At 71.9% G+C, this 52,172-nt stretch carries 52 protein-coding genes; 34 read left to right on the forward strand and 18 right to left on the reverse strand.

Going from position 1 to position 52,172, the window contains the following annotated elements:
- Window positions 1-501: 501 nt before the first annotated feature.
- The 4 genes from VHW64_RS12590 to VHW64_RS12605 all read left to right on the forward strand — a co-directional run bounded on the left by VHW64_RS12590 (window position 502) and on the right by VHW64_RS12605 (window position 4,855).
- Window positions 502-903, forward strand: a complete 402-nt coding sequence (locus tag VHW64_RS12590; protein WP_329650906.1) for a VanZ family protein — start codon at window positions 502-504, stop codon at window positions 901-903.
- A 251-nt stretch (window positions 904-1,154) separates the two neighbouring features.
- Entirely contained in the window at window positions 1,155-1,505 is a 351-nt protein-coding gene (locus VHW64_RS12595; RefSeq protein ID WP_329650907.1) for an MmcQ/YjbR family DNA-binding protein, read from the forward strand.
- Between the two features lie 135 nt (window positions 1,506-1,640).
- Entirely contained in the window at window positions 1,641-4,340 is a 2,700-nt protein-coding gene (gene acnA / locus VHW64_RS12600; protein ID WP_329650908.1) for an aconitate hydratase AcnA, read from the forward strand.
- A 98-nt stretch (window positions 4,341-4,438) separates the two neighbouring features.
- On the forward strand, window positions 4,439-4,855 hold the full coding sequence (locus VHW64_RS12605; protein WP_329650909.1) for a sigma factor-like helix-turn-helix DNA-binding protein: 417 nt from the start codon (window positions 4,439-4,441) through the stop codon (window positions 4,853-4,855).
- Between the two features lie 19 nt (window positions 4,856-4,874).
- Here VHW64_RS12605 and VHW64_RS12610 read toward each other — a convergent pair whose 3' ends face one another.
- Complete coding sequence (locus tag VHW64_RS12610) at window positions 4,875-5,687, reverse strand: ABC transporter permease (protein WP_329650910.1); 813 nt, start codon at window positions 5,685-5,687, stop codon at window positions 4,875-4,877.
- A 53-nt stretch (window positions 5,688-5,740) separates the two neighbouring features.
- A complete protein-coding gene (locus VHW64_RS12615; RefSeq protein ID WP_329650911.1) occupies window positions 5,741-6,637 on the reverse strand; it encodes an ABC transporter ATP-binding protein in 897 nt (298 codons plus the stop codon).
- A 151-nt stretch (window positions 6,638-6,788) separates the two neighbouring features.
- Here VHW64_RS12615 and VHW64_RS12620 point away from each other — a divergent pair, with 151 nt between their 5' ends.
- The 9 genes from VHW64_RS12620 (at window position 6,789) to VHW64_RS12660 (ending at window position 15,711) form a co-directional block, all read left to right on the forward strand.
- On the forward strand, window positions 6,789-7,109 hold the full coding sequence (locus VHW64_RS12620; RefSeq protein WP_329650912.1) for a thiamine-binding protein: 321 nt from the start codon (window positions 6,789-6,791) through the stop codon (window positions 7,107-7,109).
- Between the two features lie 480 nt (window positions 7,110-7,589).
- Window positions 7,590-8,066, forward strand: a complete 477-nt coding sequence (locus VHW64_RS12625) for an XdhC family protein (protein WP_329650913.1) — start codon at window positions 7,590-7,592, stop codon at window positions 8,064-8,066.
- Window positions 8,063-8,788, forward strand: coding sequence for a sulfite exporter TauE/SafE family protein (locus VHW64_RS12630; RefSeq protein ID WP_329650914.1), 726 nt, complete (start codon window positions 8,063-8,065; stop codon window positions 8,786-8,788). The genes VHW64_RS12625 and VHW64_RS12630 overlap by 4 nt, the downstream gene beginning before the upstream one ends.
- A 223-nt stretch (window positions 8,789-9,011) precedes the next feature.
- Window positions 9,012-9,503, forward strand: a complete 492-nt coding sequence (locus VHW64_RS12635) for a hypothetical protein (RefSeq protein ID WP_329650915.1) — start codon at window positions 9,012-9,014, stop codon at window positions 9,501-9,503.
- A gap of 703 nt (window positions 9,504-10,206) precedes the next feature.
- Complete coding sequence (locus VHW64_RS12640) at window positions 10,207-10,710, forward strand: SigE family RNA polymerase sigma factor (protein WP_329650916.1); 504 nt, start codon at window positions 10,207-10,209, stop codon at window positions 10,708-10,710.
- A 30-nt stretch (window positions 10,711-10,740) separates the two neighbouring features.
- Window positions 10,741-11,352: a DUF3105 domain-containing protein gene (locus VHW64_RS12645; protein WP_329650917.1), complete on the forward strand. Its 612-nt coding sequence runs from the start codon at window positions 10,741-10,743 to the stop codon at window positions 11,350-11,352.
- A 79-nt stretch (window positions 11,353-11,431) separates the two neighbouring features.
- Window positions 11,432-12,658, forward strand: a complete 1,227-nt coding sequence (locus tag VHW64_RS12650) for an EfeM/EfeO family lipoprotein (protein WP_329650918.1) — start codon at window positions 11,432-11,434, stop codon at window positions 12,656-12,658.
- The gene (efeB, locus tag VHW64_RS12655) at window positions 12,658-13,860 is read left to right on the forward strand and encodes an iron uptake transporter deferrochelatase/peroxidase subunit (protein ID WP_329650919.1); all 1,203 of its coding nucleotides are present in this window, start codon (window positions 12,658-12,660) and stop codon (window positions 13,858-13,860) included. The genes VHW64_RS12650 and efeB overlap by 1 nt, the downstream gene beginning before the upstream one ends.
- A gap of 144 nt (window positions 13,861-14,004) precedes the next feature.
- Window positions 14,005-15,711 carry an alkaline phosphatase family protein gene (locus VHW64_RS12660; RefSeq protein ID WP_329650920.1) on the forward strand — a complete coding sequence of 569 codons (1,707 nt, stop codon included), beginning with the start codon at window positions 14,005-14,007 and terminating at the stop codon, window positions 15,709-15,711.
- A 38-nt stretch (window positions 15,712-15,749) separates the two neighbouring features.
- Here the strand turns inward: VHW64_RS12660 and VHW64_RS12665 are convergent, their stop codons facing one another.
- Window positions 15,750-16,583 (reverse strand): GNAT family N-acetyltransferase, encoded by an 834-nt coding sequence (locus VHW64_RS12665; RefSeq protein ID WP_329650921.1) that lies wholly within the window; start codon window positions 16,581-16,583, stop codon window positions 15,750-15,752.
- A 37-nt stretch (window positions 16,584-16,620) separates the two neighbouring features.
- Here VHW64_RS12665 and VHW64_RS12670 point away from each other — a divergent pair, with 37 nt between their 5' ends.
- Complete coding sequence (locus VHW64_RS12670; protein WP_329650922.1) at window positions 16,621-17,214, forward strand: N-acetyltransferase; 594 nt, start codon at window positions 16,621-16,623, stop codon at window positions 17,212-17,214.
- Window positions 17,215-17,245: 31 nt separating this feature from the next.
- A complete protein-coding gene (locus tag VHW64_RS12675) occupies window positions 17,246-17,611 on the forward strand; it encodes a hypothetical protein (protein WP_329650923.1) in 366 nt (121 codons plus the stop codon).
- Window positions 17,612-17,658: 47 nt separating this feature from the next.
- Here the strand turns inward: VHW64_RS12675 and VHW64_RS12680 are convergent, their stop codons facing one another.
- Genes VHW64_RS12680 through VHW64_RS12690 form a run of 3 tightly spaced genes read right to left on the reverse strand, consistent with a single transcriptional unit; the run spans window position 17,659 to window position 21,616 of the window.
- Complete coding sequence (locus VHW64_RS12680; protein WP_329650924.1) at window positions 17,659-18,183, reverse strand: DinB family protein; 525 nt, start codon at window positions 18,181-18,183, stop codon at window positions 17,659-17,661.
- Window positions 18,180-19,514 carry a M20/M25/M40 family metallo-hydrolase gene (locus VHW64_RS12685; protein WP_329650925.1) on the reverse strand — a complete coding sequence of 445 codons (1,335 nt, stop codon included), beginning with the start codon at window positions 19,512-19,514 and terminating at the stop codon, window positions 18,180-18,182. The genes VHW64_RS12680 and VHW64_RS12685 overlap by 4 nt, the downstream gene beginning before the upstream one ends.
- Complete coding sequence (locus tag VHW64_RS12690) at window positions 19,511-21,616, reverse strand: prolyl oligopeptidase family serine peptidase (RefSeq protein ID WP_329650926.1); 2,106 nt, start codon at window positions 21,614-21,616, stop codon at window positions 19,511-19,513. Before VHW64_RS12690 ends, VHW64_RS12685 begins: the two co-directional genes overlap by 4 nt.
- A gap of 30 nt (window positions 21,617-21,646) precedes the next feature.
- On the opposite strand from VHW64_RS12690, the gene VHW64_RS12695 reads away from it, so the two are divergent.
- From VHW64_RS12695 to solA, 7 genes are read left to right on the forward strand one after another with little or no spacing between them, the layout of a single operon-like run.
- Window positions 21,647-23,491: an ABC transporter substrate-binding protein gene (locus VHW64_RS12695; protein WP_329650927.1), complete on the forward strand. Its 1,845-nt coding sequence runs from the start codon at window positions 21,647-21,649 to the stop codon at window positions 23,489-23,491.
- Window positions 23,488-24,531, forward strand: a complete 1,044-nt coding sequence (locus tag VHW64_RS12700; protein WP_329650928.1) for an ABC transporter permease — start codon at window positions 23,488-23,490, stop codon at window positions 24,529-24,531. The genes VHW64_RS12695 and VHW64_RS12700 overlap by 4 nt, the downstream gene beginning before the upstream one ends.
- Window positions 24,528-25,442, forward strand: a complete 915-nt coding sequence (locus tag VHW64_RS12705; protein WP_329650929.1) for an ABC transporter permease — start codon at window positions 24,528-24,530, stop codon at window positions 25,440-25,442. The genes VHW64_RS12700 and VHW64_RS12705 overlap by 4 nt, the downstream gene beginning before the upstream one ends.
- Window positions 25,439-26,464: an ABC transporter ATP-binding protein gene (locus tag VHW64_RS12710; protein WP_329650930.1), complete on the forward strand. Its 1,026-nt coding sequence runs from the start codon at window positions 25,439-25,441 to the stop codon at window positions 26,462-26,464. The genes VHW64_RS12705 and VHW64_RS12710 overlap by 4 nt, the downstream gene beginning before the upstream one ends.
- Window positions 26,461-27,504: an ABC transporter ATP-binding protein gene (locus VHW64_RS12715; RefSeq protein WP_329650931.1), complete on the forward strand. Its 1,044-nt coding sequence runs from the start codon at window positions 26,461-26,463 to the stop codon at window positions 27,502-27,504. The genes VHW64_RS12710 and VHW64_RS12715 overlap by 4 nt, the downstream gene beginning before the upstream one ends.
- On the forward strand, window positions 27,501-28,604 hold the full coding sequence (locus VHW64_RS12720) for an aromatic ring-hydroxylating dioxygenase subunit alpha (RefSeq protein ID WP_329650932.1): 1,104 nt from the start codon (window positions 27,501-27,503) through the stop codon (window positions 28,602-28,604). Before VHW64_RS12715 ends, VHW64_RS12720 begins: the two co-directional genes overlap by 4 nt.
- Window positions 28,605-28,656: 52 nt before the next feature.
- Window positions 28,657-29,805 (forward strand): N-methyl-L-tryptophan oxidase, encoded by a 1,149-nt coding sequence (gene solA, locus VHW64_RS12725; protein WP_329650933.1) that lies wholly within the window; start codon window positions 28,657-28,659, stop codon window positions 29,803-29,805.
- A gap of 4 nt (window positions 29,806-29,809) precedes the next feature.
- Here the strand turns inward: solA and VHW64_RS12730 are convergent, their stop codons facing one another.
- The 5 genes from VHW64_RS12730 to VHW64_RS12750 form a co-directional block, all read right to left on the reverse strand.
- Window positions 29,810-30,361 (reverse strand): GNAT family protein, encoded by a 552-nt coding sequence (locus tag VHW64_RS12730; protein ID WP_329650934.1) that lies wholly within the window; start codon window positions 30,359-30,361, stop codon window positions 29,810-29,812.
- Between the two features lies 1 nt (window position 30,362).
- Complete coding sequence (locus tag VHW64_RS12735) at window positions 30,363-30,824, reverse strand: pyridoxamine 5'-phosphate oxidase family protein (protein WP_329650935.1); 462 nt, start codon at window positions 30,822-30,824, stop codon at window positions 30,363-30,365.
- Window positions 30,825-30,941: 117 nt separating this feature from the next.
- Complete coding sequence (locus tag VHW64_RS12740; RefSeq protein WP_329650936.1) at window positions 30,942-31,082, reverse strand: hypothetical protein; 141 nt, start codon at window positions 31,080-31,082, stop codon at window positions 30,942-30,944.
- A 123-nt stretch (window positions 31,083-31,205) separates the two neighbouring features.
- Window positions 31,206-33,113: a CocE/NonD family hydrolase gene (locus tag VHW64_RS12745; protein ID WP_329650937.1), complete on the reverse strand. Its 1,908-nt coding sequence runs from the start codon at window positions 33,111-33,113 to the stop codon at window positions 31,206-31,208.
- Window positions 33,110-34,228 (reverse strand): P1 family peptidase, encoded by a 1,119-nt coding sequence (locus VHW64_RS12750; protein WP_329650938.1) that lies wholly within the window; start codon window positions 34,226-34,228, stop codon window positions 33,110-33,112. Before VHW64_RS12750 ends, VHW64_RS12745 begins: the two co-directional genes overlap by 4 nt.
- A gap of 101 nt (window positions 34,229-34,329) precedes the next feature.
- Between VHW64_RS12750 and VHW64_RS12755 the strand changes: the two genes are divergently transcribed.
- From VHW64_RS12755 to dxs, 5 genes are all read left to right on the forward strand, one after another.
- A complete protein-coding gene (locus VHW64_RS12755) occupies window positions 34,330-35,382 on the forward strand; it encodes a histone deacetylase family protein (protein ID WP_329650939.1) in 1,053 nt (350 codons plus the stop codon).
- Between the two features lie 39 nt (window positions 35,383-35,421).
- On the forward strand, window positions 35,422-37,416 hold the full coding sequence (locus tag VHW64_RS12760; RefSeq protein ID WP_329650940.1) for an alpha/beta hydrolase: 1,995 nt from the start codon (window positions 35,422-35,424) through the stop codon (window positions 37,414-37,416).
- Window positions 37,417-37,426: 10 nt separating this feature from the next.
- Window positions 37,427-38,290 (forward strand): NUDIX hydrolase, encoded by an 864-nt coding sequence (locus VHW64_RS12765; RefSeq protein WP_329650941.1) that lies wholly within the window; start codon window positions 37,427-37,429, stop codon window positions 38,288-38,290.
- 98 nt (window positions 38,291-38,388) lie between these two features.
- Window positions 38,389-38,703 (forward strand): hypothetical protein, encoded by a 315-nt coding sequence (locus tag VHW64_RS12770; RefSeq protein WP_329650942.1) that lies wholly within the window; start codon window positions 38,389-38,391, stop codon window positions 38,701-38,703.
- Window positions 38,704-39,006: 303 nt separating this feature from the next.
- Window positions 39,007-40,914 carry a 1-deoxy-D-xylulose-5-phosphate synthase gene (gene dxs / locus VHW64_RS12775; RefSeq protein WP_329650943.1) on the forward strand — a complete coding sequence of 636 codons (1,908 nt, stop codon included), beginning with the start codon at window positions 39,007-39,009 and terminating at the stop codon, window positions 40,912-40,914.
- Here dxs and VHW64_RS12780 read toward each other — a convergent pair.
- Window positions 40,911-41,300, reverse strand: coding sequence for a hypothetical protein (locus VHW64_RS12780; protein ID WP_329650944.1), 390 nt, complete (start codon window positions 41,298-41,300; stop codon window positions 40,911-40,913). The genes dxs and VHW64_RS12780 overlap by 4 nt on opposite strands.
- Before the next feature lie 39 nt (window positions 41,301-41,339).
- Here VHW64_RS12780 and VHW64_RS12785 point away from each other — a divergent pair, with 39 nt between their 5' ends.
- Both VHW64_RS12785 and VHW64_RS12790 read left to right on the forward strand, forming a co-directional pair.
- On the forward strand, window positions 41,340-42,263 hold the full coding sequence (locus VHW64_RS12785; RefSeq protein WP_329650945.1) for a PAC2 family protein: 924 nt from the start codon (window positions 41,340-41,342) through the stop codon (window positions 42,261-42,263).
- 11 nt (window positions 42,264-42,274) lie between these two features.
- Window positions 42,275-43,156, forward strand: a complete 882-nt coding sequence (locus VHW64_RS12790) for an acyl-CoA thioesterase II (protein WP_329650946.1) — start codon at window positions 42,275-42,277, stop codon at window positions 43,154-43,156.
- Window positions 43,157-43,320: 164 nt separating this feature from the next.
- Here VHW64_RS12790 and VHW64_RS12795 read toward each other — a convergent pair whose 3' ends face one another.
- Genes VHW64_RS12795 through VHW64_RS12805 form a run of 3 tightly spaced genes read right to left on the reverse strand, consistent with a single transcriptional unit; the run spans window position 43,321 to window position 46,081 of the window.
- Window positions 43,321-43,824, reverse strand: a complete 504-nt coding sequence (locus tag VHW64_RS12795) for a GNAT family N-acetyltransferase (protein ID WP_329650947.1) — start codon at window positions 43,822-43,824, stop codon at window positions 43,321-43,323.
- Between the two features lie 47 nt (window positions 43,825-43,871).
- On the reverse strand, window positions 43,872-44,753 hold the full coding sequence (locus tag VHW64_RS12800; RefSeq protein ID WP_329650948.1) for a MaoC family dehydratase: 882 nt from the start codon (window positions 44,751-44,753) through the stop codon (window positions 43,872-43,874).
- Window positions 44,750-46,081 carry a 3-oxoacyl-ACP reductase gene (locus VHW64_RS12805; RefSeq protein WP_329650949.1) on the reverse strand — a complete coding sequence of 444 codons (1,332 nt, stop codon included), beginning with the start codon at window positions 46,079-46,081 and terminating at the stop codon, window positions 44,750-44,752. The genes VHW64_RS12800 and VHW64_RS12805 overlap by 4 nt, the downstream gene beginning before the upstream one ends.
- Before the next feature lie 100 nt (window positions 46,082-46,181).
- Here VHW64_RS12805 and VHW64_RS12810 point away from each other — a divergent pair, with 100 nt between their 5' ends.
- The 3 genes from VHW64_RS12810 (at window position 46,182) to VHW64_RS12820 (ending at window position 48,414) form a co-directional block, all read left to right on the forward strand.
- Window positions 46,182-47,471 (forward strand): acetyl-CoA C-acetyltransferase, encoded by a 1,290-nt coding sequence (locus tag VHW64_RS12810; RefSeq protein WP_329650950.1) that lies wholly within the window; start codon window positions 46,182-46,184, stop codon window positions 47,469-47,471.
- A gap of 29 nt (window positions 47,472-47,500) precedes the next feature.
- The gene (locus VHW64_RS12815; RefSeq protein WP_329650951.1) at window positions 47,501-48,004 is read left to right on the forward strand and encodes an HIT family protein; all 504 of its coding nucleotides are present in this window, start codon (window positions 47,501-47,503) and stop codon (window positions 48,002-48,004) included.
- A 68-nt stretch (window positions 48,005-48,072) separates the two neighbouring features.
- Window positions 48,073-48,414: a hypothetical protein gene (locus VHW64_RS12820; protein ID WP_329650952.1), complete on the forward strand. Its 342-nt coding sequence runs from the start codon at window positions 48,073-48,075 to the stop codon at window positions 48,412-48,414.
- 21 nt (window positions 48,415-48,435) lie between these two features.
- On the opposite strand, the gene VHW64_RS12825 is transcribed toward VHW64_RS12820, so the two are convergent.
- Entirely contained in the window at window positions 48,436-49,005 is a 570-nt protein-coding gene (locus tag VHW64_RS12825; RefSeq protein ID WP_329650953.1) for a TerD family protein, read from the reverse strand.
- A gap of 141 nt (window positions 49,006-49,146) precedes the next feature.
- Here VHW64_RS12825 and VHW64_RS12830 point away from each other — a divergent pair, with 141 nt between their 5' ends.
- Entirely contained in the window at window positions 49,147-49,419 is a 273-nt protein-coding gene (locus VHW64_RS12830) for a DUF4190 domain-containing protein (protein ID WP_329650954.1), read from the forward strand.
- On the opposite strand, the gene VHW64_RS12835 is transcribed toward VHW64_RS12830, so the two are convergent.
- Window positions 49,410-50,957, reverse strand: coding sequence for an ATP-dependent DNA ligase (locus VHW64_RS12835; RefSeq protein ID WP_329650955.1), 1,548 nt, complete (start codon window positions 50,955-50,957; stop codon window positions 49,410-49,412). The genes VHW64_RS12830 and VHW64_RS12835 overlap by 10 nt on opposite strands.
- Window positions 50,958-51,089: 132 nt before the next feature.
- Complete coding sequence (locus VHW64_RS12840; protein ID WP_329650956.1) at window positions 51,090-51,944, reverse strand: tryptophan 2,3-dioxygenase; 855 nt, start codon at window positions 51,942-51,944, stop codon at window positions 51,090-51,092.
- Between the two features lie 43 nt (window positions 51,945-51,987).
- Here VHW64_RS12840 and VHW64_RS12845 point away from each other — a divergent pair.
- Window positions 51,988-52,172: FAD-dependent oxidoreductase (locus VHW64_RS12845; RefSeq protein WP_329650957.1), on the forward strand; the 185-nt coding region annotated here is incomplete at its 3' end.

Below are 52,172 nucleotides of genomic sequence, written 5' to 3' on the forward strand. Positions count from 1 at the left end.
GCGCGCAAACGCACCGGCTCGGCCGAGCCCAAGACGCGGCAGGAGCTCTACGAGGAGGCGAAGCGCCGCGACCTCCGGGGCCGGTCGAAGATGGGACGAGACGAACTCGCCCGCGCCCTCGGGCAGCGCTGAGCACGACCCCACCCCGAGCCGCGCAGCAGACGGTGAACCACCTGAGCGGCCGCGAGGGGTCCCCTGTGAGCCCGAGCGCGTCAGCAGGCGATCGCTCGCGGAGCGAGTCAGTGCTTGCGAAGGGGTGAGATACCGATGCGGTGAGCGGTTCAGGCGGTATCTCCGCAGGGCGGAGGCCATTTCGTCTGACGAGCGCGGCTGTTGGCAAGCGGTCGCGCTCACGCTCAGCACCAATGTGCGTCTTCCCGATGACCCACCACGTCGAGTGCGTCGCCCTGGTGACCCCGCGGGAACGTTCGTCCTGAGGTACCGGGACAAGGCACCTGAGGGGGAGGGGCGCCGCACGGTGGCCTGCCTACGGTGGACGGCATGCGCTGGATTGCTGCCGTTCTCCTCGGTCTCTACTGCTACGTCATCGGCACGCTCACCCTTGGCAGCAACGCCGCGGTGGGCCGGGCGTTCGATGTGACCGACCGCTTCTACCCGATGAGCGAGGGCCAGGCGAACGTCGCGCTCTTCATCCCGGCGGGCTTCCTGCTCGCCCTCGTCCTGCTCAACCCCCTGGTGGCCGTCGCCCTCGGGGTCCTCGGGTCTTCGGCGATCGAGTGGTACCAGCTGCACTACCTCCCCTGGCGCGTCTTCGACCTGCATGACGTGCTGCACAACGGCATCGGCGCGGCCATCGGCGCCCTGCTCGCCGTTCCCTTCGTGCTGCTGCTTCGCTGGCATCGCAGGGCTCGCGCCCAGGCCCCGCTGGCGCGGACACCGTAGACACCCTCCCGGCGCTGACTCGCCCACCACTGGTCGTGTCGAGGGGACGCCATGCCCTGCGGCGTCGCCGACGGCCGCGAGCTCATCGGGGCCCGGCGGTGCCTCCCAGGTCCGGGGAGGCCGGCCCGATGGTGCCCGAGGCACAGCTGTCCGGGAAGGCATGCCCGGCGAGGTGGACGTGCTCGTCGCTTCCATCCAGCACAGCGTGGTCGCGCGACCGCCCGTCGGAGGTCTGTGCCAGCATCGGCGGCATGCCCTGCGACATCGCCGACGCCCGCGAGCTCGCCGGACAGCTCGACGGCGCAGCGATGGTCGAGCTCCTCCACTACACCAAGCTGGAGGTGGCGGGCCGCACGTTCGGGTACCTCTGGGAGCCGACGTGCACGATCGGGCTGCGGCAGACCATCGCCGAGCAGCAGGCGCTGGTCGCCGAGCGCCCCGAGGTGTTCGAGGTCCAGTTCACGGCGTACGGCTACGGCTGGGTGGTCGCCCATCTCGAGGGCGTCGAGCGCGACGAGCTGGCCGAGCTGGTCTTCGAGGCCTGGCGACTGACCGCCTCCGCCGAGCTCCTGGAGAGCCGGGGCGAGCGGCTGCCGGTCTGAACGGCGATCGGCGCGGCCGGTTCGACGTTCGCGCGGTCCCGAGGTATCTTGACATCAAGATAACCCCGCTGTCGACCCGCCTACCCGGGCGGACGAAGATGGGCTCAGACAGCGAACGGCACGAGGAGATGGACGATGGCCAGCAAGGACAGCTTCGGGGCGTTGGGCGAGCTAGAGGCCGGTGATCGCACCTACCAGGTCTATCGGCTGTCGGCCGTCACCGGTGCCGGTCTCGAGGCCTCCGTCGCCAGCCTGCCGTACTCCCTGAAGGTCCTCCTGGAGAACCTCCTGCGCACCGAGGACGGCGAGGACATCACCGCCGACGACATCCGGGCGCTGGCCGGCTGGGACCCTGCGGCCGAGCCGGACAAGGAGATCCAGTTCACGCCGGCGCGGGTGATCATGCAGGACTTCACCGGGGTGCCCTGCGTCGTCGACCTGGCGACGATGCGCGAGGCGATGGCCGACCTCGGCGGCGACGCCACCAGGATCAACCCGCTGGCGCCGGCCGAGCTGGTGATCGACCACTCGGTGATCGCCGACGTCTTCGGCACGCCCGAGGCCTTCGAGCGGAACGTCGAGATCGAGTACGAGCGCAACAAGGAGCGCTACCAGTTCCTGCGCTGGGGCCAGGGCGCCTTCACCGACTTCAAGGTCGTGCCGCCCGGCACCGGCATCGTCCACCAGGTCAACATCGAGCACCTCGCGCGGGTCGTGTTCACCCGCGACGACGACGGCGAGACCCTCGCCTACCCCGACACCTGCGTCGGCACCGACTCCCACACGACGATGGTCAACGGCATCGGCGTCGTCGGCTGGGGGGTCGGTGGGATCGAGGCCGAGGCGGCGATGCTGGGCCAGCCCGTGAGCATGCTGATCCCGCGGGTCGTCGGCTTCGAGCTCGCCGGTGAGCTGCCCGAGGGCTCGACGGCCACCGACCTCGTCCTCACGATCACCGAGATGCTGCGCGAGCACGGCGTGGTCGGGAAGTTCGTGGAGTTCTACGGCGAGGGCGTCGGGGCCCTGCCGGTCGCCAACCGGGCCACGATCGGCAACATGAGCCCGGAGTTCGGCTCGACCATCGCCGTGTTCCCGATCGACCGACAGACCATCGAGTACCTCCGGCTCACCGGCCGCCCCGATGAGCAGCTAGCCCTGGTCGAGGCCTACGCCAAGGAGCAGGGCCTCTGGCACGACCCGTCAGCGGCCGACTACGTCGAGCCCCGCTACAGCGAGCGGCTCCAGCTCGACCTGTCGACCGTCGTACCGTCCCTGGCGGGGCCGAAGCGACCGCAGGACCGGGTCGAGGTGACCAAGGCGGTCGAGCTCTTCGCGAAGGCGCTGGCCGACTACACCGACGACGAGCAGGCGACGGCCGAGGTGACCCTCGACGGGGAGAGCTTCGAGATCGGCCACGGCGCGGTCTCGATCGCCGCGATCACCTCCTGCACCAACACCTCCAACCCGAGTGTGATGATCGCCGCCGCCCTGCTGGCCAAGAACGCCGTCGAGAAGGGGCTGGAGCGCAAGCCGTGGGTCAAGACGACCCTGGCCCCCGGCTCGAAGGTCGTCAGCGACTACTACGAGCGGGCCGGGCTCACGCCGTACCTCGACAAGCTCGGCTTCAACCTCGTCGGCTACGGCTGCACCACCTGCATCGGCAACTCCGGGCCCCTCATCCCGGAGATCAGCGCGGCCGTGGTCGAGAAGGACCTCGCGGTGGTCAGCGTGCTCAGCGGCAACCGCAACTTCGAGGGCCGGATCAACCCGGACGTGAAGATGAACTACCTCGCCTCACCGCCGCTGGTCGTCGCCTACGCGCTCGCCGGCTCGATGAAGGTCGACCTCTTCGAGGACCCGCTCGGGCAGGACTCCGAGGGCAACGACGTGTTCCTCGCCGACATCTGGCCGGCACCGGCCGACGTCGAGCGGGTGATCGGCGAGGCGATCACCGCCGACATGTTCACCGACGACTACGCCGACGTGTTCGCGGGCGACCAGCGCTGGCAGGAGCTGCCGACACCCGAGGGCGACACCTTCGCCTGGGACGAGGACTCGACGTACGTGCGCAAGGCGCCGTACTTCGACGGCATGCCGTCCGAGCCGGAGCCGGTGACCGACATCGAGGGGGCCCGGGTGCTGCTGAAGCTCGGCGACTCGGTGACCACCGACCACATCAGCCCGGCCGGGGCGATCAAGAAGGACAGCCCGGCCGGGCGGTACCTAGCCGAGCACGGCGTGGAGCAGCGCGACTTCAACTCCTACGGGTCCCGGCGCGGCAACCACGAGGTGATGATCCGGGGGACCTTCGCCAACATCCGGCTCCGCAACCAGATCGCTCCCGGGACCGAGGGCGGCCTCACCCGGGACTTCACCGACGACGGCGAGGTGAAGACCGTCTTCGAGGCCTCGGAGGGCTACCAGCGCGAGGGCATCCCGCTGGTCGTGCTCGCCGGCAAGGAGTACGGCTCCGGCTCCTCGCGCGACTGGGCGGCCAAGGGCACCGCTCTGCTGGGGGTCCGAGCGGTGATCGCGGAGTCCTACGAGCGCATCCACCGCTCGAACCTGATCGGGATGGGGGTGCTGCCGCTTCAGTTCCCGGCCGGCAAGACCGCCGACGACATGGGCCTGACCGGCGAGGAGACCATCTCGATCTCCGGTGTCACCGAGCTGAACGACGGTGGCATCCCGCGCACTGTCACGGTCTCGGTGGAGAAGGACGGCCGCACCGACGAGTTCGAGGCGGCCCTGCGCATCGACACGCCGGGCGAGGCGCACTACTACCGCAACGGCGGGATCATGCCGTATGTGCTGCGCAGCCTCCTGACCCGTTGAGTGGCGAGTTCTGACCCGTTGAGTGGCGGGGGACCCCTCCGAATCCGGCGCTCGTGGCGTGAAGCGTGTGTGATGGATGCATACGACCGGAGGTTCTGGTGACCAGGCAGCTTGCCGAGCGGCTTCGCGAGCTGGCCGAGGACGCCCCGGGGACGATCTCGTCGGACGGCCCCTGGCGCGAGGGACGGCGGCGCCAACGGCGTCGGCTGGCGACGCCGGGGGAGCAGCCCTTCAGATCCCGGACCGGCTCTACAGACCGAGCCCGTGGACCTCGACTGGTCGGCTCGTGCTCCGGCAGGCGCTGGGGCGGCTGGGCGCCGCGCCAGCGCGCGGTCATCGTGCTGCGCTACTTCGAGGACCTGACGGAGGTGCAGACCGGCGAGGCCCTCGGCATCTCGGTCGGAACGGTGAAGTCGCAGAGCAGGGACGCCCTGGCCCGTCTTCGAGCCGTGGTCCCCGACCTCGACGAGCACAACGTCATACGTTCCGAGGGCTATAGCCCACGGAACGTATGACGTCGCGGTGCTGCGGCGGTTACTTGACCTCGGCCCGCATGACCCGCCAGAGGCCGAAGGCCAGGGGCAGGAGCAGCCAGACCGTCCCGGTGACCGCGAGCTGGGCCCAGTCCTGCCCGGAGAACCCGCCGTCGTAGAGCTTGCCCTGGTCGAAGTTGAAGTCGACCCACGGCTGGGCCTTCTCGAACCAGTGCTGGTTGGCGGCCAGCACCATCGACAGGGTCGGCACGACGAACCAGTAGGTGAAGTACCCGACGATCGCGCCCGCGGAGTTGCGGGTGAGGACTCCGAGCATGAAGCCGACCAGCATCCCGATCAGGTCCGCGCCGACGATGTAGGCGATGGCGACCGGAGAGAGGTCCCAGGTGGTGTGGAGGCCCATGAGCTGCGACGCGACGATGTTGCCGACCGCGCCGATCGCGAGCGCCGTGGCCATCGAGGCGACCCCGATCGCCATCGTGACCGCGAGCTTGGCGCGGATCACCCGGCCCCGGTGCGGCACCAGGGTGAACGTCGTGAGGCCCGCTCGCTGGCTCCACTCGCCGGTCACCAGCAGGATCGAGACGACAGGCAGCAGGATCGTCATCGGGACGCCGATCGCCCCGGCGAAGTTGTCGTAGGTCATGTCGCTGTCCGACGCGAAGGCCAGGACGGCGCCCGTGGCCAGCACGCCGGCGGCGGCGATCGAGACCAGGAGCCAGAACCCCGACCGGGTGTCGAGCGCCTTGCGCAGCTCGACCCCGGCGACGGTGCGGAACGGGACTCGCTCGTGGGGGGTGCGCGGTCGTTCGCGCTCCCTGATGTGGGTGTTCTCCATGACTGCGGTGCTCATCTGGCTACTCGTCCCTGGGCTGGTCGACGTGCTGGTGCTGGTAGTGGTGGTGCTCATGCCGCCACGTCCTCTCGTGCGTTGTCCTTGGTGAGCTCGAGGAACATCTCCTCCAGGCCTGCTCCGTCGGCCGGACGGAGCTCGGTCAGGGCGACGCCGGCGGCCAGCGCCACCCGTCCGACCTGGGCGGTGTCGGCGTCGGTGCGCAGGCCGCCCAGCGATGTCTCGGCGGTGTGCCCGGCGTGGGTGAGCGCGGTGGCCAGGCAGGCCACGTCGGCGGCGCTGGCGAACGTGCCGGCGGCCTCGAGCAGCTCGCTCTTGGTGCCGGCCGCGACGATGCGCCCGTTCCCGATGACCACGAGGTCGTCAGCGACGACCTCGATCTCGTGCAGGAGGTGGGAGGAGAGCAGCACGGTGCCGCCCTGGTTGGCGAAGCCGCGGAGCAGGTCGCGCATCCAGCGGATGCCGGCCGGGTCCAGGCCGTTGGCCGGCTCGTCGAGCACGAGGACCTCCGGGTCTCCGATCAGCGCGGTCGCGATACCGAGCCGCTGGCGCATGCCGAGTGAGTAGTCGCGCACTCGGCGTGCCGACTCGTCGTCGGTGAGGCTCACCAGGTCGAGCATCTGGTCCACCCGCGACGCCGGCACCCGCATCGTGTGCTGGGCCAGGGTCAGGATCTCGCGCCCCGTGCGGCCGGCGTGCTGCGCCGACGCGTCGAGGAGTACGCCGATCTCCCGACCGGGGTTCGGCAGGTCGGCGTACCGGCGGCCGAGCACCGTGACGGAGCCCGAGGTCGCCGGGGTGAGGCCGACCAGGATCCGCATGGTCGTGGACTTCCCGGCGCCGTTGGGGCCGAGGAAGCCGGTCACCCGTCCTGGCTCGGCGCGGAAGGTCACGTGGTCGACGGCGGTGAAGCCGCCGTACTTCTTGCTCAGTGAGTCGACGATGATCATGGCCAGGACTCTCGCCCGTGCGCCCCGGTGCGCACATCGGGGAGGGCGCTGATCCGGGCCCTGCCTCGGCGTCCGGCGACCCCTAGGGGCCGGCCCCGACGACCTCGGGGTCCCGCCGCCGGGACGCACGCCTCACGGCTACGGTGGCTCCATGCTCGTTGCCATCAGCATCAGTCCGTCCGGCGGGTCCACCGACGCGAGCGGCGGCGTCAGCGCGTCCGTCGCCGAGGCCGTCCGGCTCATCCGAGAGTCGGGTCTGCCGAACGAGACCAATGCGATGTTCACCAACATCGAGGGGGAGTGGGACGAGGTGATGGCGGTCGTCAAGCGCGCGGTGTTCGCGGTCGCTGAGACCTCGCCCCGGGTCGGGCTGGTGCTGAAGGCGGACCTCCGCCGGGGCTACGACGACGGTCAGCTGACGGCCAAGGTCGAGCGGGTCGAGTCCGCGCTGCGGGCCGAAGGGACCACCTGAGGACCGGGCCCGTGGTTCGCGCCCTGACGTGCGCAACGGCTGCCCCTCCGCACCGGGAGAGGGGCGGGAAGGGCAGCCGCGCACGACACGGCGACGACCGGTCGACGTCCGTGCCAGGACCAGACAACCGGCTGGGCCGGCCTCTTTCTGTCAGCGACCTGACACAAGTTGCAGATCCGACCCCGACATGGAGCCCACCGGACCTACGGCGTGCGTCGGTCATGACGACCTGGGTGTGGTCGCCGCCCTCGTGACGGGGATCCGAGGGCGACGACCACGAGTCCGGCAACGCGGGTGCGGGGCCGGCACGACGGCCGCCGTTCCTTCGACGGGGATCTGGGAACGACGGCCGCCGTGGCCTTTGGGTGCCACCCCCGCGGGTTCCCACGAGGGCGGCTGTCGAGAAGCCAACACCAGATGGCAGCCGCCGACTGTTCGGGTCGTGACAGTTCGTGAAGTCATGCCTGGCAAGGTGGTCTCGTGGTCCCGACGCATCGCGAGCAGCCCTGGTCCGACGAGGCGCCCGAGCGCGGTCGCATCCTGGTGCTCAGCGACAACCCGATCTCGCGCGCCATCGTCGCGATCGGCACCGCGACCGGCCGGGTCGTCGTCGTCCAGGCGGACGACGAGGGCGGGCCGGGGCTCGCGCCTCTCGACCCCGCGGCCGGCGACGCCGTGGTGCTCTGCGACCACGACGCCCCGGACGCCCCGCGGTTCCTGCGGGACGCGCTGGCCTCGCGCGCGTCGTACGTCGCGATGATGGCCAGCCGGCGACGTTCCGAAGGCCTGCTGGCCGACCTCGCCGACGAGGCCGCGCCAGGTCTGGACAAGCTGCACGTCCCCGCGGGGCACAACCTGGGGGGCAAGGATCCGGGCGAGATCGCGCTGTCGGTGGTGGCCGAGATCGTGGCGGAGTCCTACGAGCGCCCGGGCGGCCCGATGCGCGGGCCCCGTTGACCGACCTCTCCTGGCAGGCCCTGGTCCTGATCGGCCTGGCCGCGACGGTCGGCGCCTACGTCCAGGCCGTGGTCGGGCTCGGGCTGGGGCTGCTCAGCGCGCCGGTCGTGGCGCTCCTCGAGCCCTCCCTGGTCCCGGTCCTCCCGCTGTGGCTCGCCTTGCTGGTGGCAGGTCTGAACCTGCTCGACGAGCACGAGCACGTCGACTGGCGCTCGACGGCCTGGTCCCTGCCAGCCCGGGTTCCGGGGACGGTCCTGGGTGCCTGGCTGGTCGCGTCGTTCAGCGAGCGGGAGATCGGGCTGGCGCTCGCGGTGATGGTGCTGGCGGCCGTGGCGCTCACGCTCCGCACCGTCGACGTACCCCTGAACCCCGCCAGCCTGGCGGCCGCCGGGTTCGTGGCCGGCGCGACGGGCACGGCGACCTCGGTCGGGGGGCCGCCGATCGCCCTGCTCTACCAGCGCGGGATCCCCGAGGTGGTGCGGGCCACCCTCTCGGTGTTCTTCTTCGTCGGCGTCATCGTGAGTCTCATCGGGCTGTGGATCTCCGGCTCCCTCGACCGGGAGCCGTCGCTGCTGGCGCTGGTGCTCGCCCCCGTCGTCCTCATCGGGTACGTCGCGGGCCGGCGCACGCGCGCCCTGGTCGCCGGCGACGCCTTCCGCGGCGCCGTGCTGGTCGTGTGCACGGTCTCGGCCCTCGCCCTGGTGCTCCGCTCGGTCACCTGAGCGGTCCGACCCCTCCGGAACCGCCGCTCGAGGCGTAGGGGTGAGGATGTCGCTGCGGAGGAGCACGGATGACGACCGACCTGAAGGACCGGCTCGGGGGGCTGGCGGCCCAGAGCCCACCGGCCTCGGCGCCGCCGGACCTGTGGGACCGGGGAGTACGTCGCCGGCGGGTGGTCATGGCCGGCCGCGCGGGCGTCGCCGCGGTGGTCGTCCTGCTTGGGGCTTGGGTGGGTTCGCCCGGCACGCCGCGCGGCCGGTCGAGCCCGCGGACACGCACGGCAGCGCACATCCTCCCGACGAGTTCTTCGACCCGAGCCGGTGGCTGCCGGCGTTCGCCTGGCCGCCGGGTCCGCTGGTAGCCCTGGTCCCGGCCCGCCACGCGTCGCTCCGGCACACGACGCCCGGCCTCGTCGGGGTCACCGCCGCGAGCGGCCAGTACGTCTTCCTCGACCTGCCGGCCAACGCCGTGACCACGTCCGGGGCCGACGAGCTGGCGCCGCCCGCGCTCTCGCCGGACGGCCGGCATCTGGCCTTCTGGACCACCGGAAGGCCGAGCGGCACTCCGAACGCCCACCTCGTCGGAGCGACCATCACCGGGGTCGCCGTCTGCGACACCACGACGGGCGCCGTGGTGAGCTCGCCGCTCCAGACCGTGCACGGCCTCGACCCGCCCTGCTCATCTGGGGCGACGACCAGACCTTGGTGCTGGGACTGAGCCAGGCCTCGCAGGGTGACGAGGAGGAGGGCAGCTGCTGCCAGAGCCGCTGGGAGGGCTTTGTCCACGTGGGTGCCGGCTCGGGAGACGCGGCCGCAGGTCCTGAGCGGTCACCTTCCGCTCTTCGTCGACCAGGACTCCACCAGCGCCACCCGAGGTCGACTGGCCGTCTCTGGTGACTCGCACCGGGTCGACCTGATCGACGCCACACCTCCGGGCACCGACCAGTGCTGCAGCTGTCGCTCCAGGTCCACCAGGCCGTGCTCTCCCCGGACGGCCGGTCCCTGGCCGCGACCTCGGACAACCGCCCGCGCGTGCTCCGGATCGTGCCGCTGACGCGGGCAGGTGCCGTGCTCGGAGATCCGGTGACGCTGCACCTCGCGGGACCCCACGACGGAGCGGTCTGGGTGATCGGCTGGCGGGGCGACACCGAGGTCGTGACAGGGCGCCGCACCAGCGTGACGGACGGGCTGCACAGCAGCCTGGTCAGCGTGGACGCCGGCACCGGACAGGTCCACGGCCTGGTGCGACACAGGTGCCGACCAGCACCTGGTCGACGGCCTCCAGATCGCCCCCGCCCTGCTTGCCGCCCCGTCGGCACACGCCGACGCGCCGCCCTCGCCGTGGAGCAGTCGCGCGGAGGCGGGCTCGCTCGGGTTGCTGGCCGTGCTGGCCGGCCTGGCGCTGCTCTACCGGAGGTCTCGTGGCTGGCGGGCGTGAGGACTTCGAGGCGTTCGTCGCCGCGAGGTACGCCGCGCTGCTGCGCACGGCGTACCTCCTGACCGGCGACCACCACGACGCCGAGGACCTGCTCCAGCAGAGCCTGGTCAAGGCCGTGGGGGCCTGGCGGCGGATCAACGGCGACCCCGGGCCCTACGTGCGGAGCATCCTGGTCCGGGCGAACGTCTCCCGCTGGCGCTCCCGGCGCTGGCGCGAGGTCGTCACGGAGTCGCCTGCGGACCGCGCGACGCCTGCCCACGACGTATCCGGGGCTGAGGACCGGCTGGCCCTGCAAGCCGTGCTCGGAGTGCTCGCCCCGCGTCAGCGCGCGGTGATCGTCCTGCGCTACTACGAGGACCTCACGAAGGCCCAGACCGCGGAGGCGCTGGGCATCGGAATCGGCACCGTCAAGTCGCAGACGAGGGACGCCCTGCGCCGACTGCGCGAGTCGGGGCCCGGGCTCGCCGAGACGCTCGTCTCGCCCTGACCGAGCCTGCGGCCCCGGTACCCTTCCCGCGTGTCGAGCACCCGCCCGAGCGCGGGCAACCCGCAGGTCCGGCGCCTGATCGTGCTGGTCGCCGTGCTGGTGCTGGTCGCCGCCCTGATCTTCGAGGTCTACAAGGCGACGCGTCCGCCGCGGGGCGGTGACCCGCACAACGACATCCCGGCCCTGAAGGCGACGAGGTACTACGACTTCGTCGGCGCCCAGCACACCACCGACCCGGTCCACTACCGGCAGGTCCCGCCGGCGGGCGGCCCGCACGACCCGACCTGGGACGACTGCGGCGTCTACCAGGCACCCCCGCGCAACGAGAACGCGGTGCACGACCTCGAGCACGGCACCGTGTGGATCACCTACCGTCCGGGCTTGGACTCGGCCGGGATCCAGAAGCTGGAGTCGGCGCTGGGCGCGGTCAAGACCGGCAAGATCATGCTCTCGCCGTATCCCGGGCTGCCCGCGCCGGTGGTGGTCACTGTCTGGGACGCCCAGCTCGACCTGAATGGCCCCGACGACCCGCGGCTGCCGACCTTCATCGGGTTCTACGGCGACGGGCACACCGCGCCGGAGGCGGCGTTCGCCACCTGCAAGGGCGGCGCCCACGTCATGGCCTCGCCCAGCAACCCCTGAGGCCGTTCGTCCAGCGTTCACCCGGCCGTCGTCCCGCACACCCCGACCCGCGATCTGTGCCTCCTAGCGTGACGCTGCCATGCGTCGTCCCACGTCCGCCGTCACCGCCGGGCCAGCCGTCGTCCTCGCGGTGGTGGCTTCGCTCGTGCTGGCCGGCTGCGGCTCGCACGGGGCCCGGGGCACCGCCACGAGCAGCGCGTCCGGCGCCGTCTCCTCGGCGGTCGACATCTCCACCTCCGACTGCGGCTCGTCGTGGCACCCGACCCACGCGGGCGAGCAGGACCTGACCGTGCACAACGCCGACCAGGACGCCGGCGAGGTCCAGATCGTGGGGCTCGGCCGGCACCGGGGCCTGGTGTACGCCGACATCGAGCCGTTCGGCCCGGGCACCACCGTCGCGCTGCACGTCCCGCTGTCGGCCGGCCGGTACTCGCTGGTCTGCCTGATGGAGGACCAGGCGCCCGTCATCGGTCCCAGCCTCACCCTCACCGGGGCGGGCTCCGGTGCCCCCGGGGTACCGATCCTGACCCAGAGCCAGCTCGTCCCCTCCGCCGTGCGCTACCAGGCCTGGACCCGGCGTCAGCTGCCCGGGCTCGTGCGGGCCACGCGCCGGCTCCGGACCCTGGTCGACCAGGGCGACACCGCCGCCGCGCGGGCTGCGTGGCTCACGGCGCACCTGGACTACCAGCGGCTAGGAGCGTCGTACGACGCGTTCGGCGACCTGGGCGAGGAGATCGACGGTCTGCCCGCCGGGCTCCCCGGCGGCACGTCGAGCGCGCACTGGACCGGGTTCCACCGCGTCGAGCGCGACCTGTGGGGGCACCCCACCGCGAGCCGGCTGCCCGGGGACGCCACCGCGCTCGACCGCGCCGTGGCGCAGCTCCCGCGCCAGGTCGGGTCCATGCAGGTCGACCCGCTCACGCTCACGCTCCGGGCGCACGAGATCTCCGAGAACGCGCTCCAGTTCCAGCTGACGGGGGAGGACGACTTCGGCAGCCACACCGACCTCGACAGCGTCCGCGCCGAGCTCGTCGGGACAGGGGCCGTCCTGCACGCCCTGGCAGCACCGATCAGCAGACGGGTCGCTCACCCGGCCCGGATCCGGGTCGCGCTGCGGCAGGCCCTGGCGGCGTTCACCCTCGCGACCCGCGCGAACGGTCACGTGCCGCTCGCTCGCCTGCCCCGCGCCGAGCGGGAGCGGCTCGACGCGGCCCTGAGCCTGCTCACCGAGCGGCTCGCCACGATCCCCGCCACCCTCGAGCCGCGGCTGACGTTCGCCTCGGAGCGCCTCGCCGGAGGAGACTGATGCAGGTCCCACGTCGCCGTGTCCTCACCGGTGCCGCCGCCGTCGGAGCAGTAGCCACGGCAGCCGGGCTCGCGGCCGGCGCTCGTGCCGACGACGCCCGGACGCCCGCGAGCGGGGGCGTGATCGCCTTCCACGGCGACCATCAGGCGGGCATCCGGACGACGCGGCAGTCGGCCGCCGTCTTCCTGGCCGCCGACGTCACGGCCTCGACCCGCGGCGAGCTGGCCCTGCTCCTGAAGCTGCTCACCCAGAACGCCCGATGGCTGACCGCCGGCTGGACGCCACCCGATGCCGGCCTCGGTGCGCCGCCGTCGGACGACGGCACGCTGGGCCCGGTCGTCGCCGCCGACGGGCTGAGCGTGACGGTCGGCGTCGGGTCGACGCTCTTCGACCACCGCTTCGGGCTCGCCGGCCGCAAGCCCCGTCGGCTGCGGCCCATGGACACCTTCCCCAACGACGACCTCGACCCCGCCCAGTGCCACGGCGACCTGATGGTGCAGATCTGCGCCGACCACCCCGACACCGTCATCCACGCGCTGCGACATCTCCTCAAGGTCACCCGCGGGCTGATCGAGCCGCGGTGGCGCATCGACGGCTTCGCCTCCCTGCCGCGCCCGACCGGTGCCCCACGCAACCTGCTGGGCTTCAAGGACGGCATCGCCCACCCGCCCACCGACGACTTCGACCAGCTCGTCTGGACCGGGCCGGGGGAGCCGGCCTGGACCGCCGGCGGCAGCTACCAGGTCGTGCGCGTGATCCGGATGCTCGTGGAGTTCTGGGACCGGGTGAGCATCGAGGAGCAGGAGAAGATGATCGGACGTCGTCGCGACACCGGAGCGCCCCTGTCCGGCACTGCCGAGACCGACACCCCCGACTACCACAACGACCCGGTCGGGGCGACGACGCCGCTTGACGCACACATCCGGGTCGCCAACCCACGCACCCCGCAGACGGCGAAGAACCAGCTCCTGAGGCGCGGGTACAACTACGACCGGGGCCTGGACGTCAACGGCAACCTCGACTGCGGCCTGGTCTTCGCCTGCTACCAGCAAGACCTGGACCGCGGCTTCGTCGCCGTCCAGAGGCGGCTCGCCGACGAGCCCCTCGTCGACTACGTCTCCCCGGTCGGCGGCGGCTACTTCTTCGCCCTCCCCGGCGTCCGCGACACCGAGGACTGGTACGGCCGACAGCTCCTCTCCTGACCGCCCGCACGCCATCGGGCCGGTCCAGCGTCCCGGTGAGTCCCAGCCGACGCGGGAGGTTCATCGACCGGTCATCTGGGGACCTCTCCACTTTCACGCGGGAGGGCTGGGGTGGAGGCACCATCATCGAAAGGAACACCGCAGATGCCTCAGCGCCGCACGCGGTACTTCGGGAGCGTGGCCGTTGCCATGCTCGCAACAGGCGGACTCGTCCTGGCCACCCAGGGCTCTCCGGCCACGGCTCGGATCCCCACTGCCAGCACCAGGACCGCGACCACCACCTCCACCCCGATCCAGCACGTGGTCGTGCTCTTCGACGAGAACGTCTCCTACGACCACTACTTCGGCACCTACCCGAAGGCGCTCAACCTCGACGGCACGCCGTTCCACGCCGCCAAGAAGACGCCGGCGAACAACAACCTCCTGCACGGCGGGCTGCTGAACCACAACCCGAACGAGTACAACCCCTCGCGGCTCTCGCCGTCCGAGGCGATGACCTGCGACCAGAACCACAACTACGGTCCCGAGCAGCAGGCCGAGGACAACGGCGCGATGGACATGTTCGTCCAGAAGGTCAGTGTCGACTCGTGCACGGGCGCGCTGTTCGGCGAGCCCGGCCTGACCATGGACTACTACGACGGCAACACGGTCACCGCGCTCTGGAACTACGCCCAGCACTACGCGATGAGCGACGCCTCCTTCGACACCACCTTCGGCCCGTCCACCCCGGGCGCGCTGAACCTGGTCTCCGCCCAGACGCACGGCTTCGAGGAGGTCGACTCGACAACCGGGGTCCAGGTCCCGACCCCCGGCAGCTACGTCCTGGCCTCGCCGGACAGCAACGGCGTCGGCACGGTCATCAACGACCCCGACCCGGCCTACGACGACTGCTCGGACACCAACCACACCTCGACGAACACGCTGGCGGCCGCTCAGCCCGGTCAGAAGAACATCGGTGACCTGCTCAACGCCAAGGGCGTCACCTGGGGCTGGTTCCAGGGCGGCTTCGCCCCGTCGACGGCGTACGCCGGCTCGGGGACGTACGCCGTGTGCGGGACGACCCACACCAACCAGGCCGGTGCCTCGGTGGTGGACTACAGCGCCCATCACAACCCGTTCGCGTACTACGCCTCGACGTCCAACCCGCACCACCTGCCGCCGACGTCGGTGTCAATGGTCGGGAGGACCGACCAGGCCAACCACCAGTACGACCTGAGCTACTTCTCCCAGGTGCTCAAGGCGGGAGACCTCCCGGCCGTCAGCTTCTTGAAGGCCGCGGAGTTCCAGGACGGCCACGCCAGCTACTCCGACCCGACGGACGAGCAGAGCTTCCTGATCAAGGAGATCAACGCGATCCAGAGCTCGCAGTACTGGAAGAACACTGCGATCTTCGTCGCCTACGACGACTCCGACGGCTGGTACGACCACGTGGACGGCACCAAGGTCAACGGCTCCAGCGACCCGGCCAACGACTCCACGGAGTGCTCCTCGGAAGCGTCGCCGGTCGGTGGCTACCAGGACCGCTGTGGGTACGGTCCGCGCCTGCCGCTGCTGGCGATCTCGCCGTACTCGAAGGTGAACTTCGTCGACCACAAGCCGGTCATGGAGCAGGCCTCGATCTTGAAGTTCATCGAGGACAACTGGAGGACCGGCCGGGTCGGTGACGCGTCGTTCGACGCGAGCGCGGGGTCCCTGGACGGGATGTTCAGCTTCGGCTCACACCGCGGCAAGCACCACCACAGGAAGCACCATGGCAGGCACCACCACCACAAGAAGAGGCACCACCACAAGAAGAGGCACCACCGGGCCGGTCGGCTGATCCTCGGCCACCGAGGCCAGATCCGGCGCTGAGCACGCTCAGGCTTCCGTGAAGGTCGGCGGCGCACCTCTCAGGGGTGCGCCGCCGACGTGCTGGTGGGCATGGTGGTGGGCATGGTGCTGGGCGGGACCTCGGCCTGGAGCTGGCTCTCGCTGTCGGCGAACCCGACGCCGCGGTAGATCCGGATCGCGAGGTAGTCCGGGTCGGCGACCATCACCAGGGTGCTGGCCGCGAGCTCGTCGAAGCCGTAGCGGCTGACCCGGTGTACGAGCGTGCCGGCGAGCCCGCGGCCGCGGGCGTCCGGGTGCGTCTTGACGTTCTGGAACCGCGCGAGCCCCGGCGAGGCGGTGAACAGGCCCATCGACGCCAGCAGCCGGCGGTCGACGAAGGCCCCCCACCAGGCGCCGAACCCCGCGTCGACCAGGCGGCGCTGGGCCGCGGCCCGGGCGGTGACGAACTCCGAGCCCGTGGTGCCCGGGTCCTCGCCCGCCAGGTCGAGCTCGATCTGCTGGGCCCAGTCGTCGTCGGAGTGCAGGGGCCGGTAGGTGGCCTCCGAGTTCGGGTGCCGCGGCTCGTGCACGGAGGTGGCGGTCATCACCGAGGACAGGTCGGTCGCCATCCCGATCTCGGCGAACGGCGCCAGGTCGTCCCGGTCGCCGTCGCCGCCGTCGATGCCGAACGCCACGTGACGGGCCTGGGGGAGCTCGGCCCGGAAGGTGGAGTGCCAGTCGCGCGCCTCCGCGGCGTCTCGGGGTGCCGCGCCGAGGAGCAGGAAGTTCCCCCACCAGTACGTCGGGTTGTCCGGCGTGCGGACCACCAGATGCGAGCCGCGGTCCTCGACGTGGCTGCCGGAGTGCTCGAGCATCGCCAGGTCGGTGCGGAACGCGAGGGAGCGGATATCCATGTGCGGCACCGTAGGGTGCCGTGCGAGGTTGGGTCGCGTGAGTTTCCCGGCAACCTTCGAGATCCGGCCCGTGCAGCCCGCCGACCGGCACGCCGTACGCAGGGTCGACGACACCGCCTTCGGCGGTGAGCGCGTTCCCGACCTCGTCGACGCGCTGGTCGCCGCCGGGGACGTGGTCGCGTCCTTGGTGGCCGAGGTGGCGGGCGAGGTGGTCGGCCACGTCCAGCTGAGCCGGTGCTGGGTCGACGCCCGTGAGCGCCTGGTCGAGGTCGTGTCGCTCAGCCCGCTCGCCACCGAGCCGGCGCACCAGCGACTGGGGATCGGCTCGGCCCTGGTCGCCGCGGCGGTCGAGACCGCGCGGGAGCTGGGGGAGCCGGCGGTCTTCTTGGAGGGGGACCCGGCGTTCTACGGCTCGCGCGGGTTTCTGCCCGCGGAGCCGCTGGGCTTCGGCCGGCCCTCGCAGCGCATCCCGGAGCCGGCCTTCCAGGTCGCCCTGCTCGACGAGGGCCTCCCGCGCGGCAGGTTCGTCTACTGCCAGACGTTCTGGACCCAGGACTGCGTGGGCCTGCGGGATCCCCGGCTGGCCAGGGTCGAGGAGGCCCTGGCGGCGGTGTCGTCGGCATCCGGTTGACTCGAACAGGTGTTCGACTCATGATGTGGACATGCTCGTCTCACCGCCCGGCTGGCCGCGCCAGGTGCGGCCACCCGACGCTCCCGACTGGGAGAGCTCGGCTTGCGGCTGGCTGCTCGACCAATGCCCACCCGACTACCGCGCCTATCCCGCGCTGCGTCGCCATCCGGTGGTGCTCGCACGCTTCGCCGTGCTCCACATCGAGGCCAACCAGGCGGCCTGCCGGCGGGGCCTGAGCGAGGCTCGCTCAGGGCTCCGCGAGGCCGCGGCCCCCGATGTGGTCGAGGCCGCGATCACCACCTGGCAGGCGGAGGACGCCCGGCTGGTCGGCGTACGCCGCGAGGCCGGGCTCGTCGAGGAGGCCCTGCGCGGCCGGCGCTACGTCGCCCGTCTGTGAGGTGACCGACCGGCCGCCGGTTGCGCTCTGCCGTCGTGGCGGGGGACTCACGGCTCCTCGCCGGTCGTCCCGTCGACCAGCTCGCGGGCGATGTCGAGGTGGCCGGCGTGCCGGGCGTACTCCTGGACCAGGTGCAGCAGGATCCAGTGCAGCATCGGTGCGGAGGCGGCGTCGGGGAAGCGGCCGCCGGGTACGGCGGTCTCCGTCAGCTCGTGTGCCTCGACGATCTCCCGGGTGCTGGCCCCCGCGTCGGCCAGGAGCGACCGCAGGCCGTCGACCGAGAGGTCGAGCGTGAGCCAACCGCCGTCCTCGGCCGCGTCGCGCCACGGGTCGTCGAGCGGCTCGCCGAGGAACCCCCAGACCAGCCAGCGACGCTCGACGTTCACCAGGTGGTGGACCAGCCCGGAGGGCGTCCAGCGGGTCGGGACGACCGAGCCGGCGAGCTGGCCGGCTGACAGTCCCTCCAGCTTCCCGGCCACGACCCCGCGGAAGAAGTCGAGGTAGTCCAGCAGCAGGCCGCGAAGGTCCGACGTCGAGGCCGGCTCGGGGAACGCCGTGGGTGACGGGCTCACCCCAGGACCCGCCTGGCGAGGTCGAGGTGGAAGCGGGTCGCGAGCAGCAGGTCGTCGACGTGCACCCGCTCGTCGGTGTTGTGGTAACCCGCCTCCAGGACGCCGACCGGGGTCGCCGCGAACGGGCTGAACCCGTAGGCCTGCGTGCCACCCGCCGCGCGCAGGTAGCCGCTGTCGGTGAACCCGGTGCAGAGCCTCGGCATCAGCGCCGCGGCGTCCCCCTCGGCGTCGAAGAAGGCGGCGATCGCCGACGGGACGACGCCGTCGACCGGCGAGCCGGACCCCTCGGTGATCGGCTCGGGCCAGGACAGCTCGTAGGCGATGTCGGCGCCGAGCAGCGAGCGCACCCGGGCCCCGACCTCCGCAGGCGTCGCTCCGGGCAGCACCCGGCAGTCGATCTCGGCGGTGGCCCGGCCGGGCATCACGTTGCGCTTGCTCGATCCCCACAGCATCGTCGGCGCGAGGGTCGAGCCCATCAGGGCCGGCAGGATGTGGGTGAGGGACGGCTCGAGCGCCGACGCCTCCGCCAGTGCGCGAGCGAGGTCCGGCTCGTCGCGGCCGAGGATTGTGCGGAGCATCGCGGTCACCACCGGGTTGGTCGTGGGCTCGGGGAGCCCGTCACCGAGTCTCAGCAGCAGGCGTGCGAGCAGGGGTACGGCGTTCTCGCCCAGCGTCGGCTGCGACGCGTGGCCGGCTTCGCCGACGGCGGTGAGCTGGACGGGCAGCGTGCCCTTCTCGCCGACCGCGAGGCCGACCAGCTCGCGGCCGTCGGCGAGCACGAACCGCTCGCCACCGCCCTCGTTGACGCTGTGGGTCGGCCGGATGTCGGGCCGCTCCTCGAGCAGCCAGCGCATGCCGACGTCGGCGAACCCGTCCTCCTCGTCGGCAACGGCCAGGAACCACAGGTCGCCGCGGGGCCGGAACCCGCTGCGTGCGAGCTCGGCGATGGCAACGGCGCGCGCGGCCACCTCGTTCTTCATGTCGACCGCGCCCCGGCCCCACAGCCAGCCGGCGTCGTCGACGACGGCCTCGAACGGCGGGTGGGTCCAGTCGCGCGGATCGCAGGGGACGACGTCGGTGTGGCCGACGAACGCCAGCGACTCGGCGGCCGGGTCGGAGCCGGGGATCCGGGCCACGAGGTTCGCGCGGTCCGGCTGCCGGGCGACCAGCTCGGCCTCGACGCCGTGGCCGGCGAGGTAGTCGCGGAGGTACTCCGCGCAGAGCGTCTCGTTGCCGAGCCCGGGCTCGCGGGCGTTGGTCGTGTCGCGACGGATCAGTGCCCGGGCGACCTCGACGACCTCGTCGTGGAGGTCGGTGTCGGGAGTGCTCATGCCTCCACCCCGAGCCGGTCGAGGATCCACGCGTAGACCTCGGCCTCGTAGGCCAGGTGGCCGATCCGGCCCGACGGACCCACGTGTGCCCCGGCACTGGTCTCGCACCGGAACACCAGCCGTGGCGACCACTGCGGGTCGGAGTGCCGCAGCGCGGCCACCCACTTGGCGGGCTCGCGCACCATCACCCGTGGGTCGTGCACGGCGCCGGTGACCAGGAGGTCGGGACGCGTGCCGGCTGGAGGCAGGTTGTCGTACGGCGAGTAGGCCAGCAGCCAGTCGAACTGCTCGCGGATGCGTGGGTCGCCCCACTCCTCCCACTCGTTGACGGTCAGCGGTGTGTCGGCGTCGAACATCGTGGTCACCACGTCGACGAAGGGGACCTCGGCGACGACCGCACGCCACCGGTCGGGCCGCTGGCTGAACACCGCGCCCTGGAGCAGCCCGCCGGCACTGAGCCCGCGGGTGGCGATCCGCTCGCCGTCCACGACGCCCTCGCGGGCGAGGCCGTCGGCCACGGCCGCGAGGTCGTCGAACGTGTGCTGCTTGGTCGCCATGCTGCCGTCGAGCCACCACCGCCGTCCGCCTTCACCGCCGCCGCGGATCAGGGCGTGGACGTAGACGACGCCGCGGTCGAGCAGGCTGGGCAGCCCGGGGTCCCACTCGGGCTCGTCGACCGACTCGTAGGCGCCGTAGGCATAGACCAGCGCGGGCGCGGACCCGTCCAGCGGCGTGTCGCCGTGCCGGACCAGCACGGTCGGGACGGCGGTGCCGTCGGGAGCCGGGAAGGAACGCCGCTCCAGGACGTAGGCCCCCGGGTCGTGGCCGGGCGCCTCGCCGCGGTGGACCTCGGTCGCGGCGCCGGAGGCCAGGTCGACCGACGACCAGACCGTCGGGCGCAGGTACGTGGAGTCGGAGACGGTGACCGCGGCCGCGTCGTAGAGCTCGTTGGTGGCCAGGTCGAGACAGCCGACCACGGCATCGCTGGCCACGACCACGCCGTCGCCGGCCAGGTCGTCGTGCCCCACGATCCGCAGGCGGTGCTGGCCGTCGGCGCGGTAGGAGAGCACGACAGCACCGGCGAAGGCCTCGGCCCGGAGCAGCCGCTCGTCGGGGTGCTCGGGGCGGGCCTCGGTCCACGACGTGTGGTCCTGGCCCCCCTCACCCGGCACCGGCGCGGTCATCAGGCGGAACTCCACGGCGCCGTCGTTGGTCACCACCAGCAGCCGCCCGCCCTCGGGTCCCCGGACGTGCTCCACGTCGTACATCACGCCGTGCCGCCGGCCGCCGACCGAGCGGGGAGAGGCCTGTGCGTCGTGCGCGTCGAGCACCCAGACCTCGCTGGTGCTCCGGCTCTCGCTGGAGATCAGCACGACGTCTCCCGAGCGGGTGGCCCGCAGGTCGAGCTCGAAGCGCGGGTCGGGCTCCGCCAGGACGAGCACGTCGTCGGCTGCGTCGGTGCCCATCCGGTGGCGGAACAGCAGGTGCGGCCGGTACGCCTCGTCGTGGACCGTGTAGTAGTAGTCGCGCGAGTCCGCGCTCCACGCACCGCCGTAGTAGCTGCGCGCGACCCGGTCCGGCAGGTCCTCACCGGTGCGCAGGTCGCGGAACCTGAGCTCGAAGACCTCGTCGCCGGCCAGGTCGACGCTGTAGGCCAGGAGATCCTCATCGGGGCTGAGCGCGGTCACGCCGAGATCGAGGTAGCCCGTGCCCTGGTCCTCGGCGTTGACGTCGAAGAACAGCGATGACGATTCGAATTCAGTCGTTGACCCGGCCTCTGAATCATGATTCAGTCGCCAGAGTTCGGCGTAGTCGCTGTTCACGGGATGCCGGGTCCAGTAGGTGAACCTGCTGCGGTCCCAGCGAGCGGACTCGTCGTCGGATGGCAGCCGCGCGAGCATCTCCGCCTTGAGGGTGGACCCGAGGGAGCCCAGATGGACAGTGGACGCGTCGTAGAAGGCCCGCTCGGCCACCAGGTGGGCGATGACGGCGGGGTCGTCGCCGCCCAGCCAGTGGTAGGGGTCGGGCCGGGTGACGTCGTGCTCGGAGTGGGTGAACGGACGGCGCTGCGCGGTCGGGGGCGCAAGAGGCGGGTTCGGCACGGCGGTCACCGTACCGCCGGATCGCTGCTCGTGGCTCTGGCGTTGTTGGTGGCCGCGCTGCTGCCCGGCTTCGCGATCGGAGGACCGGCTCACGCCAAGTCGAAGGTCGTGTTCAAGGTGGCGATGCTCGGCGAGGGCGTCGACTCGCTCAACCCGTTCCTGGGCTTCCAGTCACCGTCTTACGAGATGTGGGGCCTCACCTACGACTACCTCGTCGGCTACTCGATGACGGACATGTCGCCCCAGCCCGACCTGGCGACCAAGTGGACGACCTCGCCCGACGGCCTCACCTGGACGTTCACGGTGCGCACGGGCGTGAAGTTCTCCGATGGCGTCCCGCTGACCGCCGCGGACGTGGCGTTCACCTACAACCGGGTGCTGGCCAAGGGCAGCGTCGAGGGCACCAACTGGCTGTCCTACCTCCAGGGCGTCAAGTCGGTGACGGCGCCGAACGCCACGACCGTGGTGATGAAGCTGAGCAAGCCGATCGCCACCCTGCCCCTGCTGCCGATCCCGATCGTGCCCGAGCACATCTGGAAGAACGTCAGCGAGAGCCAGATGAAGAACTACGCCGCCGCACCGACCGGCGGGAAGCCGGTGGTCGGTGAGGGCCCGTTCCGGCTGGTGTCCGGCAGCGCCGACGGTTCGACGTTCACCTTCGTGGCCAACCCGAGCTACTGGGCCGGCACCCCGCACGTGGACGAGGTGATCTTCCAGTTCTACAAGAACGACGACTCCGCCATCCAGGCGCTGCTCAAGGGTGAGGTCGACTTCGTCGAGGGCATCACCGCCCTCGAGGTCAAGAAGCTCCAGAGCGACCCCGGGGTCACGGCCCACAACGGCAACTCCCCGGGCTTCGACGAGATCGCGTTCAACACCGGCTCGGTGTCGAACTCCGCGGGAACCAAGAAGATCGGGAACCCCAACCCGGCTGTGCTCGATCCCAAGTTCCGGCACGCCCTGGGCTACGCCCTGAACCTTCCCCAGCTGATCCAGAAGGTCTACCAGGGCGCGGGCCAGCCAGGAACGACGATCATCCCGCCGACGTACTCCAAGTGGCACTGGGAGCCGCCGGCGGGTCAGAAGATGACGTTCGACCTGACCAAGGCCGGACAGCTCCTCGACGCTGCGGGCTACAAGCTGAACTCCAGCGGCCAGCGGCTGGAGAAGGACGGGCAGACGGTCATCAACCTGCGCCTGGCGGCGCGGTCCGACTCGCCGACCTCGCTGAACACCATGTCCTACTTCCAGCACTGGCTGGCCGATCTGGGGATCAAGTCGCAGGTGTCGACCTACAGCTCCAGCCAGCTCACCAACGAGATCTACAAGGGCAACTTCGACGCCTTCCAGTGGGGCTGGTACGTCGAGCCGGACCCGGACTCGATGCTCAGCTACCTGACCTGTGCGCAGCGACAGCACTCGTCGGACTCGTTCTACTGCAACCCCGCCTACGACAAGCTCTACAACGGCCAGCACGTCTCGACCGACCCGACCCAACGGGTGGCGCAGGTCAAGAAGATGCAGCAGATCCTCTACCAGGACTCGCCGTACCTCGTCACGGCGTACAGCTCGACCAGCGAGGCGGTCCGTAGCGACAAGTTCGCCTGCTTCGTGCCGCAGCCCAACCCGGGTGGCGTCTGGCTCGAGCAGTACGGCATCTACAACTACATCCACATCAAGCCGGCCTCGGAGGCCGGCAACTGCGACCAGGCCGAGGCCGGTGGGCTCACCGGAGCGGTCAAGGCGACCTCGGGCGGCACCAGCACGTCGAAGGCACCGTTCCTGATCGGCGCTGGGGTGGTGGTCGTGATCCTGCTCGGCCTCGGTGGCGTCACGATGCGGCGGCGCAAGACGACGCTGGAAGACCGCGAGTGAGCCTGGTCGCCGACCCTGGCCTCATCGCCGAGGGGGAGGAGACAGGGTCTGGCAGGCAGCACGGCTACCTCTCATACGTCGGGGTCAAGGTCCTCGGCTCGATCGGCAGCCTGCTGTTCATGCTGGTGGTCAACTTCTTCCTGTTCCGGGTCCTGCCCGGCGACCCCGCGCGGAGCCTGGGGCGCGGTCACATCAACACCCAGGCCCAGCTCGACGCCTTCAACAAGACCTACGGCCTCGGCCAGCCGCTGCCGCAGCAGTTCTGGACCTTCCTGAAGAACACCGCCCACGGCAACCTGGGGACCTCGATCCAGTACCGGCTGCCCGTCTCGCAGCTGATCTGGGACCGCCTGTGGCCCACCCTGCTGCTCGTGGGGATCTCGACGATCCTGTCCACGGTGATCGGCGTCTACCTCGGGATCCGCGGCGCCTGGGACCGCGGCAGCGTCTTCGACAAGGTCTCGACCGGCGCGTCCCTGACCCTCTACGCGATGCCCGAGTGGTGGCTGGGCCTGATGCTGATCGCCGGGTTGGGGGTCGGCTTCGGGTTCGTCCCGGGGCTCTTCCCGACCGGCGGCCTGCACTCGGCGGGGGTCAACCCCTCGTCGCTGCACGGGATCCTCGACACCACCTGGCACCTCACGCTGCCGGTGGTGACGCTCGCGCTGGCCTACCTCGCCGAGTACTCCCTGATCATGCGCAGCTCGCTGCTCGACGAGCTGGGGGAGGACTACCTCCAGACCGCTCGGGCCAAGGGGCTGCGCGACGTCCTGGTACGCAACCGGCACGCCGTCCGCAACGCGCTGCTGCCCACGACCACGGTGATCGCGCTGAACATCGGCTTCGTCGTCTCCGGAGCCATCACCGTCGAGACCGTGTTCTCCATCCCCGGGCTCGGCCTGCTGTCGACCGATGCGATCGGGGTGCCGGACTTCCCGGTCCTGGAGGGCACCTTCCTGGTCGCGAGCGGTGGCGTGATCGCGGCCAACCTCGTCGCCAACCTGATCTACGGGTGGCTCGACCCCCGGGTGCGCACATGACCGACATCGGAGCGCCCCGCCTCTCGACGCGCCAGCTCGCACGCCGGCGCCGGGCCGCGTCGTACCGGCGGACCTGGAAGGCGTTCGCCGCCAAGCGCAGCGGCTTGGTCGGGCTCGGGATCCTGGTCTTCTTCATCGTCGTCGCGCTCGGGGCGCCGGTGCTGGCGAGCTCGCGAGGTCTGGACGTGACCCTGGCGAACGGCCCGGTCCTGGGGCCGCCGTCCTCGCACTACGTGCTCGGGACCGACGAGAACGGCCGCTCGGTGCTGACCCTGTTGATCTGGGGCTCGCGCATCTCGCTGTTCGTGGGCCTTGCGGCAACGGTGATCTCGATGGTGATCGGGACCCTGCTCGGACTGGTCTCGGGCTACTTCGGTGGCTGGATCGGGCGGATCACCTTCCGGATCACCGAGTGGTTCCTGGTGATCCCCTTCCTACCGCTGGCGATCGCCCTGGCGGCTGTGCTCGGACGGGGTCTGTTCAACATCGTGATCGTCATCGGCGTGACCTCGTGGCCCAGCACCGCGCTGCTGATCCGCAGCCAGACCCTGTCCATCAAGGAGCGCGCCTACATCGAGCGGGCGGAGGCCATCGGGGCCGGGCGCTGGCACCAGATGGGGCGGCACGTGCTGCCGAACGTGATGCCGATGGTCTTCGCGAACACCACGCTCACGGTCGCCGCGGCGGTGCTGACCGAGACGACGCTGAGCTTCCTGGGTCTGGGCGACCCCACGCACACGTCGTGGGGGACGATGCTGGACAGCGCCTACCAGGTGGGCGCGATCACCACCGGGTCCTGGTGGTACGTCATCCCGCCCGGAGTCTGTGTCGTGCTGGTCGTGCTGGCCTTCACCATGATCGGCCAGGCCCTCGAAGAGGTGCTCAACCCCCGGCTGAGGGCACGCCAATGACCACCGAGACGACGCCGGAGGCGACGGGAACGGCGGCGCCGGACGCCGCCCTGCTCGCGATCCGCGACCTCCATGTCACCTACGCCACCGGCGAGGGCGGCCTGCCGGCGGTGCGGGGTGTCGACCTCACGGTCGCGCGCGGCCAGATCGTCGGCGTGGCGGGGGAGTCGGGCTGTGGGAAGTCCACCTTGGCCAGCACCGTGCTGCGTCTCCAGCCGCCGAGCGCGACGGTGTCCGGCCAGGTGCTCTTCGACGGTCGCGACGTGCTGGCGATGCGCTGGGGCGAGCTCCGAGCCGTGCGCTGGGCCGGTGCGTCGATCGTCTTCCAGGGCGCGTTGCACTCGCTGAACCCGGTGCACCGGATCGGGGCCCAGCTCGCCGAGCCGATGCACATCCATCAGCCAGGTCTCGACGAGGCGCGGGTGACCGAGCGCGTCGCCGAGCTGCTCGACCAGGTGGGGATGGCGCCCGAGCGGGCGAAGTCCTACCCGCACCAGCTCTCCGGTGGCCAGAAGCAGCGGGTGATGATCGCGATGGCGCTGGCGTGCGACCCGGAGCTCGTCGTCGCCGACGAGCCGACCACGGCGCTGGACGTCATGGTGCAGGCGCAGGTGCTGAACGTCCTGTCCGAGCTCGTGCGCGGCCGTGGCGTCGGCATGATGATGATCAGCCACGACCTCTCGGTGCTGGCCGACCTGTGTGACCGGATCACCGTGATGTACGCCGGTCGCGTCATCGAGGAGGGACCCGCGGACCAGGTGTTCGCCGCCCCGCTGCATCCCTACTCCGGCGCGCTCTCCGCGGCGTTCCCTCGGGTCGGCGACCCGGCGGCGCGCTTCGCCCCGGCGGGTCTCCCCGGTGACCCACCCGACCCCCGCAACCTGACCGAGGGCTGCTCGTTCGCGCCCCGATGCCCGCGGGCCGCCCCGGTCTGCCTGCACGACGAGCCCGGGCTCGTGGCGTACGACGACCGGGCCGCGGCGTGCGTGCGCATCGGCGAGCCCGACCTGGAGGCCCGATGACCCCGGAGCCGTCGACGGGGCCGTCGAACGGCGCGTCGAAGGGGCACTCGGCCGAGCTGTCGACCTCGGGCCTGCGGGTCCAGTTCGCCACCCGCGGCGGGCGGGTCGCCCGTGCGCTGGACGGCGCCGACCTGGTGCTCCGGGCCGGCGAGGTCGTGGCACTGGTCGGTGAGTCGGGCTCGGGCAAGACCACCCTGGCCCGGAGCCTGGTCGGACTGACCGCCCCGGCTGCCGGCGAGATCCGGTGGGAGGGCAAGGCGCTGGAGCGCTCGGGCCGCGGCCTGAAGCGGCTGCGACGCCAGGTGCAGCTCGTGCTCCAGGACCCCTCCGGCGCCCTCAACCCGCGTCACACCGTCTACGAGTCGGTGGCCGAGGGCCTACGCATCCACAAGCTGGTCAGCGGGTCGGGCAGGACGGAGGCGGAGCTCGTCGCCCAGGCGCTCTCCTCGGCCGGGCTCCGGCCGCCCGAGGCGCTCTTCCTGCGCTACCCCCACGAGCTGTCGGGCGGGCAGCGCCAGCGCGTGCTGATCGCCGGCGCCCTGGCCGTGAGCCCGAAGCTGCTGATCGCCGACGAGCCGGTCTCCAGCCTCGACGCCTCGATCCGCGGCGAGATCCTGGCCCTCCTGCTCAAGCTGCGCGAGGAGCTCGGCCTCGGCGTCCTCGTGGTGACCCACGACCTGGGCCTCGCCTGGAACATCGCGGACCGGATCGCGGTGATGTATCTCGGCCGGATCGTCGAGACCGGGCCCACCGAGGAGGTCCTGACCTCGCCGCAGCACCCGTACACCCAGGCGCTGCTGTCGGTCATCCCCGAGGTCGAGCGGCTCGAGCCGGTGGTGCTCACCGGTGAGATCCCGGACCCGACCCGGATCCCGCCGGGCTGCCGGTTCCACCCGCGGTGTCCCGCGCTGGCCTCCGGCGAGGCGTCCGGCGTGGCCGACGCGTGCCGGGGGACCGCCCTGCCGATCCTGTCCGGGGACCCCGGGGGTCACCGCTGCTCCTGTCATCTGGTTTCTTCGAGGGAGGTGGTCTCGTCATGACCCTGCAAGCCGCGTTGCCGCGTGAGCTGTACGTCGACCCGCGCGCCTGGAGTCGGGAGCGAGATCGGGTGCTCCTGAACGAGTGGACCTGCGTCGGCCGGACCGACGACCTGGGGCTGCACCAGCCCGAGCGGGTCGCGGTCGTCGACGTGCTGGGCGAGTCGCTGGTGCTGACCTCCGATGCCGTCGGCGGCCTGCACGCGGCGTACAACGTCTGTCGCCATCGCGGCTCGCAGCTCTTCCCGACCGAGCCCGGGGCGGCTCCCCAGCTCTGCGGAGCCAAGTCGATCCGGTGCCCCTACCACTCGTGGACCTATGCCCTGGACGGCTCGCTGCTCCGGGCACCGCACACCGAGGACGGCGAGATCGAGGCCGCCGAGTTCGGGCTCCACGCCGTCGGCATCCAGGCGTGGGGCGGCTTCGTCTTCGTTCATCCCACACCGGCGGACGCCGCGCCGCTGGCCGACAGCGTCGAGCGGGCGACGCGCACGCTCGCGCACTACGACCTGGCCTCGCTGGTCACCGGGCTGACCATGCGCTACGAGGTGGCGGCGAACTGGAAGGTCGTCGCCGAGAACTACAACGAGTGCTACCACTGCGGCCCGGTGCACCCCGAGCTTTCCCGTCTCGTGCCGCAGTTCGCCGGCGGCGGACGCGGCCTCGACTGGGATGCCGGCATCCCGCACCGGGAGGGGGCCTGGACCTTCACCATCAGCGGCACCACCGACCGGGCGCCGCTGCCGGGCCTCGACGAGGACGAGCGGACCCGGCACAAGGGCGAGCTGGTGTACCCGAACCTGATGCTGTCGTGCTCGGCGGACCACGTCGCGGCGTTCACGCTCACGCCGGTCGCGGTCGACCGGACCGAGGTCGAGTGCCGCCTGCTCTTCGCCGCCGACGAGGTGGCGAAGGCGTCGTTCGACGCGTCGGACGCCGGCGACCTCTGGGACCTGGTGAACCGCCAGGACTGGGCCATCTGCGAGTCGGTGCAGCGCGGGATGTCCTCGCGGGCCTACACGCACGGCTGGTTCGCGCCGATGGAGGACGACTCCGTGGACATCCGTCGCTGGCTCCTGCCGCGGTTGGAGGGTCGTGAGTGAGTCGGCCACCGGTGGTCTCGAGACGGGCGTAGAACGCTCTCCTCGACCAGCGGTGGAGGTCGACTACGTCGTCGTCGGACTCGGTGCCCTGGGCTCCGGTGCTGCGTGGCAGCTCGCGACGCGGGGCCACTCGGTCGTCGGGCTGGAGCAGTTCGAGCTCGGGCACGCGCGAGGTGCCTCCCACGACACCTCACGGATCCTGCGCCACAGCTACCACACGCCCGCCTACGTCAGGCTCACCGAGGAGGCCTACGACGACTGGGCGCGGCTGGAGGCCGAGTCGGGCGAGTCGCTGGTCACGGTCGTCGGCGGGCTCGACCTCTTCCCGGCGGACTGCGTGATCAGCCCGGTCGACTACGTCGAGTCGCTGCGCGAGGTGGGGATCGCCTTCGAGGAGCTGGACGTCGACGAGATCCGCCGGCGCTGGCCGGTGTTCCATCCGCCGGCCGGCACCCGCGGGCTCTACCAGGAGCGCGGCGCGATCGTGCCGGCGGCCCGTGGCACGGCGGCGATGCAGCGTCTCGCCGCCGATGCCGGAGCGACCCTGCTCGGGTCCACGCCGGTGAGCCGGGTGCTCGACCACGGGTCGCACGTCGAGGTCGTGGCCGGCGACACGTCGTACGCCTGTCGCGGCGTGGTGGTGGCGGCCGACGCCTGGACCAACCAGGTGCTGTCCGGGCTCGGGGTGGAGATCCCGCTCACGGTGACCCTCGAGCAGCCGACGTACTTCGCCCCGCCCGACCCCGCGCCGTACCAGGACATGCCGCTGTGGATCTGGATGGACGAGCCGTCGTACTACGGCTTCCCCTGCTACGGCGAGCCGACGGTCAAGGCCGCCCAGGACTGCGGAGGGCCGGTCGTCGACCCGGACGACCGCACCTCGGAGCCGGACCCGGAGATGCGCGACCGCCTGGCGGCGTTCATGGGGTCGCTGCTGCCCGGGACCGGGGAGGTCGTGCGGTCGCTGCGCTGCCAGTACACGCTGACCCCGGACCGGGACTTCGTGATGTCGGCCGTGCCCGGGCACGCGTCGGTGGTGGTGGGGCTCGGCTCCGCGCACGGCTTCAAGTTCGCGCCGACCTTCGGCCGGATCCTCGCCGACCTGGTCACGACGGGACAGACGACCTCCGACGTCGCGGGCTTCGGCTTCGACCGGCCGGGTCTGACCGACCCGGCCTACGAGGCGAACTGGATGGTCTGAGCCGCTACTCCGGCAGCCGGTGCACCAGGGTGCGTCGCTCCCGGCCGTCCTGGTCCTCGTCGACGACCTCCTCGACGAGGACGAACCCGCACTTCTCCGCGACCCGGATCGATGCCAGGTTCCCGGCGTCCGCCTCCAGTAGCAGCTCTTCGACCCCCAGCGACATCCGCGCCCAGGGCACCACGAGTCGCACCGCCCGCGGCGCGATGCCGCGTCCGCGGTGTGCGGGGAAGACGCTGTAGGCGACCGTCGCCGTCCGGTCGTCGCGAAACTGGAGGTTGACCAGCCCGGCGGCCTCGTCGGTCTCCGCGTCGGCGATCACCAGCGGCGCGGCCCGGCCGCTGGTCCACGCGTCATCGGCCCGGCGCAGCGCCGCCCGACGCGCCTCGTCGTCGACGAGCACAGGGAGCGGCTCGTCCTCGAGCCAGCGCTTGGTCTCCTCGTCGTGACTCGCCGCCACGATGGCGTCGAGGTCGGCCACGTCGCGGCGCCGGAGGGTGACCGTGCCGTCGGTCAGCGGCTCGGCGGGGGGCCGGGCCGGTGTCGAACGCGACACGTCAGCGACTCGCCGCCGGCTTGGCACGCCAGCGCTCTTGCGAGGTGTCGTAGTCGTCCAGCCGCCACAGCAGCGCAATGCCAGGCCGCAGCCGCCACAGCACGTCGAAGTCCGGATCGGCGGTCGGGAGGTAGCCGGCGTCCTCGGGGGCGTCGTACTTCGCCTCGAGAGCGGCCAGCACGTCGGGGCGCTGGCCCGGGGCGCCGAGATCCTCGAGGACCCCGCGGACGATGACGACGTCCTCGGCGCTCTCGAGGTGGATCGCGACCTGTGGGTTGGCTGCCACGTTGCGTGCCTTGACCGTACGGCGCTCGCTGAAGAGGTGGAGCCCCTCGGCCACCACCGCCCCCCAGACCGGGGACACGTGCGGTGAGCCACCCGCATCACAGGTCGCGAGCCAGTAGCTGCGCGCGCTCTTCAGCCGCGCGGCGACGTCACTCCAGGCGATCTCACGGGCTGTCACCCATCGAGTATCGCCCGCTGCCTGCGGGTGCCGCCACGGTCGCCACCATGGTCGCCGCGGTGTTCGGCACGGTGTTCGGCCACGGTGGGCGTGGCGTGGAGGGCTGGAGCCGAAGGCTCAGCCGACGTGGCGGACGAGGTTGGTACGCAGCGCCATCAGCTGGCGATCGGCGTAGCGGGCCTCGGTCCAGGAGCGGCGGACGGCCGCGGTCAGGCGGGCGACCTTGGTGCTGGCGGCAGGGTGAGCGGCGTACGACATGAGGTTTCCTTCAGATGGTCAGCGAGTGTCTCCCGCTGCGTCCATCGTGACAGAGTCGCGGCTCCGATGCCGAATGTAGCGAGTGCTTCGTGACGTGATTTGAAGCACTCGCTACACCGGGGCTCAGCGCGGGATCGACTCGCGCCAGGTGCGCTCGCTGATCGACTCGCCGTCCAGGGCGGCCTGGGTCCAGATGTAGACGTCGTACGACGTGGCCGTGATGTCGATCGTCATCACCGACCGCACCGTCACCTCGATGCCTGGCCAGGTGAGCTCGTAGACCGCGTTGCCGTGCATCCGCTGGGCGAACGTGCGGGTGTTGACCGAGACCTCGCCGAGGTACAGCTCGTGCGCCGTGCCGTCGTAGGGCGTCGCGTAGCGCGAGTCGATCCGCGTGGTCGCCGACGTCGTACCGGTGAGCACGTCGTGGTGCAGCGACCAGCCGATGCCCTCCGTCGTCTCCGCGGAGTGCTCGGCGCCGGGCCTGAACGTCGGCTCCGGGAACTCGCCCTCGAGGAACGGGAGAGTCAGGGAGGCGGTGCGCAGGGTCATCGAGACGGGCGCGGGCGGCGCGACCGTGGTCGGCCAGTCGGCCCCGGCGACCGAGACCCGCAGGGTGTTGCCGGGCGTCCACCGGTAGGCGCAGGCGTCGAGCACCACCTCCACCTGGACCTCACGGCCGGGGACGAGCGGCGACGGCGGGCCGTGCACCCCGTCGCGATAGGCCAGGTCGAGCGTGCCTCGAGCGACCAGGGCCGAGGTGCCGTCGGGGAACACGTCGCACAGCTTCACCGAGATCGACGCCGCCGGCTCCGTGGCCCACAGCCGGGCTCGGAAGACCGGGTGTCCGACGACGGGGTTCGGTGGCGGCTCGACCTCCCACGTCAGCGAGCGCTCGTCGTCCAGCCGCTGGTCGTCCGAAAGCCCCCAGGGCAGGTGCCCGGCGCAGTCGATCCAGGCTGCCGTGCCGACGTCGGGGGCGACGACGAGCGTGACCGGTGCGGACAGGTCGAGCGTCGCCTCCTGGACCGGGGGGACCGACGGCAGGGTGACCCAGTAGCCCTCGTGCTGGTCGAGGTCGATCGCGGGCCTGGTCGACGTGCGCACGAACACGTCGCACCGGTCCTCGTGCTCGCCCGAGCCGCGCAGCCAGTGGTCGAACCACGCGAGCAGCTCGGCGTCGAAGTCGATCCGGGGGCCGGGCATCGCCGTCGCCGGGTCGGCGTGTGCCCAGGGCCCGGCCAGCAGCCGGTGCGGTACGCCGTGCCGGGCGAGCTCCGCGGTGGCCCGGAACGCGATGTTGCGATAGCCGTCGGCCCACCCCGCCACGAGCAGCACCGGGCAGCCGATCCGCTCGTAGCCGGTCGCCGTCCCGCCGAGACGCAGGGAGCCCTGGTCCCAGTAGGGCGAGTGCCGGTTCTCCCGCAGCCAGGTCAGCACCCAGGGCTCGCCGGTCTCGACGCGGTGCTCCCACTCGGCGCGCCAGTCCTGGCCCCACACCGCGGGCACCGGCGGGAGCACCGCCATGGCGGTCATGTAGTGGTTGTAGTCGACGAGGTCGAGCAGCTTCAGCGCTCCGCCGCGCCAGTGCACGTCGTCGGTCCACCGGTCGTCACTGGCGAAGATCGAGCAGATGGCCTTGAGCTCCGGTGGCCTCTGTGCGGCGACCTGGAGCGAGTTGAAGCCGGAGTACGACGTGCCCCACATGCCGACCTGGCCGTCGCACCAGTCCTGGGCGGCGAGCCAGGCGATCGCGTCGACCAGGTCGCGCTGCTCGACCTCGGGGTACTCGTCCTCGGCGTCACCCGCGGACGAGCCGGTTCCGCGCACGTCGATGCGAGCGACGGCGTACGTCCCGGTCTGGCACATCGAGCGGTACCCCTCGGCGTACGACGACGTCAGGTCGTCCTTGCGGTAGGGGAGCGCCTCGAGCAGGCAGGGTTGGCGGCCCTCGGACTCGTCGGGGAGGTACAGCGTCGCGGCCAGCCAGGAGCCGTCGCGCACGGGGATGCGAGCCTCCAGCTCTCTCACGCCGGTGCCGACCCCGTCGACCCCGTCGACCCGGTCGACCCCGTGGCAACCAGGTCGAGGACGGCCGGGCTGTTCGCCGTCTCGCTGGTGTTGCCGTCGCGGCCGGTGACGGTCGGGGCCGTGAACATGGAGTTCAGCACGGCCTCCTCGGCGGCCTCCACGACGGCGGTGAAGAGCGGGTCGAGGGCGCGGCCGGTCACCAGGGGCGTGCCGTCGGGCCGGCCGTCGCGGTCCATGCGCATGCCGGTGCCGAAGCCCATGAAGATCTCACCGCTGCCGTGATGGGCCACCGAGCCGGCACGGGCGAGGCCGAGCCCGACCCGCCGCGCCAGCCGGGCGCACGACGCACCGTCGACCGGGGCGTCGGTGACCACGATCCCGATGCAGGAGCCGGCCGGCTTCCGGCTGTCGGTCGAGCTCGTCGGGGCCACCGGTCCCAGCGATCGGCCGACGGGTACGCCGTTCACGACGAGCTCCTCGCGGGCGCCGAAGTTGGTCATCAGCAGGACCGCCACGGTGTGCCCGGCCACCTTCCGCGACGCCGTCCCGATGCCCCCCTTGAAGCCCAGGCAGGACATGCCCGTGCCGGAGCCGACCGCTCCCTCCTCGGGAGGCGTCGAGGACCCGCGCGAGGCCAGCGCCGCGTCGTGGGCCGCCACGACGTCGTCGTGCTCGACCTGCATCCGCCGGGCGTCGTTGAGCCACGAGTCGTCGCACTCGGCGACCACCGGGATGATGAAGTCGACCGCGCTGGCGGGGTTGACCTCGAGCTCGATGCGGCAGGCGGAGTCGTAGACGCGACCCAGCTGGAGGGTCGAGGTGAGGTAGACCGGCGTCTCGGCGGAGCCCCACTCCGCGGCGGTGATGAACCCGGTGCACTCCCCGGCGCCGTTGAGCACCGCTCCGCCGGCCGGGACCAGCCGGGTGAAGGCGTCGTCGGCCAGGACCAGACAGGTGACGCCGGTGCGCGCGACGCCACGCCCGCCGGGCGGCGCGGGCTCGTCGCGGAGCAGGGTGGTGTGTCCCAGTCCGACTCCGGGGACGTCGAGCACGGAGTTGGTCGGTCCGGTCGGGAGGGACCCGATCACGATCCCCAGGTCACGGGCTCGAGGCATGACGTCATCCAACCAGTTCGCCCACGGTGGCTTCGAGACCGCCGCGGGGCGACCGCCTCGACCGTCGGGCCACGCCATCGCCGGACTGCCATGATCTGCCCATGCCGATCCCCGTCGTCTGGTCGCCCGAGACCCGCCGTCACGAGCCGATGCGCGAGGTGTGGGTCGGGGTGCCCACCGACGGCACCGAGCTCCCGCAGCGGGTCGACCTGATCCTGGAGGCCACCGCCGCCCGCGAGCGGGTCGAGGCGGTCGCCCACGACGACGGACCGCTCCTCGAGGTCCACTCCCGCGAGCTCGTCGAGCACCTGCGCTCCGTCCACGCCGAGTGGCTGAGCGGGCCCTACGTCGACCTCGTGGGCCAGGACCGGGTCGTGCCCTACGCGTTCCCCACTCCGGCGATGACTCAGGGCATGCCCCCGACCCGGGCCGCCGCGACCCACGGCCGGGCTGGGGAGTTCGGCTACGACACGATGACCCTGGTCGGCCCCGGCACCTGGGAGGCGGCCCGGGCAGCGGTCGACTGCGCCCTGACCGCTGCCGACCTCGTCGCCGGCGGCCCTCGGACGGCGTACGCCCTGTGCCGGCCCCCCGGGCACCACGCGACGCGCGACGGCTACGGCGGGTCCTGCTACCTCAACAACGCCGCCGTGGCCGCACAGGCCCTACGAGACGCCGGGCACGACACCGTCGCCGTCGTCGACCTCGACGCCCACCACGGCAACGGCACGCAGGCGATCTTCTGGGAGCGGGGCGACGTGCGCTACGGCTCCCTGCACGTCGACCCCGGCGCCGGATGGTTCCCGCACTGGTTCGGTCACGCGCACGAGACCGGGACCGGCGACGGCGCGGGCGCGACCCGCAACCTGCCGCTGCCCGAGGGCACCGGCGACGGCCCCTGGCTCGAGGCGGTGCGCGCCCTCGCGGAGTACGCCGGGGACGCCGAGGCCCTGGTCGTCTCCCTCGGCGTCGACGCGGCCGCCGAGGATCCCGAGAGCCCGCTCCAGGTCACTGCCGAGGGCTACGCCGCGGCCGGGCGGCTGCTCGGCTCGCTGGGGCTGCCGGCCGTGCTGGTGCAGGAGGGCGGCTACCACCTCGCCACGATCGGCGGACTGGTCGAGGCCTACCTCCACGGCCATGAGCAGGCCTCCTGACAGTTCCCCAAGCGGCCGTCGATGAGACATGCTGCGGCCATGCGCGTGTCCTTCCTGATCCCCATCACCGTCGCGGCGCTGGCCCTGGGGCTCGGCCCAGCAGCCCAGGCGGATCCGGGCGGCGGCACGCCGTACCAGCACCGGATCGGGCCCCACGCCCACGCCCCTGCGACCCGTGGGCGGCAGCCGGTCACCGTGGGCGACCTGACGCTGCGGCCGTGCTCGGTCGTGCCGCACGCGTGGTGCGGCCACATCCACCGTGACTGGGAGCCCGGCGACCCGGCGGCGGGCACCCTGAGCGTCGGCTTCGCCTTCGCCCCGGCGCGGGTCGCCGACAAGCCGGCCCTCGGGACCTTCGTGCCCCACGAAGGCGGTCCGGGGTACTCCACCACCGACAGCGGCACGGCGTACGCCCAGATGTACGGGCCGCTGCTGCGGCGGCACAACCTGCTCCTGGTCGACCAGCGCGGCACCGGTCGCTCGGCCGCGCTGGACTGCCCGGACCTCCAGAACCTGAAGATCGCCTACGCCGTGGCGGCCGGGCGCTGCGGCCGCAGCCTGGGGGCGCGCAGCGACGACTACACGAGCGCCCGCTCCGCCGACGACCTCGCGGCCGTGATCCGGCAGCTGGGGCTGGGGCGCGTCGACATGTACGGCGACTCCTACGGCACGTTCTTCTCGCAGGTGTTCGCCGGCCGGCATCCGCACCTGCTGCGGAGCCTGGTCCTCGACGGTGCCTACCCGACCCACGGCGAGACCGCGTGGTACCCGACCCAGGGACCGGCGATGCGCTCGTCGTTCGCCAAGGCCTGCGAGCGGTCGCCGGAGTGCCGCGGACACGGCGTCGGGGCGGCGGCGGCGATGCGAGACGTCCTGGCTCGGGTCCGACACCACGCGTGGCACGGCATCTCGCACGACGGCGACGGCCGGCGGGCCCACGTGACCGTGGACGCCGAGACCCTCGCCACGACGGCCTTCAACGCGACGTACGGGCCGTACACCTACCGCGAGCTGACGGCCGCGCTGCGCTCGGCGTTGCGCGGCGACCGGGCGCCGCTGCTGCGCGAGGTCGCCGAGGCGGAGGGCGGTGGGACGGACGCCGGCCCGATCCGGGCCTACAGCGAGGGACTCGACGCGGCCGTCGCCTGCCACGACTACCCCCAGCTCTTCGACATGCGCGCGAAGCCGGCGGTCCGGCTGCGGCAGTTCCACCGGGCCGTCGTCCGACGCACGGCGCGCTACCCGCACACCTACGGACCGTTCACGATCCGCGAGTACGCGCGCTCGGACTGGCAGGAGGTCAACTGGTGCACCCGCTGGCCGAAGGCGGCCGCGGGCAACCCGGCGCGGCCGCCCCGGCCGGTCGCCGGGCACTACTCCCGCGTGCCGACCCTGGTGCTCAGCGGTGAGCTGGACTCCATCACCACCCCGGCCGAGGCCTCGATGGCGACCCGGCAGTTCCCGAACGCCGAGCACATCGTCGTCGCGAACAGCTTCCACGTCGACGCCGTCGGCGACACCGACGACTGCGCGGTGCGGATCGTGCGCAGGTTCCTGCGCACGCCGTCTCGCTCGCCGCGCCACGGCTGCGCCGCGAAGGTCGCGCCGATCCGGACCATGGGGATCTTCCCGAAGACCCTGTCCGGCGTTCCGGCCGGACACGGGCGCGGCACGCAGCTCGCCCGACGGGTGGCTCCCGGGGCGGCGGCGACGGTCGCCGACCTGCTCGACCGGTGGTGGAACAACTACTCCGGGCACGACGTGGGGCTGCGTGGAGGCCACTGGTCCTACAGCGGTGACCGGACCACGCTCTTCGCCCTGCACCGGGTCCGCCTGACCTCCGACCTGGCCGTGAGCGGCGTCGCGCGATGGCACCGCTACGCCAACCGGATCCGGGTCGACCTCACCGTGACGGCACACGGTCGGCGGGGCCACCTGCACGGCGTGTGGGCGACCCGTCGCAAGGGCGCGCTGGCGACGTTGCGGGGGACCTTCGGCGGCCACCCCGTGGTCGCCAGGTTCCCGGCACCGTGAGGATGGTGGGGTGACCAAGCGCGTCGCGGGCGTCGTCCTGGTCGACCCCCGGGGCTGGCTGCTGCTCCAGGAGCGCGACGAGCACGCCCCGGTCAACCCCGACGAGTGGTCGTTCGTCGGGGGTGGGGTCGAGGCGGGGGAGTCCGACGAGGAGGCGGCGGTCAGGGAGCTGGCCGAGGAGACGGAGGTCACCGGCGTCGACCTCACCCACGCCGACACGTTCGAGTACTTCTGCGACGACTGCGGCGAGGACCACGTGCTGGCCCTCTACCTCGCGCTCACCCGCCTGACCGACTCCGACGTGGTCTGCCACGAGGGGCGCCAGATCGTCTTCGTCGACCCGCGCACGATCGACACCCTGCGCTGGGGGCGGAACCTGGTGCACGGGCTCCCGCGCGTCATGCGCCATCCGGTCTACGTCGAGCGCTTCGGCCTCCCGGAGCGGCGTGAGTTCGGCTGCGTCCTGCTCGTCGATGCCCGTGGGCGGGTGCTGCTCCAGGAGCGCGACGAGCACGCCCCGATCGACCCCGATCGCTGGGGCCTGTCCGGCGGGCACCTCGAGCCGGGGGAGGACGGCGAGTCCGGTGCCTACCGCGAGCTGGAGGAGGAGACGGGCGTGCGGCTGCCCCCCGGCACGCTGGAGCGGTTCGCGACCCTGGAGGTGTTCCACCCGCACTACGGGTCGGTCGACCGGGTCCACGTCTACGTCGCGCGCGTGGATCTCGCCGACGAGGACGTCGAGTGTCACGAGGGCCGCCAGATCGTGTTCGTCGAACCCGACCGGGCCCGGCGTCTCGACCTCACGATGACCGGGGTGTTGGCGGTCCCGGCGTTCCTCGACTCCGAGGCCTACCGGCGGCTCAGGGGGCGATGAGCCAGCCACACGCCGCCGGCTCGAGAACGTGGTCTGCTCACCGCAGGCAACCGGTCGCGCCGTCCTCCCGTCGTGTCGGGTGAGACGCGGAGGCGAGGATGCGGCAGGAGCCGGGACGCGGAGGACGTCGTCCAGACGGCCTGGCGAAGCTGTACGCACACCGGCCCCGCGTCAGCTCCGCCGACGACCCCGTCGACGCCGCGAGGTCAACCCCTCCGGGCGCGGTCGACTTCATCATCCCGGTGGTCGCCGAGTGCGACGACTCGTGGCTCAACGACGTCACGGCCACCTCGGCGCTCCACGGCTGCGCCGAAGGCAGCGTCAGGTCCCAGAACGCCAAGGCCCTCGCGCGTCCTCGCGAGCCGCTCGGCGACCCGGTCACCACGGAAGGAACCGCCCGACGACCGAGTTGACCACGCTCCCGATCCTCTACCGCGGACGCATGTTCTATGCCGTCCGCAACGACGGGCACGACGTGGTCACCGCCCTGGAGCCCGCAGCGGCGAGTGGATCCGACTCGCGCTCCGCGCCCCGCCGCACTGGACCCCCGCTCAGTGGGTGTGCACTCTCGACCACGTGCACGTCGAGCGCTCTCGGACGTCTCCCACTGACGCCGAGGCGCCGCCTCCGACCTGGGCGGTGCCCCGACGACTCGGGCCCCGACCTCCGCGTCGATACACTCGACGGACTGCCCGAAGCCGGAGGAGAGGACGTCGATGGGACTGCTGGAGCAGGTGACCTCACCTGCCGACCTCCGCGACCTCACCGACGCCGAGCTCGACACGCTGGCCGCCGAGATCCGCGACGAGCTGGTCCGCACCTGCGCCCCGCGCGGCGGGCACCTCGGGCCCAACCTGGGCGTCGTCGAGCTGACCCTGGCGATCCACCGGACCTTCGACTCGCCGCGCGACCGGATCGTGTGGGACACCGGCCACCAGGCGTACGTCCACAAGATGCTCACCGGACGCGCCGGCCGCTTCGACACGCTGCGCACCGAGGGCGGTCTGTCGGGGTACCCGAGCCGCGCCGAGTCCGACCACGACCTCGTCGAGAACTCCCACGCCTCCACCTCGCTGTCCTACGCCGACGGGCTCGCGAAGGCGCTCTCCCTGCGCGGCGAGGACCGCAGCGTCGTGGCCGTGATCGGGGACGGCGCGCTGACCGGCGGGATGGCCTGGGAGGCGCTGAACAACATCGCCACCGCCCACGACAGCAAGCTGGTCATCGTCGTCAACGACAACGGCCGCTCCTACCAGCCGACGGTCGGCGGCCTGGCCACCCATCTGGCGACGTTGCGCACCAACCCGCGCTACGAGGAGATGCTCGACCTGGTCAAGAAGCGCCTCAACCAGGTCAAGGGCGTCGGCCCGGCCGTCTACGACGCGCTGCACGCGATGAAGAAGGGCATGAAGGACGCCCTGGCGCCACAGGGCATGTTCGAGGACCTCGGCCTGAAGTACGTCGGTCCGATCGACGGCCACGACCGTCCCGCGGTGGAGCACGCTCTCGCGCAGGCCCAGCGCTTCGGTGGACCGGTGATCGTCCACGTGATCACCCACAAGGGCTTCGGCTACCACCCCGCGGAGCGCAACGAGACCGACCAGTTCCATCAGATCGGCGCCTTCGACGTCGAGACCGGCGAGCCCCGGCAGGCCGGCCGGATCTGGACCGACTACTTCACCGAGGAGATGGTCGCCCTCGGCGAGGAGCGCCCCGACATCGTCGGCATCACCGCCGCGATGCTCTACCCGGTGGGCCTGGCGCCCTTCGCCGCGGCGTACCCCGACCGCACCTTCGACGTCGGCATCGCCGAGCAGCACGCCGTGACCAGCGCGGCCGGCCTCGCCATGGGCGGGATGCACCCGGTGGTCGCGATCTACGCGACCTTCCTCAACCGCGCCTTCGACCAGGTGCTGATGGATGTCGCGCTCCACCGGTGCGGGGTCACCTTCGTCCTCGACCGGTCCGGCGTGACCGGCGCCGACGGCGCCAGCCACAACGGCATGTGGGACCTCTCGATCCTCCAGGTGGTGCCGGGCCTGCGGATCGCCTGCCCCCGGGACGGCGCGCGGGTGCGCGAGCTGCTGCGCGAGGCGGTCGCCGTCTCCGATGCCCCGACGGTGGTCAGGCTGCCGAAGGGCTCGCCTCCCGAGGACATTTCCGCGGTCGACCGGGCCGGTGGCTGCGACATCCTGGTGCGCCGCGGGCGCAAGGACGTGCTCGTCGTCGGGGTCGGGTCGATGGCTGCGGTCGGCGTCGACGTGGCGGCGCGCCTCGAGGCGCAGGGAATCGGCGTCACCGTGGTCGACCCACGCTGGGTCAAGCCGCTCGACCCGGCGCTGGTGCAGCTCGCCCGCGACCATCGACTCGTGGTCTCCATCGAGGACAACGGGCGCGTGGGCGGCGCCGGTGCGGCGCTGCTGGCGCTGCTCAACGACGAGGGCGTCACCACGCCGTACTCGCTGCACGGCATCCCCCAGGAGTTCCTGATGCACGCCGAGCGCCAGGCGATCCTCGACCGGATCGGGCTCAACGCCCAGACCATCGCCCGCGGCGTCGTCGAGCGGCTCGCCGCCGAGGGCCAGGACGTCCTCCCGGCCCCCGAGGAAGCGAACCGCGACTAGCCGAAGTGGGAGGAGCCGCCCCGCGAGCGCACGTGCCCAGTGCGGTCCGCCCCGTTAGTCCGTCCGGCACGATCACGCCGCCCGGGTGCCCCCAGGTCGGCCACGGCGACGTGGCACGTGGTCGCGATCTGGCAGGTGAGCAGCGAGACCAGCCCGGTCCCGTCGTCGGTGCGGAACCCGACCGCGGCGCGGAGCTCGGCCGGGCCGGCCGGGACCTGGCTCTTGACGGTGCCGACGGCACGGCCCGTCGCGTCGGCGGTCCGGGTCTCGGCCCGGGCCCGGTCCCGGGCCTCGGTCAGGTCCTCGCAGAAGCGGAGCACCGAGTGGAACGTGCTGGAGGCTGCAGGCCAGCCCCGCTTCTGGAGCCGGCGGAATAGGGTGGGCACCCGGGACGCTGAGAGGTGTCCCCGACCCGAGAGGCTCCCGTGTCAGATCCCGACCGGCTGGTTCACATCGTCGATGACGTGCCCGAGCTCGACGGCGTCACCGAGCTGGCGATGGTGCTCGTGCTCGACGGGTTCCTCGACGCCGGCGGCTCGGCGGCGATCGCGTCGCGCCACCTGTCCGGCGAGTCGGGCGGGGGCCGGGTGGTCGCGACGTTCGAGGTCGACGACTTCCACGACTACCGCGCCCGTCGTCCCGCGATGTCGTTCGTGCGCGACCACTACGAGCAGTACGACGCGCCACGGCTCGTCGTCCGGCTGCTCGGTGACGACGCCGGCACGCCGTACCTCCTCATGCACGGGCCCGAGCCGGACAACAAGTGGGAGGCGTTCGCCGCCGCGGTGACCCACACGGTGGAGCAGCTCGGCGTGACCCGGGTCATCGGGCTGGGTGCGGTCCCGATGGCGGTGCCGCACACGCGACCGATCGCGATCACCCACCACGCGAACAACCCCGCGCTGCTCTCGGCCGACAGCCCGTGGCGCGGAGAGCTCCGCATCCCCTCCAGCGCCCAGGCCCTGCTCGAGCTGCGACTGGGGGAGAGCGGCCACGACGCGATGGGGTTCGTCGCCCACATCCCGCACTACCTCGCCCAGCTCGACTTCCCCGAGGCCTCGGTCGCCCTGCTCGAGCACGTCGAGCGCGCGGCTGCCATCGCGGTCGACCTGAGCGGCCTGCGGTCCGCCGCGCGCGAGCGCGACGAGGAGATCTCGACGTACCTCGCCTCCAACACCGAGGTGCTGGAGGTGGTGCAGGCCCTCGAGCAGCAGTACGACGCGTTCGCGCGCGCCGAGCAGGAGGGCGGGAGCCTGCTCGCCGAGGGGGAGCCGATGCCGACCGGTGAGGAGATCGGGCGGCAGTTCGAGCAGTTCCTGGCCGGGCTCGACGGCCCCGAGGCGGAGTAGGCGGCCTGCCCATGCCGTCGTCCGCAGAGGAGCTCGTGGAGCTCCTCGACATCGAGACCCTCGACACCGACCTGTTCCGGGGCAGCAGCCCCGACACCGACCGGCAGCGCGTCTTCGGGGGGCAGGTGGCCGCGCAGGCGCTGATCGCCGGCATCCGCACGGTCGACGACGGCCTCGACGTGCACTCGCTGCACGCCTACTTCCTGCGCCCCGGCGACCCGACGATCCCGATCATCTACGACGCCGAGCGCATCCGCGACGGCCGGTCGTTCGAGACGCGCCGGGTCGTCGCGCGCCAGCACGGTCACCCGATCTTCTACCTCACCGCGAACTTCCAGCGCGCCGAGGAGGGCTTCGACCACCAGGACACGATGCCGCAGGTGCCGGGGCCCGACGAAGGGCTGACCTTCGCCCAGCTGGTCGAGCTGCGCTCGGGCGACAAGCGGTCCGCCGCGGAGTTCGCCAAGGAGTGGGCCGCGCTCGACACCCGCTACCTCGGCAACTCGGCGTACCCGGGACGCACCGGCCTCGGTGCCGACACCGAGCGCCCCGCGCGCGCTCAGCTGTGGGTGCGGGTCAACGGCGAGCTGGGCGAGGACCCGATGCTGCACACCGCGGCGTTCACCTACGCCAGCGACCTGACCCTGCTGGGGGCGAGCCTGGTCCCGCACGACGTCGAGATCGGCTCACCCGACCTGGTCGCGGCGTCGCTGGACCACACGATCTGGTTCCATCGCCCCTTCCGGGCGGACCGTTGGTGGCTCTACGACCAGTGGTCGCCGTCGGCCAGCGGGTCGCGCGGGCTGTCACTGGCCCGGGTCTTCACCGAGGACGGCGTCCTGGTCGCGACGGTCGCCCAGGAGGGGCTGATCCGCCGGCGCAGCCGGCGCTGACCAGTCCCTTCCACGACGGCGTCGTCCCCCCACCCCTTGCTGAGCGGCCTGTCAAATCCCCCACTTCAGCGGGGGAGTTGACACTTATTGGGGGTTGCAACGGCCAGGAAGTGCCAACTCCCCCGCTGAAGCGGGGGATTTGGCAGCTCCCAGCCGCCGACCGATCAGAGGGCCAGGCGGAAGAACGCCAGCCAGCCGAGCATCTCCTCGGGCAGGTCGCGGTAGGGCTCGACCGGCGCGAAGCCCAGCTCGCGGTAGAGCGTGATCGCCTCGGTCTGCCGCACGCTGGTGTCGAGGTACATCGAGGAGTAGCCCGCCTCGCGGGCGCCGCTCAACGCCGCCTCGGCCAGGGCACGCCCAGCCCCGCGCCCGCGTGCCATCTGCACCACGAACAGCCGCTTCATCTCGCAGGACTCGGCGTTCAGACGCTTCACCGCGACGCACCCGACGGCGAGCTCGGCGTCCCAGCACACCAGGAGCCGGCCCTCGGGAGGCGCATAGTCACCCGGGAGCCCGGCCAGCTCGCGCTCCCAGGCCCCCTCGTCGACGTAGGCGTCGATCGGGCCGAGGTCGCCGAGGTGACGCTCTCGTTGCCACGCCACGAGCGCGCGGAAGAGCCGGCGCACCTGGTCCAGCTCCCAGTCGGTGTCTGCCTCGCGCACGTCCATGGCAGATGATCCCGTGGGGCGGTGACCGGCGGACAGACCCGCCAGGACTACGCCGGAGCCCGGGTACGGCCCACGAGGTGGGGGACGCCGGTCGTCGGCGAAGTCAGGGCGAAGGCGATCTCGCCGTCGTGGGCGTCCTGGCCGAAGGCCACCGTGCCGGGCAGGAAGACCGGCTTCTTGAACGCCGCGTCGACGCGCACCGCCTCGGGCAGCCGGTTCTCCAGCGCGGCGACGCAGCGGGCCAGGGTCCACATCCCGTGCGCGATCTGCCGCCGGAACCCGAAGGCGCGGGCCGTCAGCGGGTAGAGATGGATCGGGTTGTGGTCGCCCGACACCGCGGCGTACCTCCGTCCGACGTCACCGCCCAGTCGCCAGGTGACCCGGCCCGGCACGACCCGGTCGGCCTCGTCGCCGGCCCCGGCGCTCGTCGCGAGGCCGCGCGCAGGGCCTGCTTCCCGACGGCCCAGGCGCAGATAGGTCGAGACGCCCTCCCAGACCGTCTCCTCACCCACGCTGACCCGGCTGAGGAAGTCGATGGCCGTGCCCTTCGGGTGGGGTCGCGTCGGCGAGGTATGGACCTCGACCTGAAGGGTCTCCCCGACCTTGAGCACGCGCTGCCGGGTGATCGTGTTGGCGAGGTGGACCGTCCCGATGGCGGGGAACGGGAACTCCGGGGCGGCCATCACGGCCATGTGCAGCGGGAACGCGAGCACGTGGGGGAACGTCAGCGGCACGTCGTCCTTGACCGGGAAGCCGCAGACCCGGGCGTAGGCGCGCACGTGGTCGGGATCTGGGGTCACGCTGCGCAGCTCGTGGAGGGACGACGGGTCGGCGGCGGTCTTGCGCACCCCTGGCAGCCGGTTGACGACGGGGATCGACGGAAGCGCCGCCTTGAGAAGGGTCCTGGCGACCTGGTCAGGGCCGCTCACGCGCCGAGCAGCATCTGGCCGCAGACCCGTACGACGTTGCCGGTGACGGCGGTCGACGCGGGGTCGGCGAACCACGCGACAGTCTCCGCGACGTCGACCGGGAGGCCGCCCTGGCTGAGGGAATTGAGGCGCCGTCCGACCTCGCGCGGACCGAAGGGCATGGCGGCGGTCATGGCCGTCTCGATGAAGCCCGGGGCCACGGCGTTGACCGTGATGTCGCGGTCGAGGGTGTCTCGCAGCGCGTCGACCAGGCCGATCACGCCGGCCTTGGAGGTGGCGTAGCTGGTCTGCCCGAGGTTGCCCGCGATGCCGGCGATCGAGGCGACGCCGACGATCCGGCCGTTGGCGTGGACCACCTGCTGGGCGAGCAGCTCGTCCGTGATCCGCTCCGGAGCCACCAGGTTGACGTCGAGCACGGACCGCCACCGCTCCGGGTCGAGGTTGGCCAGGCGCCGGTCGCGGGTGATGCCGGCGTTGTGCACGACGACGTCGACTCCGCCGTGGCTGGCGGTCAGGTGCTGCGCGATGCGCTTCGGCGCGTCCTTGGCGGTGATGTCGAGGGTGAGGTAGTCACCATCGAGCTGGCGGGCGAGCCCGATCAGGTCGGAGGCCGCCTGCGGCACGTCGACGCCGACGACGGTGGCGCCGTCGCGGGCGAGGACGCGCGAGATCTGCTCGCCGATGCCGCGAGCGGCGCCGGTGACCAGGGCGACCTTGCCCACCAGCGGACGCCGCCAGTCGGGCTCCTCCGCCGGCTGGAGCACCCGGGCCCCGACGCGGATCACCTGCCCCGAGACGTAGGCGGACTTCGGTGACAGCAGGAAGCCCACGGTGGAGCCGACCGCCCCCTCGGCACCCTCCGCGACGTAGACCAGCTGCGCGGTCCCGCCGCGGCCGACCTCCTTGCCGAGGCTGCGGGTGAAGCCCTCCAGCGCTCGCTGTGCGACGCGCTCGGCACCCTGGAGCCGCTCGGGGGGAGTGCCGACCACGACGAGGCGTGCGCAGCGGTCCAGGCTGCGCATCAGCGGGCCGAAGAAGTCGCGCAGGGCCACCAGCGAACCGGGGTCGCGCAGGCCGGTGGCGTCGAAGACCAGCCCTCGGTAGCGCGCCCCTTCTTCGGGGGCGTCGGTCCTCGTGACTCCGAGCCGGTCGAGGATGGCGGGCACCTGGTCGGCGAGGCGGCCGGTGCCGCCGACGACGACGATGCCGTCGACCAGCGGCGACCCCGCGACGTAGCGGTCGAGGCGGACCGGGTCGGGCAGCCCGAGGCTCTTGACCAGCATCCTGCCCAGCGAGGTGGACGCGAAGTCCTGGTAGCGGTCGGTCATGGCGTCCTTTCGCCGGTCCTGCCCGAGGCCCGTCGTCAACGGGTCGTGACGTGGCGCTCATTCCGTTGGGCTGCGTGGCCGGTGCGGCCAGGATAGATACATGAGCCGCAAGCCCACCGCCCGGCGTCGCGTCGCCGTCCTCGGCGGCAACCGCATCCCCTTCGCTCGGTCCGGCACCGCCTACGCCGAGGTCTCCAACCAGGAGATGCTGACCGCCGCCCTGGACGGCCTCGCCGCCAGGTTCGGCCTGGAGGGCGAGCAGGTCGGCGAGGTCGTCGCGGGCGCTGTGCTCAAGCACTCGCGCGACTACAACCTCGTGCGCGAGTCGGTCCTCGGCTCGCACCTGGCCGCCGAGACCCCCGGCATCGACCTCCAGCAGGCCTGCGGCACCGGGCTCCAGGCGGCGATCCACGTGGCGGACAAGATCGCGCTCGGCATCGTCGAGTCGGGCATCGGCGGTGGTGCCGACACGACCTCCGACGCCCCGGTCGCGGTCGGCGACAAGCTGCGGCGCAAGCTGATGAAGGTCAACGCGGCGCGTGACACGCGGGGGCGGCTGACGGCCCTGGCGCAGATCCGGCCGACCGACATCGGGCTCGACGTGCCGCGCAACGGGGAGCCCCGGACGCAGCTGTCGATGGGGGAGCACGCCGCGCTGACCGCACTGGAGTGGCGGATCGGTCGCGAGGAACAGGACGAGCTGGCCGCGGCCTCCCACCAGCACCTCGCGGCGGCGTACGACGCAGGGCTCCTCGACGACCAGGTCACGCCGTTCCGCGGGCTCGAGCGCGACTCCAACCTGCGGCCCGAGGCGACCGTGGAGTCGCTGGCCGGGCTGAAGCCCGTCTTCGGCAAGGGCGAGGGCGCCACGATGACGGCGGGCAACTCCACGCCGCTGACCGACGGTGCCTCCGCGGTGCTGCTCGGCTCGGAGGCGTGGGCGGCCGAGCGGGGTCTGGAGCCGCTGGCGTTCCTGGTCGACCACGAGACGGCGGCGGTCGACTTCGTGCACGGCAACGAGGGCCTGCTGATGGCCCCCGCGTACGCCGTTCCGCGGATGCTGGCGCGGCAGGGCCTGACCCTTCAGGACTTCGACTTCTACGAAGTCCACGAGGCGTTCGCCTCCCAGGTGCTCGCGACGCTGAAGGCCTGGGACGACGTGGTGTTCTGCCAGGAGCGTCTCGGCCTCGACTCGGTGTTGGGGGAGATCGACCGCTCCCGCCTCAACGTCCACGGGTCGTCCCTGGCCGCCGGTCACCCGTTCGCCGCGACCGGCGGCCGCATCCTCAACGTCGCCGCCAACCTGCTGGCGCAGAAGGGCTCGGGCCGCGTCCTGATCTCCATCTGCGCTGCCGGCGGCCAGGGTGTGACCGCCATCCTCGAGCGGTGACCAGGCGCGCACGCCACTAGCGTGGGTGCGTGAGTCACCAGCCCCCCGACTACGACTGCCCGTTCTGCCGAGTCGCCCAGGACCGCTTCGACGAGAGTGTGTGGACGGCTCCGGACGACGTCGTGTTCCGGGCGTCCGACCTCTGCGCCTTCGTGTCCGCGGGCCAGTTCTCGGCTGATCCCGACTATCCAGGTCACGTGCTGGTGATCCCCGTCGTCCACCACGAGAGCCTCTACGACATCCCGGACGGCGCGCTGGGTCGCGTCTCCGCGCTGCGACGGCGTGTGTCGCTGGCCTTCAAGGCCCTCGGTGCCGAGGGCACGAGCTCGCGCCAGCACAACGAGCCGGCCGGCAACCAGGACGTCTGGCACTACCACGAGCACGTCCTGCCGCGGTTCGCCGACGACGGCCTCTACGTGCAGCCGCGCAGGCGCGTGGACGACGTACGCCGCGCGGCCCAGGCGGCTCGCATCCGCGCGGCGTTGACGGGTGTCCTGGCCGAGCTTCCACTCACGCCGCCGACCTCGTCGTGAGCAACGACACCGACCGGATCCCGGCCCAGGTCCCCGGCTCCGGGGGCGGTGCCCGTAAGACTGGTCCCATGAGGTTCTGGCTGTGGGGAGTGAGCGGGCTGCTCGCGATCGGGCTGGTCGTCACCAGCCTCGGGTGGTACCTCAGCGCACACCCGGGCGGCGTCCGCTTCGAGTCCTGCCACTGGGACGGGTCGAAGCTCGTCCTCGGCTACACCTACGGCGCTGGCGACACGGTGAGCACGATGGTGCATCCCGAGAGCGACCACGTCGTGGCCCAGCTCCAGGTGCACGAGGCGGGCGACAACCACACCCAGCAGGCGCTCACCGGCGAGGCGACGTACCCGATCTCCGGGGGGCCGATGCCGGTGAAGTACCCCGACGGTGCCGAGCTCAACTGTCCGACGGGCTGAGCGACGCCCGACGCCTGCGGGTCAGACGAAGCGCTGGAGGACGTCGAGCGACTCGGTCGGAACGGTCACCGCGATGCCCTGACCGATCGCGTGCAGCCGCCACCCGTCGTCGTCGCGGACCATCTTGGCGAGCATGAAGCCCGTCCGGGGCACTCCCTGGGTGAGGGTGAAGCGGGCGAGCTCCTCACCGTCATCGCCGAGCAGGCGGCAGTAGGCGTGGTGGACGAACTCCAGGCTGTGGCCCTGGTAGCTGCTCACCAGGAACAGCATCGTGTCGACCTTGGGATAGACCTTCGTGAGGTCGACCGCGATCTGCTCGTCGTCCCCCTCGCCTCGGCCGCTGATGTTGTCGCCGAGGTGCGTGACGGAGCCGTCGCGGGTCGCGAGGTGGTTGAAGAACGCCAGGTCGAAGAGCTGGTCGCCGGCGTACTGCACGGCGGAGGCGTCGAGGTCGACTTCGGGCGTGTTCGCCCCGGACAGCGCTCCCGCCCCGGACTTCTTGTCCCAGCCGACCCCCATCGTGAGTCGGGTGTACGACGTGCCGTCGTCGTGCCGGAGTGCCATCTCGTCGCCGCGGTGGAGCTCGATCACAGGTCGAAAGTACCTCCGCCAGGGATAGAATGACGCTCCACTCGGAGCGAACAGAGGGCCCAGTCGACGAGCAGGTTCAGCGGTAGCCCAGGCAGCAGCAGCGGCAGCGGGGTCTTCGCCAACGGTTACTCACCCGGCGCCGTGCCGGGCATCCCGACCACGCTCGAGGACCAGTTCCCCGCCGGCGCGATCGACAGCCGGGCGCGCAACGCGCTCATCCTCGGCGTGCTCGGCATCGTCCCGCTCAGCATCCTGGCCGGCATCCCGGCGATCGTCATGGGTCGGCACGCCCTGCGGCGGATCGACGCCTCCGAGGGCCCTCTCGGTGGCCGGACGACCGCCCGCTGGGCCATCGCGCTCGGGTGCGTCAGCGTGCTGATCTTCGTCGCCGCCATGGTCGCCATCTACGCCTGATCGGGCATCAGCCCCCGGAGGGTCTCGATGGTGTCGGCCTCGGCGGGGGACTTGTCGTCGCGGTAGCGGACGACGCGGGCGAAGCGCAGGGCCAGGCCGCCGGGGTAGCGCGTGGAGCGCTGGAGGCCGTCGAAGGCGATCTCGACGACCTGCTCGGGCCTCACCTTTACGACGTAGTGGTCGCGCGCCGTCTCGGGGTCGACGGCCAGCTCGGTGAACCGCTCGGTCTGCCAGGCCAGCATCTCGTCCGTCATGCCCTTGAAGGTCTTGCCGAGCATCACGAAGCCGCCGGCGCCGTCGTTCGCCGCCGGGTCGCGGGCGCCCAGGTGGATGTTGGACAGCCAGCCCTGCCGCCGGCCGCTGCCCCACTCGACGGCGAGGACGACGAGGTCGAGGGTGTGCACGGGCTTGACCTTGACCCAGCCGGACCCGCGACGGCCGGCGGCGTACCCGATCGAGAGGTCCTTGACGATGACGCCCTCGTGTCCTTGTGCGAGGGCGTCTCGCGCGAAGGCCTCGGCCGCGACGGGGTCGTCGGTGACCAGGCGGGCGACGCGGTGGGCGTCGGGGACCCGGTCATCGAGGACGGCGAGGCGCTGATGGCCGTCGACGTCGAGGAGGTCGCGGCCGTCGACGTGGAGCACGTCGAAGAAGTACGGCGTGACGGCGACGCCGGCACCCATCGCCGTACGGGACGCGGTCTCCTGGAAGGGCCGTGGGCGGCCATGCGCGTCCAGGGCGATCGCCTCGCCGTCCAGGACGAGGTCATGGGCGGGGAGGGCGCGCACGAGGTCGACGACCTCGGGCAACCGGTCGGTGATGTCGTCCAGGCTCCGGGTCGCGATCACGACGTGGTCGCCATGCTTGTGGACCTGGATCCGGATGCCGTCGAGCTTGGTGTCGACCGCGACGGGGGTGCCCGGCCCGCCGCCCGCCTTCGCGATCGCTGCGCCGACGTCGGTCGCCGTCGAGGCGAGCATCGGGAGGATCGGGCGTCCGAGCTCGAGGCCGACCTCGGCGAGGGCGTCCTCGCCGCCGGTCATCGCCGCCACCACGATCGGCACGGTGCCGCCGGCCAGCATCGCCGCGCGGCGTACGGCGGCGAGCTTGGCACCCGAGGCCGACGCGATCGCCTCCTGCACGAGGGCGTCGAGGGCGCCCTGGCGGATGTTGCCGGTCATCACCCCGCGCAGCCAGCGCTGCTCTTCGGCGGTCAGCCGGGCGAACAGGTCGCTCACCCCTGATGCGCGCAGCTCCTGGGACCCGGCTCCGGCCAGCCCGGCGAGCCGGCCGAGCGACTCGTCGACCTCGAGCACCGAGACCGAGGCCTCGGCGGCCGGCTCGGGCAGCGTGCTCAGCCCGCGCCAGCCGACGCCGGTGCGTCGCTGCCGGATGGCGCCACCGACGTACGCCGTGACGACGGGCAGCTCGTCGATGCCGGCCCTGGCGAGGCACTCGGCGATGGCCGCGACCTTGGCCTTGCGAGAGCGGGTGGCCGTGACGACCGTCGAGGTCTCGACGAGCGCGCTCAGCAGCATGCCGCCATCCTGCCGGAACCCACCGACGTCCGGACTTCCTGGCCTCTCCTGTCACTTCCCGGGGGTTGCAGCGGCCAAGAAGTGCCAAATCCCCCGCTTCAGCGGGGGATTTGGCAAAGCAGCGCAAGCCGCTCAAGGGCCGATCAGGGTGCGGACCTCGTAGAGCTCGGGGAAGAAGGTGAGGTCGAGGGCGCGGCGCAGGAAGTCGACGCCCGTGGAGCCGCCGGTGCCCACCTTGTGGCCGATGGTGCGCTGCACGACCTGGAGGTGGCGGAAGCGCCACTGCTGGAAGTTGTCCTCGACGTCGACCAGCTCCTCACAGGTCTCGTAGACGCCCCAGTGCTCCTCCGGGGCGGCGTAGACATCGGCGAACATCCGCACCAGCTCCGGGTCGGAGCGGTAGGGCTGGGACCAGTCGCGGTCGAGGCGCCCAGCAGGTACGGCGTACCCCTGCCGGGCCAGGTGAGCCAGGAACTCGTCGTAGAGCGACCGCTCGTGCAGCAGAGTGGTCAGCTCGCCCTGCGCGACCGGGTCGTGGGCGAACACCTTGACCATCTCCGCGCTCTTGTTGCCCAGGAGGAACTCCACCTCGCGGTACTGCGCCGACTGGAAGCCGGACGAGGTCGCCAGGAACGGCCGGATCTGCGCGTACTCCGACGGGGTGAGGGTGGCCAGGACCGACCACTGGTCGGTGATCGTGTGCTGCACGTGCTTGACCCGCGCCATCCGCTTCAGCGCCGGCGCGAGATCGTCGGCGGCCAGCAGGGCGCGGGCCGACCGCAGCTCGTGGACGAGCAGCTTGAGCCACAGCTCGGTGGTCTGGTGCTGGATGATGAACAGCAGCTCGTCGTGCTGCGGGGGGTCGCTCAGCGGTCGCTGCGCCGACAGCAGCGTGTCGAGCCGGAGGTAGTCGCGGTAGGACATCTGGCGGCTGAAGTCGCGCTCGATGCCCTCCTCCAAGGGGCGTTCGTTCGTGGCGTCGCTCACGGGCAGGACCCTAGTGCCGCGAGCCTGGCTAGGGTCGCCAGGCATGGACGCCGATGTGATCGTCGTGGGCCACGGGCTGGCCGGCCTGGCCGCCGCAGCGGAGGCCGCGGACGCCGGACGCCGCGTGCTGCTGGTCGACCAGGAGCCGGAGCAGTCGCTGGGCGGCCAGGCGTTCTGGAGCCTGGGCGGGCTGTTCCTCGTCGACACCCCGGAGCAGCGCCGGATGGG

This window comes from Nocardioides sp. (assembly GCF_036267815.1).
In the GTDB taxonomy this organism is placed as follows: Bacteria; Actinomycetota; Actinomycetes; order Propionibacteriales; family Nocardioidaceae; genus Nocardioides.

Coding starts and splice junctions, on each gene's coding strand:
- VHW64_RS12595 (WP_329650907.1), top strand. CDS start 1,155: ATGCCCTGCGACATCGCCGACGCCCGCGAGCTCGCCGGACAGCTCGAC.
- VHW64_RS12720 (WP_329650932.1), top strand. CDS start 27,501: ATGACCCTGCAAGCCGCGTTGCCGCGTGAGCTGTACGTCGACCCGCGC.
- VHW64_RS12750 (WP_329650938.1), bottom strand. CDS start 34,228: ATGCCTCGAGCCCGTGACCTGGGGATCGTGATCGGGTCCCTCCCGACC.
- VHW64_RS12755 (WP_329650939.1), top strand. CDS start 34,330: ATGCCGATCCCCGTCGTCTGGTCGCCCGAGACCCGCCGTCACGAGCCG.
- VHW64_RS12760 (WP_329650940.1), top strand. CDS start 35,422: ATGCGCGTGTCCTTCCTGATCCCCATCACCGTCGCGGCGCTGGCCCTG.
- VHW64_RS12810 (WP_329650950.1), top strand. CDS start 46,182: ATGAGCCGCAAGCCCACCGCCCGGCGTCGCGTCGCCGTCCTCGGCGGC.
- VHW64_RS12660 (WP_329650920.1), top strand. CDS start 14,005: ATGCCTCAGCGCCGCACGCGGTACTTCGGGAGCGTGGCCGTTGCCATG.
- VHW64_RS12710 (WP_329650930.1), top strand. CDS start 25,439: ATGACCACCGAGACGACGCCGGAGGCGACGGGAACGGCGGCGCCGGAC.
- dxs (WP_329650943.1), top strand. CDS start 39,007: ATGGGACTGCTGGAGCAGGTGACCTCACCTGCCGACCTCCGCGACCTC.
- VHW64_RS12770 (WP_329650942.1), top strand. CDS start 38,389: ATGCGGCAGGAGCCGGGACGCGGAGGACGTCGTCCAGACGGCCTGGCG.
- VHW64_RS12705 (WP_329650929.1), top strand. CDS start 24,528: ATGACCGACATCGGAGCGCCCCGCCTCTCGACGCGCCAGCTCGCACGC.
- VHW64_RS12835 (WP_329650955.1), bottom strand. CDS start 50,957: ATGCTGCTGAGCGCGCTCGTCGAGACCTCGACGGTCGTCACGGCCACC.
- VHW64_RS12615 (WP_329650911.1), bottom strand. CDS start 6,637: ATGATCATCGTCGACTCACTGAGCAAGAAGTACGGCGGCTTCACCGCC.
- VHW64_RS12805 (WP_329650949.1), bottom strand. CDS start 46,081: ATGACCGACCGCTACCAGGACTTCGCGTCCACCTCGCTGGGCAGGATG.
- VHW64_RS12590 (WP_329650906.1), top strand. CDS start 502: ATGCGCTGGATTGCTGCCGTTCTCCTCGGTCTCTACTGCTACGTCATC.
- acnA (WP_329650908.1), top strand. CDS start 1,641: ATGGCCAGCAAGGACAGCTTCGGGGCGTTGGGCGAGCTAGAGGCCGGT.
- VHW64_RS12610 (WP_329650910.1), bottom strand. CDS start 5,687: ATGAGCACCGCAGTCATGGAGAACACCCACATCAGGGAGCGCGAACGA.
- efeB (WP_329650919.1), top strand. CDS start 12,658: ATGCAGGTCCCACGTCGCCGTGTCCTCACCGGTGCCGCCGCCGTCGGA.
- VHW64_RS12820 (WP_329650952.1), top strand. CDS start 48,073: ATGAGGTTCTGGCTGTGGGGAGTGAGCGGGCTGCTCGCGATCGGGCTG.
- VHW64_RS12685 (WP_329650925.1), bottom strand. CDS start 19,514: ATGAGCACTCCCGACACCGACCTCCACGACGAGGTCGTCGAGGTCGCC.
- VHW64_RS12715 (WP_329650931.1), top strand. CDS start 26,461: ATGACCCCGGAGCCGTCGACGGGGCCGTCGAACGGCGCGTCGAAGGGG.
- VHW64_RS12665 (WP_329650921.1), bottom strand. CDS start 16,583: ATGGATATCCGCTCCCTCGCGTTCCGCACCGACCTGGCGATGCTCGAG.
- VHW64_RS12675 (WP_329650923.1), top strand. CDS start 17,246: ATGCTCGTCTCACCGCCCGGCTGGCCGCGCCAGGTGCGGCCACCCGAC.
- VHW64_RS12620 (WP_329650912.1), top strand. CDS start 6,789: ATGCTCGTTGCCATCAGCATCAGTCCGTCCGGCGGGTCCACCGACGCG.
- VHW64_RS12740 (WP_329650936.1), bottom strand. CDS start 31,082: ATGTCGTACGCCGCTCACCCTGCCGCCAGCACCAAGGTCGCCCGCCTG.
- VHW64_RS12790 (WP_329650946.1), top strand. CDS start 42,275: ATGCCGTCGTCCGCAGAGGAGCTCGTGGAGCTCCTCGACATCGAGACC.
- VHW64_RS12650 (WP_329650918.1), top strand. CDS start 11,432: ATGCGTCGTCCCACGTCCGCCGTCACCGCCGGGCCAGCCGTCGTCCTC.
- VHW64_RS12795 (WP_329650947.1), bottom strand. CDS start 43,824: ATGGACGTGCGCGAGGCAGACACCGACTGGGAGCTGGACCAGGTGCGC.